Annotated in this window: 56 protein-coding genes, 2 tRNA genes and 1 pseudogene (2 of these 59 cut by a window edge); 36 read left to right on the top strand and 23 right to left on the bottom strand. The window is 55.8% G+C overall.

Going from position 1 to position 55,726, the window contains the following annotated elements; translation table 11 throughout:
• A protein-coding gene (locus tag GS646_RS12990; RefSeq protein WP_171188382.1) for an IclR family transcriptional regulator crosses the window boundary here: on the top strand, positions 1-611 show its 3' portion. Its footprint begins 136 nt before the window's first position; only the last 611 of its 747 coding nucleotides appear in the window; its start codon lies off the left edge, out of view; it ends in the stop codon at positions 609-611.
• Between the two features lie 140 nt (positions 612-751).
• Here the strand turns inward: GS646_RS12990 and yghX are convergent, their stop codons facing one another.
• The 5 genes from yghX to GS646_RS12965 all read right to left on the bottom strand — a co-directional run bounded on the left by yghX (position 752) and on the right by GS646_RS12965 (position 5,626).
• Complete coding sequence (yghX, locus tag GS646_RS12985; protein WP_171188379.1) at positions 752-1,639, bottom strand: YghX family hydrolase; 888 nt, start codon at positions 1,637-1,639, stop codon at positions 752-754.
• Positions 1,640-1,711: 72 nt separating this feature from the next.
• Positions 1,712-3,235, bottom strand: a complete 1,524-nt coding sequence (locus tag GS646_RS12980; protein WP_171188377.1) for a malonyl-CoA synthase — start codon at positions 3,233-3,235, stop codon at positions 1,712-1,714.
• On the bottom strand, positions 3,232-4,530 hold the full coding sequence (locus GS646_RS12975) for a malonyl-CoA decarboxylase (protein ID WP_171188375.1): 1,299 nt from the start codon (positions 4,528-4,530) through the stop codon (positions 3,232-3,234). Before GS646_RS12975 ends, GS646_RS12980 begins: the two co-directional genes overlap by 4 nt.
• Before the next feature lies 1 nt (position 4,531).
• On the bottom strand, positions 4,532-5,197 hold the full coding sequence (locus GS646_RS12970; protein WP_171648744.1) for a GntR family transcriptional regulator: 666 nt from the start codon (positions 5,195-5,197) through the stop codon (positions 4,532-4,534).
• 42 nt (positions 5,198-5,239) lie between these two features.
• A complete protein-coding gene (locus GS646_RS12965) occupies positions 5,240-5,626 on the bottom strand; it encodes a YciI family protein (protein ID WP_171188371.1) in 387 nt (128 codons plus the stop codon).
• Positions 5,627-5,709: 83 nt separating this feature from the next.
• Here GS646_RS12965 and GS646_RS12960 point away from each other — a divergent pair, with 83 nt between their 5' ends.
• The 10 genes from GS646_RS12960 to GS646_RS12915 are packed head-to-tail and all read left to right on the top strand — an operon-like array spanning position 5,710 to position 13,927.
• On the top strand, positions 5,710-6,594 hold the full coding sequence (locus tag GS646_RS12960) for a fumarylacetoacetate hydrolase family protein (protein WP_171188369.1): 885 nt from the start codon (positions 5,710-5,712) through the stop codon (positions 6,592-6,594).
• Complete coding sequence (locus GS646_RS12955) at positions 6,591-7,256, top strand: malonic semialdehyde reductase (RefSeq protein WP_171188367.1); 666 nt, start codon at positions 6,591-6,593, stop codon at positions 7,254-7,256. The genes GS646_RS12960 and GS646_RS12955 overlap by 4 nt, the downstream gene beginning before the upstream one ends.
• An 18-nt stretch (positions 7,257-7,274) precedes the next feature.
• Positions 7,275-7,730 carry an OsmC family protein gene (locus GS646_RS12950; RefSeq protein ID WP_171648742.1) on the top strand — a complete coding sequence of 152 codons (456 nt, stop codon included), beginning with the start codon at positions 7,275-7,277 and terminating at the stop codon, positions 7,728-7,730.
• Between the two features lie 34 nt (positions 7,731-7,764).
• Positions 7,765-8,838, top strand: a complete 1,074-nt coding sequence (locus tag GS646_RS12945) for a C4-dicarboxylate TRAP transporter substrate-binding protein (RefSeq protein WP_171648740.1) — start codon at positions 7,765-7,767, stop codon at positions 8,836-8,838.
• Between the two features lie 30 nt (positions 8,839-8,868).
• The gene (locus tag GS646_RS12940) at positions 8,869-9,420 is read left to right on the top strand and encodes a TRAP transporter small permease (RefSeq protein WP_171648738.1); all 552 of its coding nucleotides are present in this window, start codon (positions 8,869-8,871) and stop codon (positions 9,418-9,420) included.
• On the top strand, positions 9,417-10,721 hold the full coding sequence (locus GS646_RS12935) for a TRAP transporter large permease (protein WP_171188359.1): 1,305 nt from the start codon (positions 9,417-9,419) through the stop codon (positions 10,719-10,721). Before GS646_RS12940 ends, GS646_RS12935 begins: the two co-directional genes overlap by 4 nt.
• Before the next feature lie 10 nt (positions 10,722-10,731).
• A complete protein-coding gene (locus GS646_RS12930) occupies positions 10,732-11,598 on the top strand; it encodes a dioxygenase (RefSeq protein WP_171188358.1) in 867 nt (288 codons plus the stop codon).
• Between the two features lie 21 nt (positions 11,599-11,619).
• Positions 11,620-12,426 carry an amidohydrolase family protein gene (locus GS646_RS12925; RefSeq protein WP_171188356.1) on the top strand — a complete coding sequence of 269 codons (807 nt, stop codon included), beginning with the start codon at positions 11,620-11,622 and terminating at the stop codon, positions 12,424-12,426.
• Positions 12,423-12,800 carry a hypothetical protein gene (locus GS646_RS12920; protein ID WP_171188354.1) on the top strand — a complete coding sequence of 126 codons (378 nt, stop codon included), beginning with the start codon at positions 12,423-12,425 and terminating at the stop codon, positions 12,798-12,800. The genes GS646_RS12925 and GS646_RS12920 overlap by 4 nt, the downstream gene beginning before the upstream one ends.
• The gene (locus GS646_RS12915; RefSeq protein ID WP_256368461.1) at positions 12,797-13,927 is read left to right on the top strand and encodes a cytochrome-c peroxidase; all 1,131 of its coding nucleotides are present in this window, start codon (positions 12,797-12,799) and stop codon (positions 13,925-13,927) included. Before GS646_RS12920 ends, GS646_RS12915 begins: the two co-directional genes overlap by 4 nt.
• Here the strand turns inward: GS646_RS12915 and GS646_RS12910 are convergent.
• Positions 13,914-15,077, bottom strand: coding sequence for an alanine--glyoxylate aminotransferase family protein (locus tag GS646_RS12910; protein WP_171648736.1), 1,164 nt, complete (start codon positions 15,075-15,077; stop codon positions 13,914-13,916). The two genes, GS646_RS12915 and GS646_RS12910, sit on opposite strands and share 14 nt — an antisense overlap.
• 134 nt (positions 15,078-15,211) lie before the next feature.
• On the opposite strand from GS646_RS12910, the gene GS646_RS12905 reads away from it, so the two are divergent.
• Both GS646_RS12905 and GS646_RS12900 read left to right on the top strand, forming a co-directional pair.
• Positions 15,212-18,088, top strand: coding sequence for an FAD-binding and (Fe-S)-binding domain-containing protein (locus tag GS646_RS12905; protein ID WP_171188351.1), 2,877 nt, complete (start codon positions 15,212-15,214; stop codon positions 18,086-18,088).
• A gap of 9 nt (positions 18,089-18,097) precedes the next feature.
• Positions 18,098-18,772: a GntR family transcriptional regulator gene (locus GS646_RS12900; RefSeq protein WP_216600513.1), complete on the top strand. Its 675-nt coding sequence runs from the start codon at positions 18,098-18,100 to the stop codon at positions 18,770-18,772.
• A 42-nt stretch (positions 18,773-18,814) separates the two neighbouring features.
• Here the strand turns inward: GS646_RS12900 and GS646_RS12895 are convergent, their stop codons facing one another.
• The 5 genes from GS646_RS12895 to GS646_RS12875 are packed head-to-tail and all read right to left on the bottom strand — an operon-like array spanning position 18,815 to position 23,557.
• Positions 18,815-19,891, bottom strand: a complete 1,077-nt coding sequence (locus GS646_RS12895; RefSeq protein ID WP_171648734.1) for an Ldh family oxidoreductase — start codon at positions 19,889-19,891, stop codon at positions 18,815-18,817.
• Complete coding sequence (locus tag GS646_RS12890) at positions 19,881-20,753, bottom strand: ABC transporter permease (RefSeq protein WP_170716461.1); 873 nt, start codon at positions 20,751-20,753, stop codon at positions 19,881-19,883. Before GS646_RS12890 ends, GS646_RS12895 begins: the two co-directional genes overlap by 11 nt.
• Positions 20,750-21,559, bottom strand: coding sequence for an ABC transporter ATP-binding protein (locus GS646_RS12885; protein WP_170336353.1), 810 nt, complete (start codon positions 21,557-21,559; stop codon positions 20,750-20,752). Before GS646_RS12885 ends, GS646_RS12890 begins: the two co-directional genes overlap by 4 nt.
• A complete protein-coding gene (locus tag GS646_RS12880; protein WP_170383461.1) occupies positions 21,556-22,584 on the bottom strand; it encodes an ABC transporter substrate-binding protein in 1,029 nt (342 codons plus the stop codon). Before GS646_RS12880 ends, GS646_RS12885 begins: the two co-directional genes overlap by 4 nt.
• A gap of 58 nt (positions 22,585-22,642) precedes the next feature.
• Positions 22,643-23,557, bottom strand: a complete 915-nt coding sequence (locus GS646_RS12875) for a fumarylacetoacetate hydrolase family protein (RefSeq protein WP_371732082.1) — start codon at positions 23,555-23,557, stop codon at positions 22,643-22,645.
• 141 nt (positions 23,558-23,698) lie between these two features.
• Here GS646_RS12875 and GS646_RS12870 point away from each other — a divergent pair, with 141 nt between their 5' ends.
• The 5 genes and pseudogenes from GS646_RS12870 to GS646_RS23230 all read left to right on the top strand — a co-directional run.
• Positions 23,699-24,379: a FadR/GntR family transcriptional regulator gene (locus GS646_RS12870; RefSeq protein WP_171188346.1), complete on the top strand. Its 681-nt coding sequence runs from the start codon at positions 23,699-23,701 to the stop codon at positions 24,377-24,379.
• Positions 24,380-24,573: 194 nt separating this feature from the next.
• A complete protein-coding gene (locus tag GS646_RS12865; RefSeq protein ID WP_171188344.1) occupies positions 24,574-25,257 on the top strand; it encodes a fumarylacetoacetate hydrolase family protein in 684 nt (227 codons plus the stop codon).
• A gap of 60 nt (positions 25,258-25,317) precedes the next feature.
• A complete protein-coding gene (locus GS646_RS12860; RefSeq protein WP_171188342.1) occupies positions 25,318-26,853 on the top strand; it encodes an acyl--CoA ligase in 1,536 nt (511 codons plus the stop codon).
• A gap of 4 nt (positions 26,854-26,857) precedes the next feature.
• Positions 26,858-27,835 (top strand): 2-dehydropantoate 2-reductase, encoded by a 978-nt coding sequence (locus tag GS646_RS12855; RefSeq protein ID WP_171648732.1) that lies wholly within the window; start codon positions 26,858-26,860, stop codon positions 27,833-27,835.
• Between the two features lie 250 nt (positions 27,836-28,085).
• Positions 28,086-28,298, top strand: a pseudogene (locus tag GS646_RS23230) (DUF3299 domain-containing protein); the annotation flags it as partial.
• Positions 28,299-28,769: 471 nt separating this feature from the next.
• Here GS646_RS23230 and GS646_RS12845 read toward each other — a convergent pair.
• Positions 28,770-28,844: transfer RNA gene (locus GS646_RS12845), tRNA-Thr, on the bottom strand.
• Positions 28,845-28,927: 83 nt separating this feature from the next.
• Between GS646_RS12845 and GS646_RS12840 the strand changes: the two genes are divergently transcribed.
• The 9 genes from GS646_RS12840 to GS646_RS12800 all read left to right on the top strand — a co-directional run bounded on the left by GS646_RS12840 (position 28,928) and on the right by GS646_RS12800 (position 34,738).
• The gene (locus GS646_RS12840) at positions 28,928-29,083 is read left to right on the top strand and encodes a hypothetical protein (RefSeq protein WP_171188337.1); all 156 of its coding nucleotides are present in this window, start codon (positions 28,928-28,930) and stop codon (positions 29,081-29,083) included.
• A 6-nt stretch (positions 29,084-29,089) separates the two neighbouring features.
• Complete coding sequence (gene murA, locus GS646_RS12835; protein WP_171188335.1) at positions 29,090-30,358, top strand: UDP-N-acetylglucosamine 1-carboxyvinyltransferase; 1,269 nt, start codon at positions 29,090-29,092, stop codon at positions 30,356-30,358.
• Entirely contained in the window at positions 30,355-30,831 is a 477-nt protein-coding gene (locus GS646_RS12830) for a DUF2948 family protein (protein ID WP_171188333.1), read from the top strand. The genes murA and GS646_RS12830 overlap by 4 nt, the downstream gene beginning before the upstream one ends.
• Positions 30,832-31,353, top strand: a complete 522-nt coding sequence (locus tag GS646_RS12825) for a GNAT family N-acetyltransferase (RefSeq protein WP_171188331.1) — start codon at positions 30,832-30,834, stop codon at positions 31,351-31,353. It begins immediately after the preceding gene.
• A gap of 61 nt (positions 31,354-31,414) precedes the next feature.
• The gene (gene hisD, locus GS646_RS12820) at positions 31,415-32,716 is read left to right on the top strand and encodes a histidinol dehydrogenase (protein WP_171188329.1); all 1,302 of its coding nucleotides are present in this window, start codon (positions 31,415-31,417) and stop codon (positions 32,714-32,716) included.
• A gap of 98 nt (positions 32,717-32,814) precedes the next feature.
• Entirely contained in the window at positions 32,815-33,294 is a 480-nt protein-coding gene (locus GS646_RS12815; RefSeq protein ID WP_171175817.1) for a UPF0262 family protein, read from the top strand.
• A gap of 3 nt (positions 33,295-33,297) precedes the next feature.
• On the top strand, positions 33,298-33,750 hold the full coding sequence (locus GS646_RS12810) for a low molecular weight phosphatase family protein (protein ID WP_171091313.1): 453 nt from the start codon (positions 33,298-33,300) through the stop codon (positions 33,748-33,750).
• 3 nt (positions 33,751-33,753) lie between these two features.
• On the top strand, positions 33,754-34,152 hold the full coding sequence (locus tag GS646_RS12805; RefSeq protein ID WP_171188328.1) for a ketosteroid isomerase-related protein: 399 nt from the start codon (positions 33,754-33,756) through the stop codon (positions 34,150-34,152).
• Complete coding sequence (locus tag GS646_RS12800) at positions 34,145-34,738, top strand: GNAT family N-acetyltransferase (protein ID WP_171188326.1); 594 nt, start codon at positions 34,145-34,147, stop codon at positions 34,736-34,738. The genes GS646_RS12805 and GS646_RS12800 overlap by 8 nt, the downstream gene beginning before the upstream one ends.
• Positions 34,739-34,745: 7 nt before the next feature.
• On the opposite strand, the gene GS646_RS12795 is transcribed toward GS646_RS12800, so the two are convergent.
• From GS646_RS12795 to GS646_RS12785, 3 genes are all read right to left on the bottom strand, one after another.
• Complete coding sequence (locus tag GS646_RS12795; protein WP_171188324.1) at positions 34,746-34,961, bottom strand: hypothetical protein; 216 nt, start codon at positions 34,959-34,961, stop codon at positions 34,746-34,748.
• A 112-nt stretch (positions 34,962-35,073) separates the two neighbouring features.
• Positions 35,074-35,727, bottom strand: a complete 654-nt coding sequence (locus GS646_RS12790; protein ID WP_171188323.1) for a DUF1826 domain-containing protein — start codon at positions 35,725-35,727, stop codon at positions 35,074-35,076.
• Positions 35,724-36,935 carry a GTP-binding protein gene (locus GS646_RS12785; protein ID WP_171188321.1) on the bottom strand — a complete coding sequence of 404 codons (1,212 nt, stop codon included), beginning with the start codon at positions 36,933-36,935 and terminating at the stop codon, positions 35,724-35,726. The genes GS646_RS12790 and GS646_RS12785 overlap by 4 nt, the downstream gene beginning before the upstream one ends.
• Positions 36,936-37,206: 271 nt before the next feature.
• Here GS646_RS12785 and GS646_RS12780 point away from each other — a divergent pair, with 271 nt between their 5' ends.
• From GS646_RS12780 to GS646_RS12755, 6 genes are all read left to right on the top strand, one after another.
• A complete protein-coding gene (locus tag GS646_RS12780) occupies positions 37,207-38,082 on the top strand; it encodes a carbon-nitrogen hydrolase family protein (RefSeq protein WP_171188320.1) in 876 nt (291 codons plus the stop codon).
• 91 nt (positions 38,083-38,173) lie between these two features.
• Positions 38,174-38,392 (top strand): translation initiation factor IF-1, encoded by a 219-nt coding sequence (infA, locus tag GS646_RS12775; protein ID WP_005978431.1) that lies wholly within the window; start codon positions 38,174-38,176, stop codon positions 38,390-38,392.
• Positions 38,393-38,403: 11 nt separating this feature from the next.
• Complete coding sequence (locus GS646_RS12770) at positions 38,404-38,982, top strand: nucleoside triphosphate pyrophosphatase (protein WP_171188318.1); 579 nt, start codon at positions 38,404-38,406, stop codon at positions 38,980-38,982.
• Positions 38,979-40,001, top strand: a complete 1,023-nt coding sequence (locus GS646_RS12765; protein WP_171188316.1) for a ribonuclease E/G — start codon at positions 38,979-38,981, stop codon at positions 39,999-40,001. The genes GS646_RS12770 and GS646_RS12765 overlap by 4 nt, the downstream gene beginning before the upstream one ends.
• A complete protein-coding gene (locus GS646_RS12760; protein WP_171091294.1) occupies positions 39,998-40,180 on the top strand; it encodes a DNA gyrase inhibitor YacG in 183 nt (60 codons plus the stop codon). Before GS646_RS12765 ends, GS646_RS12760 begins: the two co-directional genes overlap by 4 nt.
• Before the next feature lie 79 nt (positions 40,181-40,259).
• Positions 40,260-40,334: transfer RNA gene (locus tag GS646_RS12755), tRNA-Phe, on the top strand.
• A 92-nt stretch (positions 40,335-40,426) separates the two neighbouring features.
• Here GS646_RS12755 and GS646_RS12750 read toward each other — a convergent pair.
• Entirely contained in the window at positions 40,427-41,848 is a 1,422-nt protein-coding gene (locus GS646_RS12750) for a metallophosphoesterase (RefSeq protein ID WP_171188314.1), read from the bottom strand.
• Positions 41,849-42,028: 180 nt separating this feature from the next.
• Here GS646_RS12750 and GS646_RS12745 point away from each other — a divergent pair, with 180 nt between their 5' ends.
• Both GS646_RS12745 and GS646_RS12740 read left to right on the top strand, forming a co-directional pair.
• Positions 42,029-45,118 (top strand): AAA family ATPase, encoded by a 3,090-nt coding sequence (locus GS646_RS12745; RefSeq protein WP_171648730.1) that lies wholly within the window; start codon positions 42,029-42,031, stop codon positions 45,116-45,118.
• A 23-nt stretch (positions 45,119-45,141) separates the two neighbouring features.
• Positions 45,142-45,885 carry a nucleoside 2-deoxyribosyltransferase gene (locus GS646_RS12740; protein ID WP_171188310.1) on the top strand — a complete coding sequence of 248 codons (744 nt, stop codon included), beginning with the start codon at positions 45,142-45,144 and terminating at the stop codon, positions 45,883-45,885.
• Between the two features lie 48 nt (positions 45,886-45,933).
• On the opposite strand, the gene GS646_RS12735 is transcribed toward GS646_RS12740, so the two are convergent.
• From GS646_RS12735 to GS646_RS12720, 4 genes are read right to left on the bottom strand one after another with little or no spacing between them, the layout of a single operon-like run.
• Positions 45,934-46,971 (bottom strand): ACP S-malonyltransferase, encoded by a 1,038-nt coding sequence (locus tag GS646_RS12735; protein ID WP_171188308.1) that lies wholly within the window; start codon positions 46,969-46,971, stop codon positions 45,934-45,936.
• A complete protein-coding gene (locus GS646_RS12730) occupies positions 46,968-49,157 on the bottom strand; it encodes an alpha-ketoacid dehydrogenase subunit alpha/beta (protein ID WP_171648728.1) in 2,190 nt (729 codons plus the stop codon). The genes GS646_RS12735 and GS646_RS12730 overlap by 4 nt, the downstream gene beginning before the upstream one ends.
• Before the next feature lie 11 nt (positions 49,158-49,168).
• Positions 49,169-50,371, bottom strand: a complete 1,203-nt coding sequence (locus GS646_RS12725) for an acyl-CoA dehydrogenase (RefSeq protein ID WP_171188304.1) — start codon at positions 50,369-50,371, stop codon at positions 49,169-49,171.
• Positions 50,368-51,543: a pyridoxal phosphate-dependent aminotransferase gene (locus GS646_RS12720; protein ID WP_171188302.1), complete on the bottom strand. Its 1,176-nt coding sequence runs from the start codon at positions 51,541-51,543 to the stop codon at positions 50,368-50,370. The genes GS646_RS12725 and GS646_RS12720 overlap by 4 nt, the downstream gene beginning before the upstream one ends.
• Positions 51,544-51,632: 89 nt before the next feature.
• On the opposite strand from GS646_RS12720, the gene GS646_RS12715 reads away from it, so the two are divergent.
• A complete protein-coding gene (locus tag GS646_RS12715) occupies positions 51,633-52,547 on the top strand; it encodes a LysR substrate-binding domain-containing protein (RefSeq protein WP_171188300.1) in 915 nt (304 codons plus the stop codon).
• Positions 52,548-52,643: 96 nt separating this feature from the next.
• On the opposite strand, the gene GS646_RS12710 is transcribed toward GS646_RS12715, so the two are convergent.
• The 3 genes from GS646_RS12710 to GS646_RS12700 form a co-directional block, all read right to left on the bottom strand.
• Complete coding sequence (locus GS646_RS12710) at positions 52,644-54,140, bottom strand: aldehyde dehydrogenase family protein (protein WP_371732081.1); 1,497 nt, start codon at positions 54,138-54,140, stop codon at positions 52,644-52,646.
• 18 nt (positions 54,141-54,158) lie between these two features.
• A complete protein-coding gene (locus GS646_RS12705) occupies positions 54,159-55,265 on the bottom strand; it encodes a saccharopine dehydrogenase family protein (RefSeq protein ID WP_171188296.1) in 1,107 nt (368 codons plus the stop codon).
• A gap of 174 nt (positions 55,266-55,439) precedes the next feature.
• A protein-coding gene (locus tag GS646_RS12700; RefSeq protein ID WP_171188294.1) for a hypothetical protein crosses the window boundary here: on the bottom strand, positions 55,440-55,726 show its 3' end. The gene runs 583 nt beyond the window's last position; 287 of the gene's 870 nt are visible here — the last part of the coding sequence; its start codon lies beyond the right edge, outside the window; the stop codon is at positions 55,440-55,442.

Below are 55,726 nucleotides of genomic sequence, written 5' to 3'. Positions count from 1 at the left end.
TACAGAGAATCACAAGTGCACTTGCGGAAGAAAAACTTGTCATCGCAGATGCAAATGGGGGTGGTTTGAGGCTCGGTCCTGAATTAAGCGCTCTCGCGGGCGCTGCGCAGTATAGCATCGTCGAACACTGCCGGTTGCTTTTGACGGAACTGACCCAAAAGACTGGGGAAACCACAGACCTCGCAGTCATGCGCGGCATCGGCATGGTCTTCTTAGATCAGGTCCCGGGCGTATACCGTTTGACGACTGTTTCGCAAGTTGGCGAAGTCTTTCCCTTGACCACCACAGCAAACGGCAAGGCCTGTCTGGCCAGACTTTCCAACCAGGAAGTAATCAAACTGGTTCAAAATGAGTGGGATCGAAATGGTATTCAAAGAAGTTTGGATGAGTTTCTTTCTGAAATAGACGCGGTCCGCAAACAGGGGTTGGCCTATGACTTAGACGAACACTCAGTTGGTGTGTCCGCAATCGGGTTTTCATTTTTCGATTGGGTCGGGGATTTGCACGCGATCTCAGTTCCAGTACCGTCGACCCGGTTTCCAAGACAACGCGACACCATCGAACAAGCTCTGCTTGAAACAGCCTCAAATATCCACCAAACCTTCCAATGAGTACATTAAAGCGACTTCAGCAAGATAGAGGCTCGCGTTATTTCAAGTTTTAGGTCTGCGATCGACTCGAAGAAACACTTAGCGTTCGACTGAACGACTTGTTGCTTCGTCCGCATAACTGACTTAGTAGATTACACCAATTACTTCAGATAGGTGTTGAACCACTCAATTGTGCGGTCCCAGGCTAGGTTTGCCATTTCCTCATCATAGCGTGGCGTACTGTCGTTATGAAAACCGTGGTTGGCGTTTTCATAAATATATGCCTCATAAACTTTTTCGTTTGATCGTAGAGCGGCCTCAAAATCTGGCCAGCCTGCGTTGATGCGCTCGTCAAGCTCTCCCATCTGAATCAGCAGCGGTGCCTGAATTTTGGCTACATCTTCAGATGCTGGCTGGCGACCATAGAACGGCACGCCAGCGGCCAGTTCCGGATAGGCAACAGCAATAGCACTGACTACGCCGCCGCCATAGCAGAAACCCACTGCGCCGACCTTTCCGGTGCTGTCACCTCGGTTCAAAAGGTATTCAAATCCATTGAAGAAGTCGTTCATCAACTCGACCCGGTCCACTGTCTTTTGCAACTCGCGCCCATCTGCGTCGTTGCCTGGGTACCCGCCCACGGACGTTAGGCCGTCCGGAGCCAGAGCCATGAAGCCGGCTTTCGCCAATCTGCGCGCTACATCTTCGATATAGGGATTAAGGCCACGGTTTTCGTGAATGACCAGCACAGCTGGCAGAGGTTTCTCTTCGCCTGCGGGCCGGACAAGGTAGCCCCGCACGTCACCGGTGCCATTTGGCGAGGGGTAGGTGATGTAGTCTGCATGGATGTCGGGATCGTTGAATGACACCTGCTCGGCCAATGCATAATTTGGGCTGAGCATGTTCAGCAGCGCGACCGCCGATAGGCCGCCGACTGTAAACTTACCAGCGCGATCCAGAAACTGGCGTTTAGTGATTTTTCCGTGCGCGTAAAAGTCGTAAAGATCTAGAAGCTCTTGGTCGAAGTCTTTTGCCGTCATGCGGGTCATTGTGACTCTCCTGATGAATTGGCAGTTCTTAAGTTGAGGTTATTGGATGCTTTGGAGTTTCCGGCGGGTCTGCTACAACACACCCACTTGCAGTTCCTTTTGAGAATACTGATCGCGCAGCACGTTCTTTTGAACCTTTCCCATTGTATTTCGAGGCAGGCCCGAGACGATTTCGTAGCTGCGGGGATGTTTAAAGCGTGAAAGCTTGTCTTTGACCGTCTCGGCCAACTTCTTCATGTCAAGTTGTGCACCGGGGTCGGCAACCAGAACGGCGATAATCGCCTCGCCGAAATCGCTATCGGGAACTCCAAAAACTGCTGATTCCAAAACGCCATTGAAGTCGTTCAAGATGTCTTCGATTTCTTTGGGATACACGTTGTAACCACCAGTAATGATCAGGTCTTTTGACCGACCGACAATCGACAGGTAGCCTTCTTCACTGTACCGGCCCAGATCTCCGGTGATGAAAAACTCATTCTCTCGAAGCTCCTCGGCGGTTTTTTCGGGCATCCGCCAATAGCCTTTAAAAACATTGGGTCCGCGCACTTCGATCATTCCCACCTCGCCCTGGGGCAGCGATTCCCCGGTTTCAGGGTTGGTCACGATCACCTCGGTGCCGGGTAGCGCCATGCCAACCGTTCCCGCGCGGCGCTCACCACTATACGGATTAGAGGTGTTCATGTTCGTCTCGGTCATACCGTAGCGCTCAAGGATGCGGTGGCCGGTCCGCGCTTCGAACGCCACATGGGTTTCCGCCAGCAGCGGAGCTGAGCCGGAAATGAACAGACGCATGTTCCCCGTGACCTCATTGGTGAAACCTTCGTCCGCCAGCAATCTGGTATAAAAAGTGGGGACGCCCATCAGAAGGGTCGAGCGAGGCAATTCATCCAAGATCACACCAACATCGAATCTTTCCATTAACCGAACCTTGGCCCCGGCGAGAAGCGATGTGTTCATCGCCACGAATAACCCATGCGTGTGAAAAATCGGCAACGCGTGAACTAAGCGGTCAACGTTCGTGATGCCCCACAAATCAACAAGCGTTTGAGCATTCGACAGCAGGTTCCGATGGCTGAGCATCGCGCCCTTCGACCGGCCCGTGGTGCCTGATGTATAGAGAAGCGCCGCGAGATCCTCTGCCCCGCGATCCAAAGTTTCGAAAACACAGGGCTGTTCGTCCGCCGCGTGGCTTAAACTTGAATCTTCGCCGCCAAGGGTCAGCAGGTTAGCGCCGCAACGGGCTGCCAATTGTTCGAGTTCTGCTTTGTCTTTGGTGTCACAGACGATCAATGCAGGTTGTGCGTCAGAGATGAAGTAGTCCAACTCTGCCAACGTATAAGCAGTGTTGAGCGGCATGTAGACAGCACCTGCCTGAACTGAAGCAGCGTAGAGCGCAATCGTATCGGCCAGTTTAGGAGCCTGTACTACGATGCGATCACCGGGTGAAACTCCGCTTTTTTTCAACACGTGCGCGATCTGCGCGGCACGCCTATGGAACGCGTCATAAGATACTACCCGGCCATCATCGAGTTGCAGGAACGGAGCCTCGTTGCCCTCATGCTGGGCAAACAGGCTGTCGTATAGAGTGTTGGTCACGCGGTATTTTCCCTTGGCTTGGTCGCAAGCGCAGCGGTTGAGGCCGCGCGAACAGAACGCGAGGCTTCGATCGTCGCATGTGTCGCGAACTCTTCGTGATGACGTTCTGTTTTGTTTAAATCGTACAGGTAGTTCACCATCGCACCGCCGGATTGTGATCGTCCGTTCGGTGACAAATCGGCTTCTGCGTGCAACTCGTGCAACTCGGCACCGTTTCCGAGGTGAAAGCGGGCCACAGGATCTAGCGGCATCCCGTCTTCGCGCTTGGCAAACATCAAGTATCGCGCAGCCATCCCGCGTACGACTTGTGGCGTGGCTTTGTCTGCCAGCATGGCCTGAGCTGCATGGCCGTATTCCGAGTTTTCGGTTTTCCCGGTCAGCCAACGCTTGAGCCCCGGTATAGGCGACAAGGTTACAAAGGTGTTAAGCTGCTGAAGCTCTCGCGACAGCTCAGTTACAACCTGTTTGATCAACAGATTGCCAAAGCTGATACCGGTTAAACCTTTTTGGCAATTCGAGATAGAGTAGAACGCCGCGACTTTCGCTTGCTCGGCTTCGATTGGTTCTCGATCTTCAGAAAGTAGTGTGTCTATCGCATTCGGGATTTCAGCGGTCAGAGCGACCTCAACAAATATCAGTGGCTCGTCTGGCATCGATGGATGGAAGAATGCAAAACAACGACGATCAGGCGGATAGAGTCTGCGCCGCAAATCATCCAGATCGTTGATTTGGTGCACCGCCTCATACGCAACGATTTTGTCCAGAACGCGAGCAGGAGTGTCCCAGCTGATTTGCTTGAGGACAAGAAAACCTCGGTTGAACCAACTGCGTAACAAATGAACGAAATCGATATCTGTTCGCTTAAATTCTGGATTGGTTTCGAGAAAGCGCAGCAGGTCAACACGCATGGCCACAATTTCTTGCGTCGCACCAGTAGGTTGGTTCAAGCGTCGCAGCAATTCTTGACGCCGTGGCTCTGCCACCTCGTTTAGCCTTTGATAAAGGTCGACACTTCGATCACTGGCGTAGAGGCGCGCTAATTCGAAAAGCTGATCCGCGTCCAGCTCTAGATGGTCATTCAAATAGGCAAAAAAGTTTAGTTTCTCCGGATCACCCAGGGTTTGATAGCGATCAAGGATCGTAGACGCGAGCGTGAAACCGGAAACTTCACCTTCTGCGGACAATAGCGCCTCACAAAGTTCTACAATGGATCGTTTGTCATCCCTGCCGCGCCTTTTGCCAGGACGGTCCAGCAATTGGTTTAATAGGTCACCCAGAAACCAATTCCGCTGCATTTCAGGGCTCCATCTGGCTGCTGAGGTATTCGCCTGTCCGACGATAGTGATCAATCAGGTGCCGGGTTGCGCTGTCTACGTCGTGATTTAATGCGGCGTCCAGGATCTGCTGATGCTCGGCGGCTATGTCCCGCTTTTTGTAGCTTGAACCTCCGGCCGCCAAATAACGGTAGCGAATGTTAAGATCGTAAAGTTGCGAGCAATACCGCAGCAGCAACGGCAGTTTCGAATTGTCCAGCAATGCCATATGAAACGCCTTGTGAGCGTCTTCGAAATCGCGCGCCCCATTTTGGCTGGCCTTTTTCATATGATGGTGACGCAAAACAAGCCTGTCCTCCCAGGCGGCATCCGCGTTTGCGATCGAGGCACGCAGCGCAGTTTCCTCAAGGTTGCAGCGCAGCAGAAGGATTTCTTCGAAGTTACACTTGCTGACCGGCGCAGCCCGAAACCCGCGTTGGTCGATCCGCTCGACCAACATGTCCGATGTCAAAAGGCTTAGTGCTTCGCGAACAGGGCTGGCGCCGGTTTCCAGCAGCCCGCGAAGTTGTTCAATCTTGAGCTTTTGTCCAGGAGGCAGCTCGCCGGTCAGGATCATTTTGCGCAGCCTTCGATACGCACCATGGGTGGCTGAAGTCTCCTTGACCTCTGTATCAAGCATGGCGTCCATATCTGACGGTTCCTTTTTCGCGGCAAAATCTCTGGAGTGCTTTTAGCTAAGTGCACTCATTCCAGTTGACAGGCCAACTGAAAGGTTCAGCGAGCCTTCGTTTATCATCCATCTGCGCAGAACAAAGCTGCGTGCCCCGCTTTTGTGCATTGGGTCCTCCTCGGCCAGTTTTCGGGCGACTTCAAGACTGTCAGCGCGGTAGATGATCAGACCCATACCTTGCATATGCTCTCCTGTTTCATCCGACATTGGTCCGGCAAAAGCGAGCTTCCCCGAACGTTCAAGTTGCGCCTGATATGCCAAGTGATCTGGAAGCGAAGCCTTTACATCTTCCGGGGCTTTGGCCGGGGTGCTGTGTGCAACGTAAAGTTCCAAAGCAAGAGCGCCACGGCTTTTTGCTTCTGATTTATAGTCTGACCAGGCAACCATCGGCGCTCTCCAAAATATCGATATTATTTGACATATGGCAAAATAGTCGGCAAAAATCAAGCGAACTGACATGGATGGTGAGAATGAAATACTTGGTGGGTGAGACTTCGGAAGGCACAGCGGTTTTTGCCGTAGACGGAGAAAACGCAGTGAATCTAACGTCTTTGGACCCTGCCGTTGGTCCCGATCTGATGGGGCTGATCTGCACGCCTGGACTGGTCGATTCGCTTTCTGAAAAAATCGTCGCTTCAGAAAGCGTTCCTGTCTCCTCTGTTACACCAGCGCTGCCCGTAGCATCGCCCGGCACGATCATTTGCATGGGATTGAATTATACGGACCACATCAAAGAGGGAGGGTATGACATCCCAAAGTATCCTGCTCTGTTCATGCGCGGGAAAAACTCGATCATGGCCGCCGGTCAGCCGATGGTGCGCCCGTCCTGCTCGGAACAACTGGATTACGAGGCAGAGCTGATGCTGATCGTCGGAAAGGGCGGTCGCCATATTTCGGAAAAGAACGCATTGGATCATGTGTTCGGCTATACCGTGTTCAACGACGGGTCTGTAAGAAACTACCAGCGCAAGACGCACCAATGGACGCCGGGAAAGAACTTTGATGACACTGGTGCGGTCGGTCCGTTTACCGTGACACCAGACGAGCTGCCTGAAGGGGCGTCCGGCCTTAAAATCGAAAGCCGTGTGGGCGACGAAATCCTTCAAAGCTCGAACACTGCCAACATGATTTGGGGCGTTCGTCAGGTCATTGCGACGATTTCCGAGTACACTACTCTGGAGCCCGGAGATCTTATTGCGCTGGGTACACCGCCGGGTGTTGGGCACGCTAAGAAGCCAAACCCTAGATGGTTGAAGCCGGGCGAAACCGTCGAAATCGAGATTGAGGGCATCGGCGTCTGCGCCAGCCCGATTGTCGACGAAAAAGAAGCAAAATCGAAGGTGGCCGCAGCATGAGCGCGCCAACCGGGGCAGAGCTGGAGGCACTTCGCGCCAAGGCACAGCAAGATCATCGTGATCTGCGCGAGCGCATTCCGCGTTTGTCGGACGATGCAATTGCCTTGATCCTGCGCGAGTCTAGGTCCCACTATGCGTGGACCGACCAGCCAGTTTCTGACGATCTGCTTGAAGAGATTTACGACATCACGATCAACGGCGCGACCAGCATGAATACGTTGCCCGCGCGCTTCGTTTTTGTGAAAAGCCCCGAAGGAAAAGAGCTACTTGCAAAGTCGCTAAAGCCGAAGAACGTGCCAAAAATGATGGATGCGCCGGTCACGGCGATAATTGCCTATGACATGGACTTCTGGAAGGAATTGCCTTTTCTCTTCCCGCACGAAGATCGTCGGCCATTGTTCGAAAACAATCCCGATTACGTGGCCGACACGGCGTTTCGTAATGGCACGCTTCAGGGCGCTTATTTCATGATTGCGGCCCGCGCTGTCGGGTTGGACGTCGGCGCCATGTCAGGATTTTCGAACAAGGTCGTCGACGAAGAGTTCTTTGCGGGTACGACGCTCAAGTCCAACTTTTTGTGCAACCTGGGTTACGCAGATGAAACCGGATTGTTTCACAAGCTGCCGCGCTTTCCATTCGAAAAGGTGTGCTCTTATGCTTGAGGAGGTGATGCTGTGGCCATGAAAGTGAAACCTGTCGTCACTTACCGTACAACAGCTCAGTGCCCGACTCATGCGCGGACTGAAATACCTATTCGCGATCTTGATGTTGTTGTCGATGAACCCGTCGAACGCGGCGGGACAAATCTTGGTCCGTCTCCGACCGAAACCGCAATGGCAGCCCTGATCGCCTGTACAAACGTCATCGGGCACAAGAACGCGCATCGCTTGGGAATTGATCTTGGCACAGTGACAATTGACGCGAAATGCAGGTTGGATCGGCGTGGTGTTCTAATGGAAGAGGAGATTGATTTTCCGTTTCCGGAAATTGAACTCACCGTGAATTGTGAAACACCCGCCAGTCAGGAGGAGTTGACACGCGTGGGTGAGGAAACGGCCAAATATTGCGCCATTGCAAAACTGTTCGAAGCGGCAGGCACTGACCTGACCGTCAACTGGGTCAAAACAAATAGCTAAAAGTCAAAAGACCCGACTTTCTGGGAGGAGAGAAATGAAAAACTGGACCAAACGCAGCCTTGTTGCGGCTGCTGCGGCAAGCGTCATGGCGATGCCTGTTAAGGCGGAAGAGACCATTTCAGCCGTTGTGATTGATGGGTACCCAGATCGGGCCCTGTGGGTGAAGGAATTCACCAACTTCTTTATTCCGGAAGTGGACAAGCGGCTGGCTGAGTCCGGCAACTACAAGATGAACTGGCAAGAGAACTACGGCGGTTCGATCGTCAAGCCGAAGGGTGTTTTGGAAGGTGTCCAACTTGGCCTTGGCGATATTGGGATTGTCACAACGATCTTCCATTCTTCAAAACTTCCCAGTCAGGGTATTTCGGGCTCGACACCATTCGTTGCGTCGGATGCCCGCGCAGTGGCCAAGGCGGTTGACGAGATCGCGCGAGAATATCCGGCTATGCAGAATGAGTTTGCTGCGCAAAATCAGGTTTATCTGGCGACGGGCGTTGTGCTCGACACATATCAGATGTTCTGCTCAGAGCCGGTTGAGAAAGTTGCAGATCTTGAAGGACGCAAGATCGCGGGTGCCGGCCTGAATTTACGCTATCTCGAGGGGATCAAGGACGCGGCGGGCGTACGCGGAGGCCTCACTGATTTCTACAACATGGTTCAAACCGGCCTTGTCGATTGCGTGATGATTTGGCCGGAAGCTTCCAAGACGTTCAAGATCGTAGAAGTGGCCCCTTACATGTTGAAGGCAGACCTTGGCGCGGTGAATACAAAAACAGTTACAGTTAACGCCGATTACTGGGCAAATCTGCCAGACGAGGTCAAAGACGTACTCCAGGCCGTGGCTATCGACTACCGTGACCACGTGGCAGGTATTGCAATGGATCGAGCCGCTGCGTCACGAGATGCATTTGTAGAAGCTGGCGGATCGATCATTGAAATCTCAGACGAAGACCGCGCTGCGTGGGCAAATGCGATGCCCAATGTTGCGCAGGAATGGGCTGAAACGCTGAATGAGAACGGCGAGCAGGGCACAGATATGCTGGCCGCTTATCTCGGCAAGCTTCAGGATGCCGGTTTCACTGGTGTGCGGGACTGGACGGCCGAATAATCGTTCGGCGACCCGAGAAAGGGGCCAGACATGCTGAAGACCGCAGTTGCCGTCCTTTCGCGGGTCGCCAATTCGCTTGCAATAACTGCCAACGCCCTGGGCACGTTCGTCGTCCTAGCGTTGGTGGTCATTCTCAATGTCGACGTCGTTGCGCGCGGGCTGTTTTCGGCTCCGCTTCGAGGCACTTACGAAATGGTGCAGTTTTCGGTCGTGATGATTGTTTTTCTGCAATTGCCCGACGTGGTCAGGGTGGACCGGCTGACACGTTCGGACGGGTTCCTGAACCTGATACACCACCGCCGCCCCGGTCTGACAGCCAACCTCAGACGCATTATTAACGCCATCTCGGCGATCTTCATGGCCTTGATCGCTTATGTGACCTTCCCTGAATTTCTTCATATGTGGGAGACGCAAGACTATTTCGGAGTTCCGGGTCTTTTCACACTGCCATGGTGGCTGGTCAAACTGGTCATCGCGTGCGGTACTGCGCTTGCCTGCGTGATTTTCCTGCTCAAGGTCGTCACGGCGCAGGACCGCCCGCAACTTATTCGCACACCTGAACATGACGAGGCCGCAGAATGACGCCGATTGAGATTGGCCTGATCTCGGTCGTTGCTATCGTCTTTCTGATTTACGCGGGCGTCTACATCCCGATTGCTCTGGGCGTGGTCTCGTTCGTGTCGATCTGGCTGATGCGGGACAACTTCACGCTTGCGCTCAACCTGCTGAAAGTGGCGGTCGGCGACAGTGCGATGGAATACAGCTTTGCGACCATTCCCTTGTTTACCTTCATGGGACTCATCGTTTCAAAGGCTGGGTTGGGCAAGGACATTTACGAAGTCATGACCATGCGGTTTCGCAAGGTCAAAGGCGGAATTGGAATGGCAACCGTTGGGGCCAATGCCGTTTTTGCTGCCGTAACTGGGTCTTCAATTGCATCCGCATCCGTGTTCACCAAAGTCTCGGTCCCGCAAATGATTGCGCAGGCCTACAACCCCCGCTTTGCTGTTGGCGTAGTGGCCGGGTCCTCGGTTTTGGGCATGATTATCCCGCCTTCTGCGATGCTGATTATCTATTCCTTCGTCGCGGAACAGTCCGTAGGAGATATGTTTCTGGCTGGGGTTATTCCTGGGATTATGCTGGCAATCGCATATGTCGGCGCGATCTGGGTCATGGGGCGTTTCACACCATCTTTCGTTGGAGGCCGCGTCGTCGAAGACACCGAGTGGATGTCAGGGCGCGAGATCGCATCTAAAACCCTGCCGACATTGTTCATCATCACCGTGGTGCTCGGCGGCATTTACACAGGGTGGCTAACTGCTGTCGAGGCAGGGGCAGCCGGGGCTCTGGTCGCGCTGGTTATCGCCGTTGCGCGCAAATCCATGACGCCCAGAGCCTTCTGGGATGCGTTGCTGGAGACCGGCCATATCACAGCGGCGATCCTGTTCCTGATCACAGCAGCGTCAATCTACAGCCGCATGCTGGGACTCGCCGGGCTACCCAACCAGTTGCAGGAATTGCTCGCTGGGAATTCGGCGTCCTTCTGGTCGATCATGCTGCTCTACGTTCTCTTGATGCTTTTTCTGGGAACTTTGCTCGATACAGCGTCCATTATTCTGATCGTCGTCCCGCTGTTCCTGCCCATGGCCGAAGCCCTGGACATGTCGTTGATTTGGTTTGGCATTATCACTGTGGTCGGCGCCGAAATCGGGCTTTTGACCCCGCCTTTGGGCATATCTTGCTTCGTCATCAAATCGACGATCAACGATGACCGAATATCGCTCAAGGATGTGTTCATGGGCGCACTTCCCTTTGCGTTCGTGATGCTGATCGTTCTGTTTATTCTGATCGAGTTCCCGATCCTCAGCCTTGCCCTGATTTAAGGAGGCACAGATGCGCTCTGTCACCAAAGATAATATCACCAACGTTTTCATGGGATACCTGTCCAAGGACACCGGTCCGCGGATGCGCGAAATCATGGGGTCACTTGTCAAACACCTTCATGACTTCGCGCGCGAAACCAACCTGACGCATGACGAATGGCGCGCTGGGATTGCGTTTCTCGAGGGCTGTGCCGCTGTGGAAACCGAGGACCGGCACGAGTTTGTGCTGGCGTCGGACGTCCTGGGCCTGTCTTCTTTGGTGGACATGCTGCATTCAAGTCCAGACGCAACAAGTTCGTCGGTGTTGGGCCCGTTTCATGTATCCGGCGCACCTCCGCTGCCCATGGGTGGGGATATGAAACGACACTACGGCGGGCCGGTTCTGCTTGCTGAAGGCATCATTCGAGACACAGCGGGCAATCCAATTGCAGGAGCAGAACTCGACATCTGGCAAACGGCACCCAACGGCCTCTACGCCAGTCAGGATGAAGAACAGGACACCTACTCTTTCCACGGGTTGATGACAGTTGGTGACGATGGCAGATACGCGTTCACCACAGTAAAGCCAGTTGAATACACTGTGCCGTCTGACGGGCCAGTTGGCGATATTCTGCGTGCTTGTGGTCGCCATCCGTGGAGGCCCTCACACCTGCACTTTATCGTCAAAGCCCCCGGCTATCGCTCACTCGTGACCGAGATTTTTCCGGACGACGATCCCTATCTGGATCAGGATACGGTCTTTGGTGTTCGAGACGATCTGGTGATGACGTATGTTGAACGACCAGCTTCGGAATTTCCCGATGACATGGCACTTTCTGGTAGGATCACTGAACCTTACCTGCACGTGAATTTCGACGTCACGCTTGCTCGGGACTGAACGCTATGGAGGATGCTTGAAGTGCTAAAATACATATTCATTGTATGTGCAGCGCTAGTCAGCGGAGTGGCCATCGCCGATGAGCGACCGATTTTCGATGCACATATTCACTACAGCCATGATGCCGTGAAACTGGTTCCGCCCGAACAAGTGGCCAAAATCCTGCGGGATGCAGGCGTGCGGAAAGCCCTGGTTTCCAGCTCGGACGATAGCGGAACGCAACTGCTTTTGGCTGCAGCGCCGGACATCGTTGTTCCGGCACTTCGTCCCTATCGTCGTCGCGGTGAGATCAACACCTGGATGCACGACGAAACAGTAATCGATTATCTGGAAGCAAATCTGTCGAAGAACGCCTACGAAGCCATCGGCGAGTTTCACGCCTATGGGGACGATATCAAAACGCCGGTTATCCAGCGTATGATCGCACTGGCGAAGGAACGGAACTTAATTCTGCACCATCACGGTGATCGCGACGCGGTTGACCTGATCTTCGAAACCTGGCCGGAGGCTCGGGTATTGTGGGCACATTCTGGCTTTGACGATCCGGGAAAGGTTGTCGACGCTTTAAATGCGTATCCCCGGCTTTGGGCCGATCTGGCGTTCCGTTCCGACATGGTCTCGCGGGGTCGTGTCGATCCGGATTGGCAAGCTGCGTTCGAAGCGCATCCTGATCGGTTTATGGTCGGTACCGATACATTTGCGCCGGAGCGCTGGTATTACGTTGGCCCGCATGCAGATTTTTCGCGCGCTTGGCTGGATTTGCTTCCAGACCAGATAGCGGACAACATTGCCTATGCCAACGCAGAACGATTGCTGGCGACAAAATGATCCGCTGGCTCGTCTGGTTTCTGGTATCTTCCGGCGCTGCCGTCGCTTGTGAGGCGACCGGGCAACGGATGGGTTCGGAAATTCAGAACGCGCCTGCTGTGCATGTGACTGTCAACGAAATTCCGTTGGCTCAACCGTTTTCAATACTCCTCACTGTGTGCAGCGAAATTGCCGTGAGTGATATGCGCGTCGATGCAATCATGCCTGCTCACCAACACGGGATGAACTACCTTCCAGTCGTCACTGCAAAAGGCGACGGTGTGTTCCGTGTTGATGATATGCTGTTTCACATGCCGGGAATGTGGGAGCTTCAAGTGGACGTCGAATACAACGGGCAATCGGTATCCTACACCTTTGACATTGCGCTGAAATGAAGTTGTGGGTGACAGCTGCGCTAGTCTTACTGACGAGTTCGGTGCGTGCAGAAGTCCTATTGTCAGAAGACGAAATCCAACAAACGCTGTCCTTTGGGCCGTGGCCACCATCATTCCAACCTGATCCAAGCAACAGGGTTTCAAACGATCCCCGAGCGATTGCGCTGGGAAGAGCCTTGTTCAATGATCCCGTGCTGTCGGTCGACGGCGCATTTGCTTGTGCAAGTTGTCATGATCCTGAACAGGCATTTACCACGCAGGAGGCGCGGGCGAATGGGCGCGTTCTGTTGGACAGGAACTCACCATCACTGCGAAACCTGGCTGGTCTCCGCTGGTACGGATGGGTAGGCAAGAGCGACAGTCTTTGGGCGGCCAGTCTGCATCCGATCATCGAAGCTGAAGAGATGGCGCATACCAAAGCAAGCCTAAAGACAGCCATCTCCGAGAGTGCCTACCTTGATGACTTTGAAGCTATTTATGGCGTCATGCAAGATCAAGACCCAGAGCTTGTTCTTGTGAATACAGCAAAAGCTCTTTCGGCTTACTTGGAGAACTTGGTTACCGAACGGACGCAGTTTGACGATTTTCGCGATGCCTTAGAGCGTCGAGATTTTCCAGCGGCTGCGTACTATCCCGAAGCAGCCCAGCGAGGTCTTCAGCTGTTTTTAGGGCGCGGGAATTGCGCGTTCTGCCATAATGGCCCGAGATTTTCCAACAACGAATTCCACGACGCGGGCGTGCCATATTTTCTGAGTGAAACCGAAGTCGACGATGGCCGGTTCGGAGGGCTGAACTTTTTGCTCTCCAGCCCTTACACATTGGACGGAGACTGGACTGACGATCCGGAAAAGCAAGGCGCGTGGGCGGTCCGAAATGTACGCAGGAGCCATTCCGATTTTGGAACCTTTCGTACTCCCAGCCTTCGAGGTGTGGCCGAAACCGCCCCCTACATGCATGACGGCAGCCTGGATGATCTGGACGCCGTGGTCCGACACTATAACGAAATTGATATAGAAAGGCTTCACGCCGATGGCGAAGCCATACTCTCTGAACTGAATTTATCCGAGCAGGAGATTGCAGACCTGGTTAAGTTTTTGGAGACTCTGTCCGGCGTTACGCGGCCTTGAGATACTCCAATGCAGCCTGAGTACCGCCTGTAGTGTGCGGCACGCCGCTTTTGGCGAGTCCCATTTCTACGCCTGAGAGTGTGCCCATCAACATCAGGTCGTTGAAATCGCCCAAGTGACCTATTCGGAATACCTTGTCGGCTACTTTGGATAGACCATTTCCGAGTGAGATATCATAGTGCTCCAGCGCCGTCGCACGAAAGGCATCAGCAGAATGTCCCTCAGGCACTTTGACAGCGGTCAGTACGCCTGACTCCTGACCTTGGCGGGCACACAATACCTCAAGCCCCCATGCTTGCACGGCAGCTCGAGTCGCGGCTCCGTGGCGGGCATGACGAGCGAATACGTTCTCCAGCCCCTCCTCGTGCAACATATCGATGGCCTCATTCAATCCATAGATAAGATTGGTGCCAGGGGTATAAGGGAAGAACCCTTTCTGGTTCGGCTCGACCATATCCTGCCAATTCCAATAGCTGCGTGGCATGGTCACGGATTTTGAATGTTCCAGAGCACGATCGCTCACAGCGTTGAAGCTGAGACCCGGCGGTAGCATCATCCCTTTTTGCGAACCGGAGACACAGACATCTACGCCCCATTCGTCGAACCTAAGATCGATCGATGCAAGGCCAGAGATTGAATCAACCAAAAGAAGGGCAGGGTGTTTCGCCGTGTCTATTGCCCTGCGCACTTCCTCAATAGGCGAGACTGACCCGGTAGAAGTTTCATTGTGGACGACGCATACCGCCTTGATCTCGTGCTGACTGTCCGCGCGCAAGCGGTCTTCTATCTGATTGGGGTCCGCACCGCCACGCCAATCCCCTTCAATCAACTCTGGCTGTAACCCAATTTTTTCAGCCAAGTTGCACCACATGAATGCGAAATGTCCTGTTTCGTACATGAGAACATTTCCGCCCGGCGACACTGTGTTCACAAGCGCAGCTTCCCACGCGCCTGTACCGGATGAAGGGTAGATAAAGACGTTTTGTTCTGTCTTGAAAATTGTTTTCATCCCAGCGAGGGCTTTGTGGCCTACTTCTGCAAAATCTAGCCCCCGGTGATCGATGGTCTGCATGCTTATGGCCTTCAGGATGCGTTCCGGCACGGCACTTGGCCCTGGGATTTGCAAAAAATGTCTGCCCGCCTGGCGCATCTGAACTGATCCTTCCGCTGGCGCCGAAACAGTGGCGCAATTACCTATTGGCAAAAGTTAATTATGAATTCATTATTCAGTCAACGGTGAAGTGAAGCTTCTAATTGGCTAGTTGGGAAGGGAAGGCGAACCCGATGCTTGAGAATGGATCGTTGCATCGCCGACTGATGTCTGACGTCCAAGGCGAGGTGATGGCTGACCCGGCATCACGCGCACGATACTCGACTGACGCTTCGATCTATCAGATGACGCCGGACGCCGTGGTCATTCCCCGAAACAAAGAGGACGTGCAGGCCGTGATGTCTGTAGCGCGCGACGAAGGATGCTCCGTTCTTCCGCGCGGCGGCGGCACATCGCAATGTGGGCAAACGGTCAATCAAAGCGTTGTCTTAGACAACACCAAGCACTTGAATCGTGTTCTTGACGTGGACGTTGAGAACCGTGTCGCGCGTGTTCAGCCCGGCGTTGTTCTGGATCAGTTGAACCAGTCACTAAAGCAATATGGCTTATGGTTTCCCGTAGACCCCTCGACCGCGTCGCGTTGCACGCTTGGAGGAATGGCCGCCAACAACTCTTCTGGTGGAAAATCCCTGCGCTACGGGATCATGCGCGATAACGTCCGTGCAATAAGTGCAATCCTCAGCGATGGTACGGAAGCACGGTTCAGCGCCGATACGACGGCATCTGGCGATTATGCCGATCTTGTTGGGGACATGCGTGCTCTGGGGCGTCGCGAGGCTGCGGAAATTGACGCCCGGTTTCCCAATCTCCAGCGTCGTGTGGGCGGGTATAACATCGATGCGCTTGTCGGCAACGACGTCAACATGTCTCATTTGCTGGTGGGGTCAGAAGGCACTCTGGCCTATTTCGCTGAATTGGAACTGAACCTTGCTCACTTGCCGGGCGAGAAAGTTGTCGGCGTGTGTCATTTCCCGACGTTCCGTGCTGCGATGGAGGCAACACAGCACCTCGTGACGCTCAAGCCGCAGGCGGTGGAATTGATCGACGACACCATGATTGCATTGGGGGGAGATATCCCATTGTTCCGCAGTACGATTGAGGCGTTTGTAGAAGGCAGCCCTGAAGCGTTGTTGTTAGTGGAATTTGCTGAGGGTAGCGCTGACGCCAATGCTGCAAAGCTGGTCGAGCTATCGCAACTGATGGGAGATCTCGGGTTTGATTTCAGCGGGACTGAAAACCGTTGGGGCGGGGTTGTATCAGTTACTGATACCAAACTGCAAAACTCGATCGCCGAATACCGAAAATCCGGGTTGAACGTTATGATGTCGATGAAGGAGGCCGGCAAACCGATCTCTTTTGTGGAAGATTGCGCCGTCCCGTTGCCTGATCTCGCCGATTATACCGCTGGCCTGACCGAAATTTTTACCCGGCACGGCACAAAAGGGACATGGTACGCGCATGCCTCAGTCGGGTGTCTCCATGTTCGTCCTGTCCTGAACATGCGGCAGGACAAAGACGTTCGGACAATGAGGGCGATTGCCGAAGAGACCTTTGATTTAGTCAAGAGATACAAAGGGTCTCATTCAGGCGAACACGGTGATGGGATCGTGCGATCAGAGTTTCATGAAAAGATGTTCGGCCCTCGTATCGTTTCCGCGTTTGAACAGGTTAAGGCCCGGTTTGACCCTGCCGGGCTAATGAACCCCGGCAAAATCGTGCACGCGCCTGCCATGGATGATCGCCTCCTATTTCGCTACAGCCCGGACTACTCAGTTCCTGAATTCGAAACGGCGCTGGATTGGTCCGCTTGGCTGGGTGCCGGAGGAGGATTTCAGGGTGCCGTCGAGATGTGCAACAACAACGGTGCGTGTCGCAAGCTCAAGGGCGGAGTAATGTGTCCTTCCTTCCGTGCGACGAGAAACGAGCGTGATGCCACACGTGGGCGAGCAAACACGTTGCGTTTTGCCATCAGCGGGCAGTTGCCGGGTGGTTTAACTTCAGACGCAATGCAGGACACGATGGAATACTGCGTGTCTTGCAAGGCTTGTGCGCGTGAATGCCCGACTGGCGTCGATATGGCCCGCATGAAGATCGAAGTACTTTCAGCAAAGCGCAAAAAAGACGGGCTGACATTGGCTGATAAGTTAATAGCTTATCTGCCGAGATATGCGCCAAAAGCTGCAAAAGTCGCGTGGTTATTGAATGCTCGGAACAAAATTGGGCCCTTGCGTACGCTGTTGGAGAAACCAACTGGAATTTCGGCGCGACGTGACCTGCCAGTGTGGTCCTCCGACCCGTTCCGGGATGTCGAGGCCCAAGACATAGATCCGCAGGTGCTTCTGTTTGCTGATGTGTTCAACCGATATTTCGAGCCAGACAATCTGCGCGCCGCTGTCCGGGTTCTGCGTGCGCTAGGGCTTCGGGTTGCCATAGCAAGAGATGACCAAACAGGAAGGCCGCTGGATTGCGGGCGCACTCTTTTGGCTGAGGGTTGCGTGGAAGAGGCGCGTCACGAGGCACAGCGTGTGATTGACGCGACGCGAGAAGCAGCTGCACAGGGCATACCGGTAGTCGGTCTCGAACCTTCTTCTATCCTCACATTCCGGGACGAATATTTGGCTCTTTGTCCGGGGCGGGATGCGGAGTTGCTATCCAAAGCCTCTCATACCTTTGAGGAGTTTCTGGCCAAACAGCCGGATCTGCCTCTAAAATCGGTAGATCGCCCCATTTATGTGCATGGTCATTGCCACCAGAAAGCACACGATGCCGTTACACCGATGCTCAACTTACTTAAGCGTATTCCCGCATCACAGGTTCACATGATCGAAAGCAGTTGTTGTGGTATGGCCGGGGCGTTTGGATACGCGCCCGGTACTATTGATGTCTCGATCAAGATGGCAGAGCTCGACCTGTTTCCAGCTTTAGAGGCGGCGCCTACGGATGCAATTGTTGTTGCGGATGGAACATCATGCCGCCACCAAATCGCCGAAGGTACGCAGCGCCAAGCGATGCACGTCGCGCGCCTGCTGGATATGGTCCTTGAATATTAGGATGTGGATATGAACCTGATGGATAGCATTAATCGCCCGACCCTACATGAAGAGTTGGTCGAACGCTTGCGCAATCTTGTCGTCGAAGACGTTTTGAAGCCGGGTGAGAAAGTGCCCGAGAAACAGCTTTGCGACTCATTGGGTGTTTCCCGGACACCATTGCGAGAGGCCCTAAAGGTTCTAGCATCCGAAGGCTTTGTGGTGCTTCAAGCCAACCGGGGTGCCCGTGTCGCGAGTGTTACGAGGGAAGAATTGGAAAACACGTTTCCAGTGCTCGCAGCGCTTGAGCAACTGGCGGGGGAACTAGCGTGTCAGCAAATGGACGTTGCGGAAATTCAACGGATTGAAAGTAGCCACAAGGATATGCTGAGCGCGTACGAAGTGCGTGATCGACAGGCGTACTTTAAAGCCAATCAAGACATCCATCAGGCACTTATAAAGGGCGCGCGAAACGACATACTGGAAAACCACCACAAGCTTTTGGCCGCGCGGGTCCGCCGTGCACGTTTTTTGGCCAACTTGTCGGACGAGCGTTGGGCACAGGCAATTGACGAACATGAAACCATGATGGAGTTGCTCAAGGCCCGAGATGCAGATGGGCTTGGTAAGGCAATGAAACTTCACATGATGAACAAACTTTCGGCGCTTGTAAAAGCGCTGAAGCCAGAAGTGACGCCTCGCTAAACCCTGGTCAATAGTGCGGTCCGGCTTCCCTCAGATATGCCGCTAGTCAGTGTTAACATCAGGAAACGGGGGAGTCAGTCCACAGTCCAGGGCGAGATTGTTGAGGTCTCGGCAAAGAGCGGGGTTGAGGCTTACACCGTCTTTGCGACGGGCCTCAGCTGCAGCCGTTTTTCCGTCTCCGGGCAGGCGTACCGGGTCATGACCGGGCAGGGGGGCGGATGCGCGCATTTCAGAGAAGACGCGGGCTGCGTTAGAAGCAAAGTCATTGCCCATCCCAAAGGCTGCCGGATTGATCGCCATAACGAACTGGCCGGTGTTTGTGGATGAAGTAGTGTCCGAGGTGAAATTGACCACGTCAGAGCCGAATGCTGCGCCATTCAGCACCCCGGCCATCAGCCCGATAGCCACGGAAAGGCCGAAACCCTTCGGACCTCCGATCGGCAAAAGAAACCCTTCTGATTTGCGGGCAGGGTCCGTTAACGGATTGCCATCACGCCCAACCATCCAACCTTCGGGCATAAGTTCGCCTTGCTGCAACAGGGTTTTGATCTTACCCATCGCGGCAACGGTCGTCGCCATATCAAACACAAACGGGTCCGGGCCATCGGCAGGGGCAGAGAATGCGATGGGATTGGTGCCAAGAAGCAAGTCGCTTCCGCCATAGGGCGGTACGTGGTTTGCACTGCCCACCGCCGCGGCCATGCCAAGCAACCCAGCCTCGGCTTGCGGGCGCACATAAAGTGCCAGCGGTCCTGCATGATTGCCGCGCCGAACACCAACCCATCCGATGCCGACCTCTTTCGCCTTTTCTATTGCAAGATCTCGCGCCACCGTCATAGCCAAATGCCCAAGGCCGTCATCGCCGTCAATCAACGCGGTTGCGACTGTCTGATGTATGACGGCAACGTTTGGCGTGGCGTTGCACCCGCCTCCGGCCAATCGGGCAAGGTACTGGCGCAGGCGAAAGACCCCGTGGGTGGAATATCCGAATATGTCGGCCTCAACCATCGTCGAGGCCACCTGATCCGCATCCGCTTTTGGCACACCTCGAGTTTCGAGCGCGCTCGCCACAAACTCACGTAAGGTCTGGCAGTTTATTTTCAAAGGCTCAGAAGTCATCTCTGCCAACCTGCTCTTTATGCCAGAACACTAGTTTGCGCTGGGTCCAAACCACTGTTGCAAAAACGGCCAGGCCGACGAGGCTGAGATACAGGATCAACGAGAAAACGCGCGGAGTATTGAGCTGCGAGGCTGCCACACGGATCAGCTCACCAAATCCCTTCCCGCCGCCCAGGAACTCTCCTGTAATCGCGCCCGCCATAACCCCGACTGCTCCGATCTTAAGGCCGGTGAATATCTGCGGCAGACCGGTTGGCAGCTTCATCTTGATCAAAGTCTGCATCCGGCTGGCGCCCATCGTCTTGAACAACATGCGCGCGTTTTCGTCGGCGGCGTGAAGTCCGGCCGCGGTACCAACGACAATCGGAAATGTTGCGATAAAGGCGGCAAGTGCCACCTTGGATTCAATGCCAAAGCCCAACCAAGCTACGAAGAGAGGAGCGAACGCGACTTTTGGCATCGTATCGATTGACACCAAGTAAGGCATTACTGCCTTCTCCCCAAAGGCCGTTTCGCCAACCAGAACGCCCAGCGAAAACCCGATCGCGATTGCCAGCGCAAAGCCATAGATGACTTCCTTTATGGTGATCCACAGCGCCCCAAGCATATACCCGCCGGTCATAAGGTTTTGCCCTACGAAGATCATATCTTTGAGGGTTTCCATTGGCGTCGGCAGAATGATCGGAGAGACCAGCTTGAGGCTAGTCACAATTTGCCAGGTACCAACGAAGACCACGAAAACAAAGGTCATCGCCAGCCAGCGAGGGACCGAGTCGATAAAGTGAACTTTCTGCTCCCATACAGTGTCTTCTGAGGAGTCAGCTTCTTTTACGGAAGGTGAGTAGTTCTGAACTTCGCTCACATTTCTTCTCCCTTATCCAGGAGGCTGCGAATGTAGTCTACGATAGCGCCGAATTTGGGTGTCGTCATCATATCGAGTGTTCGTGGGCGTGGCAGGTCGACTTCAACGATTTCAGCAATCCTGCCTGGGCGCGGCTTCAAGACGACGATTTCGTCAGACAAGATAACAGCTTCCTGAATGGAGTGCGTCACAAGAAAAGCAGTCGCATCCTGTTCCCGGCAAATCCGCTGCAACTCCATATTCATCATGTCGCGCGACAATTCATCGAGGGCGCTGAAGGGTTCGTCCATCAAAAGTACGGCTGGTTCAGTGATCAGCATACGGCATATCGAAGCGCGCTGCGCCATGCCGCCCGACAACTCGTTCGGATATACGTTTTCGAATCCTTGCAAACCAACGATGTCTAAAAGCTCGTGGGCCTTGGCCATAGCTTGCTTGGCCGCCGCTTTTCCATCGCGGATCTCAATTGGCAAGACGATGTTTTCCACCGCTGTTTTCCAGGGGAAAAGCGTCGCTTGCTGAAACATCATACCGATGTCCCGGCGGGTCCCAGTGACTGGTTGCCCCTGAAGGATTACACGCCCTTTGGTGGGCGGGATCAGACCCGCCATGATCTTTAGTAGCGTTGACTTGCCGCACCCGCTGGACCCGATGACAGATGTGAAGCTTCCTTTCCGAAGCGTCAGATTGATGTCCTCGAGAGCGACAACAAGATTGCGTGCATAAGTCTTGCTTACATGGGTCAACTCATAGACCGGCGTGCCCAAAGGCGCGCCGGAAAACTCATGTGTGACTACAGCGTTCATTTGCTGACAGCCGCGTTGCCGATGGCAGCAAACTCGTTGGTCCAAGCAGCGCTCAGGTCATCCAGCGGCCCTGGGATTTCGCCCCCTGCAACAAGTGCGTCTTGCCATTCCTGCCAAACTTCGGCGGGGTACCATCCCAGGCCATTGCTCGGATCCGCCGCAATAGTTTTCGAGCGTACGGCATCGAACAGTGCTGACTGGAACTCCTTGTCCTCGCCTTCCTGCGGGTTGCCATCCGCCAAATGCTTCAAAACAGCTTCACGGTTGGCATCATCCAGTGCAAATGCATGACCACGTGCGAACGCGCGGCTCCAAGCTTCGACCAATTCACGGTCGTTGGCGATTGTGTCAGCCATTGTGGCGATGCCGTTACCGAAGAAACGCCCGAACTCCGCAGGCGTGATGTCACGCACCGCCATTCCGCGCTGGTTCAGAATTGCCGTGTCAGCCGTCGAGGCAGAGTAAGCGTCGATTTCGCCGTTTAGGAAAGCCGCGGTCGCCGGGCCACCGTCGCCGACGGTAAGGAAGGTAAAGTCTTCACCCTCTTTCATGCCTGCTCCGGTCATCACGTTACGTGCAAAGCCGACTTCTGCGCCATCGGCCGTACCTGTTCCGATAACTTTACCTCGAAGCTCTTCAACACTTTGGATGTCAGAGTCTTCTGGCACGGCTATGCCAAAGTTGCTGCGTGCCGCAACGTTGTAGATGTGTACGGCATCTACATCCCGCGACCGTGCGGCAATTAAGGGGCCAGGACCGGGGCGACCGAAGTGAGCCTGTCCGGCGGACAATGCTTGAAGCACGGCTCCTGAGCCGTTGATTGCCTCGACGGTCACATCCAACCCTTCATCAGCGAAATAACCTTCGCCGATGGCGACAAAAACCGGAAATGAATTGATTGCCGAAGGGCTTGGCTGCACGAAGGTAATTTTACGCAAGTCCTGCGCAAAGCCCTGTGTTCCTAGTGCTCCTGCTACCGGAACCGCCGAAAGCAAGGACGCTGTGAAAGTCCTTCTGTTCATCATTTTAGTCTTCCTCCCTTGCATGGTTGGCAACCCGCAGATTCAGCTATGCAGGAGCCACTTAAACGACGCGCACGGTATTCCTGAGCGTGCCGATTTCTGAAATTTCACAAACCACAGTGTCCCCGTCTTTCAGGAACTGTGGTGGGTCCATGGCGTATCCGACACCAGACGGTGTGCCGGTCGCGATTACGTCGCCAGGTTCCAGGGTCATACCTTCTGAAAGGGATGCGATCAGCGTTGGAATGTCGAAAATCATGTCCGACGTCGATCCGTTTTGGCGCTGTTCGCCGTTGACTGTTAATCCGATTGATAGAGCGTGCGGATCACTGATTGTATCAGCGGTCACTATGAAGGGGCCCAATGGGCAAGACCCATCTAAACCTTTGCCTTTGAAATACTGCCCACCATGTCGGCGTTGAATGTCGCGTGCGGTGATGTCATTGAGGATCGTATAGCCGTATACATGGTCGTATGCGTCAGCCTTGGCTATGTTTCGCCCCGGTTTTCCAATCACAACTGCCAGTTCAACTTCATAGTCAATGGCATGTGAGACCGAGGGGAATATCAGAATGTCTGCCTCTGGCGCCACAATCGATGTCGGCGGTTTTGTGAAGAAGACCGGATGCTCTGTTACGCCAATTTTTTGGTTTTGGGCACGTTCGCCCTCGGCGATGTGTTCAGCATAATTGCGCCCGACACAGAAAACGTTCTTACGCGGGGAAGGAATTGGTGCCAAAAACGGCGCGTCATCCGGGACCAGTGCGTCGTTTAGATTACCCGTTTCGGCCGATGAAACGAGGGTTTTCAAAACGCCGAGCGTTTCTTTTCCGCCTGCGATCAGATGCTGCATTGAACCTGCGTTCAGCGCTTCGCCAAGCACTTGCGCTGCGCGCAAAACGTCCAACTTGCCGCCATCGTTTAGTATTGCCACGCAAACGGCGTGGCCCTCTACGGAAACAGTTGCTAACCGCACTCGGCACTCCTCCCTCGTGCTTGTGTCAAGACGTGGTCACGGATCCTGTCCGGCGACTCGTTTCTTGCTTTCCTCTTGCCCTTGAGTTTTTTCCGACTTGGCGTTTCAATCAATCAACCAATCGCCAAATTGGGTGGAGATATGAGTGCACCAACCGAACTCGCGCACCGTGTACGCGACCTGATTAACAATGCCGGATACAGGCATAACGACAGGCTCCCACCTGAACGTGAGCTGTGTTCAAAACTTGGGACCACTCGCAATCAGTTGCGAAGAGCGTTGGCAGAGCTGGAGGCCCAGGGGCTGATCTGGCGACATGTGGGGCGGGGAACATTTGTTGGTTCCAGGCCGGTTCTCAACCTCACCGATGTAACTTATTTGGGCAACCAAATTAAACCTGAGCAGGTTGTATCTGTTAGATTTACTATCGAGCCGCAGCTTAGCCGCCTCGCAGCGCTCCATTCCACACGTTCCGATCGTGAGCAAATGAGGCTATGCGCGGACAAATGTCGTACCGCAGAGGATTGGCGCACGTACGAAGCTTGGGACAATAATTTGCATTACGCTATAGCCCGCTCCACTCGTAACCAGCTCTTTTTATACTTCTTTGAGACTTTGAATTCGGTTCGAAGATCGATTGTTTGGGGGCAGCCACGCGAAACTTTAAAGCCCGCAGAAAACTATTCCAGCTTTAGCGAACATGATGTGATCGTGTCTGCCATAGCAAAGGGCGACTGTGAGCTTGCGGCCAGTGCCATGGTGGATCACCTGAAATCGGTTTATTCGCGGGTGCTGCCTACGAGCATCCAGTCCGACAGCTGAAGTAGCGCTGGCGCCCAACCAATTCGGGAAATGGTCGGGGCAGATTGTAGCCGTTGGTCTTGCAAAACAGCCTGAATTTTGGCGATGACTTGGTAAGCCGCCGCGTCCGTTTGAATGTGGCGTGGCATCGATCGGAAGGTATCTGACCGTTCGGAAATCCGATCTTTGGTAGTCAAGCGTTCAGGAGGAAAGCGATGTCCGATCATGTAATTCCCGCGCCGCAGGTGCATGTCATACCCGTATCGGGGGGCGGCACGTTCCCGGTCCGGCGTGTCTACTGCATTGGGCGAAACTACGCGGCGCATGCAATTGAAATGGGCCATGACCCGAACCGGGAACCTCCATTTTTCTTTCAAAAGAACCCAAACAATTTGGACCCTTCAGGGGAATTCCCGTACCCTCCGCACAGTTCCGACGTGCACCACGAAGCAGAAATGCTTGTTGCGCTCAAGTCCGGCGGCACGAATATCTCGGTGGACGATGCATTGGATCATGTCTTTGGGTACGGCCTTTCGCTTGATATGACCCGTCGCGACCTGCAAGGGCAGATGAAAAAGATGGGCCGCCCGTGGGAAATTGGGAAAGCGTTTGAGCGCTCGGCGCCATGCGGACCAATTCACAAGGCATCAGAGGTCGGGCATCTCGACAGAGGTCCGATTACTCTGACGGTGAATGGTGAAGTTCGGCAAGAAGGCGACTTGAACCAGATGATTTGGAAAGTCCCCGAGATGATCTCGTATCTGAGCGACTACTTCGAGCTTGCGGCCGGGGACGTTATCCTTTCAGGGACACCTTCTGGTGTTGGTCCCGTTAACCGAGGGGATGTTATGGTCTTGGCCGTCGACAAGCTGGGCAGCCTGAAAGTACGCGTGACTTAGAACCTGCTGCGACGACCTAGCATTGCGAAAGAAACCGATGCTTGTGTAAACGGACAACAGATGCCCCATTTAGTCGCTGAATTGATTGCACACCATGCAGACACGGCAAATGCCATTGGCGCCCCTGGCCAGCCTTGGTTGAGCTACCTTGGTTTGCGCGAGCATTGCGCGAAGGTCAAAGAGGATCTGCATCAGATCGGAATTGGGCGCGGCGACAGGGTGGCAATTGTGTTGCCTAACGGACCAGAGATGGCGACGGCATTCATATCCGTCGCCCAAGTGGCGACGACGGCGCCTTTAAACCCTTCTTATACTGCCGAAGAATATGTGTTCTATCTCAGAGACTTGAAAGCCAAGGCTCTTGTAGTAAGCGAAAACGAATGTGGCCCAGCCGTGCAAGCGGCGACTGAATTGGGTGTGGCCGTCTTGCGGATTTCTAGCGATAGTTCTCGTCCAGCTGGACAGTTTTCCGTTTTGGCCTGTGACCCAATTGGAGTGGCTGATACATCAGCGCCGGGTGAAGATGACGTCGCCCTGATACTCCATACATCAGGAACAACGTCGCGCCCCAAGATCGTTCCTTTGACGCAGGCCAATATCTACTCGTCGGCACGGAACGTGGCTTCGTCTTTGAAGCTGACAATCGATGATCGTTGTCTAAGCATCATGCCGCTGTTCCATATCCATGGACTGATCGCAGCAGTCGCGGCTTCTTTAGGCGCCGGATCGCAAATTAGCTGCGCCTCTGGGTTTAACGCTCTTAGCTTTTTTTCACAGGTCGCTGAGGTTGATCCGACATGGTACACGGCGGTTCCGACAATGCACCAAGCTATTCTCGCCCGAGCCGCCCGAAACCAATCAGTCATTGAGCAATCGCGCTTGCGTTTCTTGCGGTCGTCTTCCGCGTCGTTGCCCGCGCCGGTCATGGAAGAGTTGGTGGCGACATTCAATGCGCCTGTCATCGAGGCCTACGGTATGACTGAGGCCACGCATCAAATGTGTTGCAACCCGCTTCCTCCACAAAAGCAAAAGCCCGGATACGTCGGAGTAGCAGCGGGCCCTGAAGTCAGAATTGCAGACGAAACGGAAAATGTATTGATCGCTTCGCGGGATGTCGGAGAAATCGTTATCAGCGGTCCGAACGTGACCCCTGGGTATGAGAGCAACCCGCAGGTAAATGCAGACAATTTCTTTGAAGCGGATGGAAAACTCTGGTTTCGCACCGGTGATCAAGGGTCGTTCGACGAAGAGGATTATCTGCGACTGACTGGACGCCTTAAGGAGCTTATCAATCGCGGTGGAGAAAAAATCAGTCCACTTGAAGTTGACGCCGTGCTTCTAAGCCATCCGGATGTTGCTCAGGCAGTTTGTTTTGCCGTTCCCCACGAGAAACTGGGCGAAGATATAGCGGCGGCGGTGGTGCTCTCAGAAGGAGCGACGATTGCAGGTCAGGACGTCCGGGATTTTGTTGGCGCACGGCTCGCAAAATTCAAGGTGCCGACTTCAGTGGTTATTCTCGAAGAGATACCAAAAGGTGCGACTGGTAAGATACAAAGGATTGGGCTGGCCGCTAAATTGGGACTGGCAAAGGCTTAGACACATGAAAGTTTGCATCTTTGGTGCCGGAGCTATCGGAGGTTACGTTGCCGCGAAGCTCGCGCAGACTGACGTCGACGTCAGTGTCGTTGCACGTGGCCCACATCTGGTTGCAATGCAAGAAAAAGGGCTGACTCTCCAAGAGGATGGGCAGGAACCAATCAACGTGCCAATACGCGCCTCGGACAATGCCGCCGATCTCGGCCCCCAAGACTATGTCTTTATCACACTGAAAGCGCATTCCGTTCCAGCAGTTGTGGACTCGATCCAGCCACTGATTGGGGATGAAACGACAATAGTGAGCGGAGTGAACGGTGTACCCTGGTGGTTTTTCCACAAGCTGGGCGGTCCCTTCGAGGGGACGAGATTGTCATCTGTAGACCCGGGAGACGCGCAATGGAACGGTTTCGGACCGGATCGTGTGCTTGGGTGTGTTGTTTATCCGGCCGCGGAAGTCATTGCTCCGGGATCAATCAAGCATGTCGAAGGCAATCGTTTTTCTTTGGGTGAGCCCGATGGCACTAAATCAGACCGTGCCTCCAACCTTTCGGCTGCATTGTCCACCGCCGGGTTGCGCGCGCCCGTAAGACCGAGAATACGGGACGAAATTTGGCTGAAGCTATGGGGCAACTTGTCGTTCAACCCGATTTCCGCACTTACCCACTCAACACTTGATGTCTTGTGTACTGATGAAGGTTCACGCTCCGTGGCACGTGGAATGATGCTAGAGGCTCAGGAAATCGGTGAAAAACTGGGGGTTAGGTTCCCGATTGATGTCGAAAAGCGCATTGACGGAGGAGCGGCTGTCGGAGCACACAAGACCTCAATGTGGCAGGATTTGGAGCTGAACCGACCTATGGAAATTGATGCCTTGGTCACTTCAGTACAGGAATTGGGGCAACTGACCGGGATCGCAACACCCACAATCGACACTGTTGCATCACTGATAAAACTGAGGGCAAAGGTCGCGGGTCTTTACTAAGATTCTGCTGGCGATCATCTGAAGAGATCAGTTCTGGGCGGGCGGGGAGCTGAATAGCGATCCGGCGCTACAAAACACAGTTCTTTCAAACGTCTTGTCAGAAGAACTTTGCTTGGGCGGAGCAGCAGTGTTGCTTGCTTTCGCTCATGACTAGACCTGCAACTTTCAAACTCTTAAAACCAATCTAGAGATCATCCGCCTTTCGGTGATGCTGTATATCCGTATTGCCGGCAAATAGGTCAGTTACGCGGGTGCCTGTGTGCACACGCCCTCGCCGCCCCCCAACCAAATGATAGTAGTCAGCAGCGAAAATGGCGTTAAGACGCGCGGACCATTTGAAGTAGTCACCGTAGTTGGCCGATTAAGCGTAGAGAGTACGCTTGTCGAGGTTCCATTCATTGACGGAAGTTCGCAATTGGAGATTGCTTATTCGCTGTCGGCCGACCAAGTCTCGACATTCTAGACCTCCGCGAACATCGCATTGCTCCTTTGTGGCAAAACGGTATGCTAAAGGTCAACAAATTGCAGAGTTTGGTGGGTCATGCCCATCGCTTTAGTTCCGAATGAATGTCTGCTTCGTCCGCACCTCGGACGTAGTTCCGTCTTGAGTGAACGCCCCCTGTCGGGCTGAAGCGGGCATTTGTCCCGAGCCCCTAATTCGACGGCCCTCAAAGAACAGCTAGAGCCTTACTTCAGAGAGGATGGTCCTTTGAAAATCATGCCCCGCAAAATCGGCGAGCCTCACTGGCACGCGCACGGCTTACTGAGGGGGTAGGCAGGGGGCGGGTTCGTCAGGTGGGTGCAGCCTGTTATCGAATGCTCAGGCCAATCGGCGCAACGTAGCCATCGGCTGAGGAAACCTGCGCGATGGTCGCCATGTGGTCGCCATTCCCCTGTGGGGCCAGGTCGACTATCCTCTAAGTCTTTGATTTTATGGTGCTGCTGGAGAGAATTGAACTCTCGACCTCTCCCTTACCAAGGGAGTGCTCTACCTCTGAGCTACAGCAGCGCTGTGGGCGGGTGATTAGACTCAAACGAAACGCGGCGCAAGGGTGTCTGGACGGTTTTTTTCGCCTCCTGTAGAGAAAGATCATGACAGATAAAAATTCACCCAAAAAACAAGGCAAATCCGGGGAAGCGCGGGAAGAGCGTTTGAAGGCGGCGCTTAAGGCGAATATGGCGCGGCGCAAGGCGCAGGCCAAGGCGCGAGCGGCCTCGGGGGACAAAGCCGATAAGGACGAGGGATAAGAGCAGATGGATTCGATTCTTGTAACGGGCAACGGCCCGCTGAACGGGCAAATTCCGATCGCGGGGGCCAAGAACGCGTGCCTGACGCTGATGCCCGCAACTTTGCTAAGCGAAGAACCGCTGACGCTGACCAATGCGCCGCGACTGAGCGACATCAAAACCATGACCGCCTTGCTGCAATCGCTGGGGGCCGAAGTGTCTTCACTGCAGGACGGGCAGGTGATCGCAATGTCGAGCCACAGCCTGACTAGTCAGACAGCTGACTATGACATCGTGCGCAAGATGCGCGCGTCGAACCTGGTGCTTGGCCCATTGTTGGCGCGCTTTGGTCAGGCGGTTGTCTCGCTGCCCGGTGGGTGCGCGATTGGGGCGCGTCCTATGGACCTGCATGTCGAAGGGCTTGAGGCGTTGGGTGCAGAGATCGAACTGAAAGACGGGTATCTGCACGCCAAGGTACCGGGCGGGTTGAAAGGCGCGGTGCATGAGATGCGCTTTGCCTCGGTTGGGGCAACTGAAAACATCGTCATGGCTGCGACGCTGGCCAAGGGAACCACTGTTCTGAAGAATGCCGCGCGCGAACCTGAGATCGTGGATCTGGTCGAATGCTTGCGCAAGATGGGGGCCCAGATTTCGGGCGAGGGGACCTCGACCATTGAAATCCAGGGTGTCGACCGGTTGCATGGTGCCACGCATCAGGTCGTTACGGACCGGATCGAACTGGGTACCTATATGCTGGCACCGGCGATTTGCGGCGGTGAGGTTGAGTTGCTGGGCGGGCGCATGTCTCTGGTCGAATCCTTTGCCGAGAAGCTGGACGCAGCAGGAGTCAGCGTCGCGGAAACCGAAAAGGGACTGAAAGTGGCGCGCAAGAATGGTCGCGTTCAGGCCGTGGATGTGGTGACAGAGCCGTTTCCGGGCTTCCCGACGGACCTTCAGGCGCAGATGATGGCGCTGATGTGCACTGCTGAAGGAACTTCGGTGCTGGAAGAACGCATTTTCGAAAACCGATTCATGCACGCACCCGAACTGGTGCGCATGGGCGCGAATATCGAGGTGCATGGTGGCACAGCCACAGTTACCGGTGTTGAAAGCCTGAAAGGTGCGCCTGTTATGGCAACGGACCTGCGCGCCTCGGTCTCGCTGATTCTGGCGGGGCTGGCGGCAGAAGGTGAAACAACGGTCAGCCGGGTCTATCATCTGGACCGCGGATATGAGCATGTGGTGCGCAAGCTGGAAGGCGTGGGTGCAAAAATCGAACGGATCAAAGGCCAATGACAGACGCAAGTTTTGAAGACGGGCGCGAGGCCCCGCTGAATCTGGGAGCTGAGGACAGCGACGACCTTCAGGTGATTTCGACCCTGGCGCAGGACGCGGTTTTCCCGGTGACCGAGATGAAATGGCAGCCGTCGCAGCGCCGTTTTGGCCTGTTGCTGAACCGCTTTCGCTGGGAAGACAAAGACGCGGCCACCCGCCGTGATCGCCCGTTCGAGCGGGTGCAATCCGTGCTGGTCTTTGATTCGGTACTTTCCGTGGCCAGCCAAGGCGTTGATCGAAGGGATACTGACATGATCATGTCCCTTCTCTCGGTCGATTTCGAAGCGGGTGAAGATGGCGCTGGTCAAATCTTGCTGACATTGGCGGGCGACGGTGTGATCCGTCTTAAGGTCGAAGCCGTCGACGTGACCCTCAAGGACGTAACCCGCCCCTATCAGGCCCCGTCGGGTCAGGCCCCGCAGCACCCCGAATAGATGCAGAACAAGCGCGGTATCTCTCAGGCGTTTTCCAAACCGTCAGGAGGCGTCGCGCTGCGTCCGGCCACTGTGTTCGACGTGTTCGACATCAGCCAGGTGCTGATCCGGTCGATCACGCAGCTTTGTGTGGCCGACCACAATAACGATCCTGACCATCTGAAAAAATGGACAACAAACAAGGATCCGGAAACCATCCGGGGTTGGTTCAAATCAGGGTCGCAGATCTGGGTGGCCGAGCATGAAGGGCAGGTGGCTGCCGTCGGAGGTTTGTTCGAGACCGGGAAGATCACTTTGCTTTACGTTGATCCGGGTCATGTGGGCAGCGGGGTTGGGGCCGCTCTGCTCAGTCAGTTGGAACAGCAACTGGCTGCGTGCGGTTGCACCGAAACGCATCTTGACGCGACCCGGACGGCACGGGAGTTTTATCTACGCCATGGGTGGGAAGATACCGGACGGTGCAGTGACCGCCAGGATTTGTCCTGCTTGGCCATGCGCAAATCGCTGCACCCCGACGACTGAGGGTTGAGGCCGCGCGCAGCGGGCGATATGTCCCATGGCGCAACGCCCGGAGTGCCTGATCATGCCCGTTTTCCTCGACACCACATCGCCCGATTTTGAGGGTGCCTTCCAAACGCTGCTGTCAGCAAAGCGCGAAGACAGCCCGGATGTGGACGCAGTCGTGGCTCAGATCATCGATGATGTTCGCAACCGCGGTGACGCGGCGGTCATCGAGTTGACTGCTAAATTTGACCGGTTAGAGCTGACACCTGAAACACTGGCATTCAGCGCGCAAGAAATCTCAGACGCGGTGGCTGAGGTCGGGGCGGAAGATCGTACGGCGCTGGAACTTGCCGCAGCCCGCATCCGATCTTACCACGAAAAGCAGATGCCCACCGATTACAGCTGGACGGATGAAGCCGGAGCCACGTTGGGTTGGCGTTGGTCTGCGGTCTCTGCTGCAGGGCTGTACGTGCCGGGTGGACTGGCCTCCTATCCGTCGTCGGTGTTGATGAACGCCATTCCGGCTAAAGTGGCGGGCGTGGAGCGGCTGGCCATTGTGGTGCCTACGCCGGATGGGCAGGTAAATCCACTGGTTTTGCTGGCCGCACAATTGGCGGGCGTGGACGAGATCTATCGCATCGGCGGCGCGCAGGCCGTTGCAGCGCTGGCCTATGGCACCGACACCATCGTGCCGGTCGATAAAATCACCGGCCCAGGCAATGCCTTTGTCGCAGTCGCCAAACGGCGCGTCTTTGGCAAGGTCGGCATCGACATGATTGCGGGACCGTCGGAAATTCTGGTGATTGCCGACAAGGATAACGAACCCGACTGGATCGCGCTGGATTTGCTCAGCCAGGCCGAACATGACGAAAGCGCGCAATCCATCCTGATCACCGATGATGCCACTTTCGGTCAACGCGTGGCTGAGGCGGTCGAAAAACGCCTCGAAACTCTGCAACGTCGCGCTATCGCTGGTGCCAGTTGGCGCGACTTTGGTGCAGTCATCACTGTGCGTGATCTGGATGAGGCGGCGGCCCTGTCGAACCGTATTGCGCCTGAACATCTGGAACTGTGCGTCGCAGATCCGGTGACGTTGAGCGAAAAAACCATCCACGCCGGGGCGATTTTTCTGGGTCAATACACGCCCGAAGCCATCGGCGACTATGTCGGCGGCCCAAATCACGTGCTGCCGACTGCCCGGTCTGCTCGGTTCTCATCGGGTCTCAGCGTGATGGACTTTCTCAAACGCACCACACTTAGCCAGGTGACCCCCGAAGCGCTGCGCGCCATCGGACCGGCCGCCGAACAACTGGCCCATTCAGAAAGCCTTGAGGCGCATGGCTTGTCGGTTACGGCCCGGCTGAACCGCTTGAATGGTTGAATTGACGCAAAGACCGGGCCCATATGGCGTTTCTGTGCGTTGCTACGCGAATTTCGTTGTTATAGGTCTGTGCTGACACAAGGATTGTAGCTGTAAAGATGACCCGCATCTCGCATATCGAACTGGATGACCGAAACCTGCCCCCGCCGACGCCGGAGATCGAGCAGGAGCGCAAGGTTGCCATCTATGATTTGCTGGAAGAGAACAGTTTCTCTCTGCCCAAACGCGATGACCGCGTTGTGCCCGACGGACCCTATCGCTTGCAATTGTCGATCCGCGACAAGCGGTTGGTTTTTGACGTTGCAACAGAGGAAGAGCAGAAGGCGGCGGAATTTCATCTGTCGCTCGGCCCCTTTCGGCAAGTGGTCAAAGACTATTTCCAGATCTGCGAAAGCTATTTCGACGCGGTAAAATCGCTGCCCCCCAGCCAGATCGAAACCATCGACATGGCCCGGCGCGGCATCCACAACGAAGGCAGCCGCGTCTTGCAGGAAAGGTTAGAGGGCAAAGCCGACGTAGACACCGACACCGCCCGCCGCCTCTTCACGCTTATCTGCGTTTTGCATTTCGGAGGCTAACGGGTGACGCCTCTGCCGCAGTCGATCCTGTTCTGTTGCGACCACAACTCGGTTCGGTCCCCGATGGCCGAGGGCATCATGAAGAAATTCTACGGCACCGGCACTTACGTGCAGTCTGCCGGAGTTCATAACGATCTTGATATTGACGGTTTCTGTATTTCTGTATGCCACGAAATCGGGGTCGAGTTGTCCCGCCACCGCACCCGATCCTTCGACGAGATGGAAGAGTGGGGCGACGACCTCAGTTCGTTCGATCTGATTGTCGCCTTGTCACCAGCCAGTCAGCGCAAAGCGCTGGAACTGACCCGGATTTTTCATCTGGATGTCGATTATTGGCCAATAATGGACCCTACCGGGATGGGTGAGACGCGAGAAACCAAGCTACACCACTACCGACAGACCCGCGATCAGATCATCAAGCATCTGAAGGACCGCTGGGGCGAACCAACGGAGTGACCCATGAACCAGACCGTTCAAACCTATTTCGAGGCATTCAACGCCGGTGATGTTGATGGCATGTTGGCCTGTTTGTCCGACGACGTGGCCCATCATGTGAACGAGGGCCAAATCCGTGTGGGCAAGGAAAAGTTTGCGGCCTTCTGCGCCCATATGAATCGCTGCTACAAAGAGAACCTGACCGATATCGTCGTATTCGACGCCCAGGGTGGCACCCGCGCTGCGGCCGAATTCACCGTGAACGGCACCTATCTGCAAACCGACGAGGGCCTGCCCGAAGCGCACGGCCAGACCTATCGCCTGCCTGCCGGATCATTCTTTGATCTGAAAGACGGAAAGATCACCCGCGTCACAACTTTCTACAATCTGGCGGACTGGACCAAACAGGTCTCGAATGGCTGAGGTCAGCGCAGTCCGCCCCCTGACCGGAGCGGCGCTTGAGGCTGCTCTGGACGATGTCGCCCGTCTGCGGATCAAGGTCTTTCACGACTGGCCTTATCTCTATGATGGCGACCTCGAATACGAGCGGAAATACCTTCAGTCCTACCGGGACAGCGATCAGGCCATCGTGGTGGGTGCTTTCGACGGCGACCGCCTGATCGGCGCGTCAACCGGTGCCCCCCTGACGGATCACGCCGAAGATTTCGCCGCAGCGTTTGAAGGCACAGGCCTTGAGTTGGGCGACATCTTCTATTGCGCAGAGTCGGTACTGTTACCGGAGTATCGTGGGCAAGGTGTCGGCCACAAATTCTTTGACGAACGTGAAGCCCATGCTCGCCGTCTTGGGTTCTCCAAAGCTGCATTCTGCGGAGTGCAACGCCCGGACGACCACCCGATGAGACCTGCACAATACCGCCCGCTCGACACCTTCTGGCGCGCGCGCGGTTACACGCCTCTACCCGGCGTCATTGCACAGTTTTCCTGGAAAGACATCGGAGAAGACGGCGAGACGCTCAAACCGCTACAGTTCTGGATCAGGGATCTGTAGACACCATCTACGGTGCGCGCCTGCGGCTTAAGAAACCGTATTTCACGGCCCAAGCCCGAAGCGACAGGCGTTTACGCTTGTCTTGTTTCACTGCTTTCTTGGATTGCTGACCGCCTTTGCGGTTGAACTCATAGACGTCAATGACACGCTCGGCGCATCCGCAGGCCTCGCCCATCCCAACCTTGGCGAAATAGAACTTGTCGAATTCTTCCTGTTTTTGCATCACCAGCCTCCTTCGTACATTCAAGCACGTCAGACCGCAGATGCCAATTCACGTTCCCGTCTGTGTAGGACTTAGAGCAGGTCCCGGGCAGAGCATGCCCGGGCATTTGTTTTCAGTGCCCTAAGATCGGGTCAAACTCACTTTCAGGGTCAAGGACCGGATCCAGAACAAGCACCAACCGCGTCTCGCCCGTGCCTTCAATCGGAGGCGAGCGGTGCAGAAAACCGGAGTCTGGTTGTGCGGGCCAGAGCGTGCCACGTAACAGAATTGGTGCGCCGGTTGGGGTTGTGAAAACGCGCGATGGGTCTGCGCCACCTGTCGAGACCCCATATTGCGTTCCCGTTCCCTTATAGGTGCAGACAAGGCGCGCGGTCACGGCATCGATGTGGAACCTGCGGCATGCATTGGTCGTTATCACGTCCAACCGCAGCCGCAGCCATTTCGCGTTCATCAGACCGGCAAAGATATCAGACAGCGCTGCAATGTCGTCCACCAGCCGGGCGCGCTCTGCACCCGGTGGGGTGCCGCGCGCGTCGCATACTTCAGAAACAGCCTCGCGCACCAACTCGGGGCGCAGGATCACGCGGGTCTTGGGCAGTTGTTCGGGATCAAGCCCATTTAGCCAAGATTGAAAACCTTGCAACGGTTGTCTGTTCCATATGGCTGCAGCGCAGCTGGGCTGATGAATGGCTGAAAGACTGTCCGGCGTGGTGCAAATCTCGATCCCCATGGCCGCGTCTTGGGCGATGTTCTGAACAATGCTCATGCCGCAGCCTCGGCACGGCGCCAGATCGGGAAGGGGTCTGGCAGCTTTGGCAGGTCTTCAAGACGGCTTGCAGCGACAGTGGGCAGCAGTGCTGTATCCAATCGGGCTTTCAGTCTAGGCCAGTCGATGCCGCTGCCGATGAATACGATCTCTTGTCGGCGATCGCCCCAGGGTTCTTGCCAATGGGCCTGCATATAAGCGCGTGCGCTTTCATGATCAGGGCGGCGGTCTTCGGGCACTGTTGCCCACCAAGTGCCCAGAGGCTGCACGGACGACAACGCGCCTGCCAGTGAAAACTCGGCCACCCAGTCCGGGCGCGTGGCGATCCAGAAATGACCCTTGGCCCGGATCACACCGGGCAGATCGCCGTTCAAGATTTCAAGGATCTTTTCGGGGATAAAGGGCTGCCGCGCACGGTAGACATAACTGGTAACGCCATATTCTTCGGTTTCCGGCACGTGATCGGCAAATCCATACAGCTCTTTAGCCCACATTGGGTGCTCATGCGCCTTTTCGAAGTCGAACAGCCCGGTATCCAGAATTTCGTCTGCGGCAACATCTGAGTGGTTGGTTTCAATAATCTTAGCATCCGCGTTCAAACTGCGGATGATCTTGCGCGCAGCATCCACGCGGTCCGGCCCGGCGTCGGCAACCTTGTTCAAAATGACCACATCGGCAAATTCGATCTGATCGGTCAGCAGGTGTACCAACGTGCGTTCATCTTCTTCCCCCATGGTCTCGCCCCGGTCGCGCAGGAAATCATGGCTTGAGAAGTCATTGAGCAGATTGACTGCGTCGACAACCGTCACCATCGTGTCCAGACGTGAAACATCAGACAGGCTTTCGCCAAGCTCATCGCGGAAATCGAAAGTTGCCGCAACGGGCAGTGGCTCGGAGATACCGGTGGATTCGATCAACAGGTAATCAAACCGCCCTTCTGATGCCAGCCTGCGCACCTCGTCCAGCAAGTCGTCCCGAAGCGTGCAGCAGATGCAGCCGTTCGACATTTCGACCAACGTCTCGTCTGTGCGGGAAAGCTCGGTATCGGCGCGAACAAGATCGGCATCGATATTCACTTCGGACATGTCGTTGACAATCACGGCCACCCGTCGGCCATCGCGATTGTTCAGTACGCGGTTCAAGAGGGTTGTTTTGCCCGCGCCCAGAAAGCCGGACAGAACAGTGACCGGAAGTCGGGTTTCAGTCATGGGGTGCGCTCCTGTGTTTTTTAGCCCGAATCGGGGGCAGACGGGTGTTTGCCTTCGCCCGTTATAAATTGCCGGCTATGTAATGTTATTACATTATTAATGACAAGCCGGTTTTTGATGGGTTATCGTTTGATTGCTGAACCAGCGTCTCGCAAAACCTCCACAGCGCTTGGGTGCGGGCCAGAAGGACGGTGCGGAAACAAATGCCCTGTACATGCCGCGCCGTCCTCTTCTAGTGTCGCGGCAACTGAGTCTTAGTAGATGCCAAATCATGAAAATCGCCACTGCCGCTTACGACCTCAGCTGGCTCGACAGTTGGGCACAGTATGAAGACAAATTGGACCGCTGGGTCGCCGAAGCCGCAGGGCAGGGGGCTGAACTTCTGGTTTTCCCTGAATACGGAGCCATGGAGCTTTCGACCCTCGATGGGGTCGAGGTGGCAGGCGATCTGGAACGCTCGATCCATTCAGTGTCTGACCGAATGGGGGATGTGCAAACCCTGCACAGCCGCCTTGCGAAGACATACAACACATACATTCTGGGCGCTTCCGCCCCGGTTATGGATGGCCACGGTCGTCCAGTGAACCGCGCCGCGTTCTATGCGCCAGATGGCGCTTGCGACCATCAGGACAAACAGATCATGACCCGGTTCGAGCGTGAAGATTGGGACATTGCCCACGGTGGTCCGCTGAAGCTGTTCAACACCGCGCTGGGCAAGATCGGGGTGCTCATCTGTTATGACAGCGAGTTCCCTTTGTTGGGCCGCGCCCTCAGCGAGGCGGATCTGATCCTTGTTCCGTCTTGCACCGAAGCCCTTTCCGGTTATTGGCGTGTCCGCATCGGAGCGATGTCAAGAGCATTGGAAAACCAATGTGTTACAGTGATGGCTTCGCTGGTCGGAAATAACGAATGGTCCGAGACCGTGGACAAAAACACTGGTACGGGCGGCATATTCGGCCCGCCGGACAAGGGCTTTCCAGCCACAGGGGTGCTGGCCGAAGGCGTGCTGAACCAACCCGGCTGGACCTATGCCGAGGTCGAATTGGAAGCAATTGCACATGTCCGTGCGGACGGCCATGTGCTGAACCGCACTCATTGGCAGGAACAAGCCCCCCGAGTCGAATCGGTCACAATATCCAGCCTTTAGGTGATTCCGCCCTTGAAATAAGGGCGAAATAGGCTCATTTAAGCGCACATCCCCGCGGATTCTGCGGGTGCAACGTAATGATGGAGACAACATGGCCAAGGAAGATACGCTCGAATTTCCCGGTGTCGTGAAGGAACTCCTGCCTAATGCGACGTTTCGGGTCGAGCTGGAAAACGGCCATGAGATCATCGCACATACGGCAGGTAAGATGCGCAAGAACCGCATCCGCGTTCTGGCCGGCGACAAAGTCCAGGTCGAAATGACCCCGTACGATCTGACCAAAGGTCGGATCAACTACCGTTTCAAGTAACGCCTGCCGCAATGGCGTTTATTTTAGGATCGGGCAGCCCGAGACGGCTGGACCTGCTGTCCCAGCTTGGTGTGCAGCCCGATGCCATCCGCCCCCCTGACATCGACGAAACACCGCTGAAAGGCGAGCTTCCGGTTCCCTATTGCAGCCGTATCACACGCGAAAAAGTGCAGGCGGTACAAGCGGATAGAGATGACATCACGTTGTGCGCAGACACCACCGTCGCTTTGGGGCGTCGCATTCTGGGTAAACCCGAAGATGCAGGCCAAGCCGCCGAATTTCTGCACGCGTTGTCCGGTCGCCGTCACCGGGTCATAACCTCGGTCGCGATACGGCGTGGGGAGCGAATATTGCAGCGTGACGTCGTCTCGCAGGTGAAGGTCAAGCGCCTGTCGGATGTCGAAATCAACGCATATCTGGCGACAGGGGACTGGCAGGGCAAAGCGGGTGCCTATGCCATTCAAGGCCCCGCAGGCGCGTTCATTCCCTGGATTTCGGGCTCGTTCACCGGCATTGTCGGTCTGCCCCTGTCCGAAACCGCCGCTCTGCTGCAGGGTATCGGCTATCCATTATATCGCGAGGCATCATGAAGGGCCGCACTATCGTTCTGGACCATATCGAGGACCGCGAAGCCGCGGCCCTTATGGTTGACGGCAAGCTTGATGACTTCCTGATTGCAGCGGACGCGCCTACGCCCGGTACGATCTATCGCGCCCGTGCCGACCGCCCGGTCAAAGGGCAGGGGGGCATGTTTCTGACAACCCCGGATGGGCCTGCCTTCTTGCGACAAGTCAAAGGGTTGGCCCCCGGCACCATGCTTCTGGTGCAGGTGAGTGGTTATGCCGAACCAGGCAAAGCCATTCCGGTGAGCAACCGTATCCTGTTTAAAAGCCGCTATGCCATTGTCACGCCCGAAGCGCCGGGCCTGAACATTTCGCGCAGCATCAGGGATGAAGAAGTCCGTGACCAGTTGCTGGAAATTGCACATGAACAGATGGGTGACAGCCGTTACGGCCTGATCCTTCGCTCCTGCTGCGTGGGTGCGGATGCGGATGACATTGCCGAAGACATCTCGTCCATGTTGGCGCAAGCGGACCAGGTGATGAATGACGATGGCACCGAACCAGAGATTCTGAGTGAAGGCGACAGCCCTCACATACTGGCCTGGCGGGACTGGACAGACCCGGCCGAGGTTGTCACGCGGGCCGGAGGCTTCGAAACTCACGGTGTGCTGGACGCGTTAGATGTTGCGCATGGTGTTTCCGAACCTTTGCCGGGTGGCGGATATCTTTATATCGAACCTACACGCGCATTGGTTGCAGTGGATGTGAATACCGGCGCGGACACATCCTTGGCGGCTGGGACCAAAGCCAACTTTGCCTGTGCCAAACTGTTGCCCCGCGCCTTGCGCGTGCGTGGATTGGCAGGGCAGATCACCCTGGATCTGGCACCGATGCCCAAAAAAGACCGGCGTGGTTTCGAATCCGCTCTGCGCGCTGCTTTCAAGTCGGATCCGGACGAGACGATTCTGGCAGGCTGGACCCCGCTGGGACATTTCGAACTGCAACGCAAACGCAGCCGTTTGCCGCTGGCGGAGATCCTGAAATGAGCTGCCCGATCTGCGGAGAAGACACGGTGCAGAAGTTCCGTCCTTTCTGCTCAAAACGCTGCGCAGACATTGATTTGGCCAAGTGGCTGAACGGTTCTTACGCAGTCCCTTCGCAGCGCGAAGACGACCTTGAAGCAGACGCTGAAGCCCAAGACCTTATGCCGAAACGACCGCACTGAAAAAATGTAAAAAAGCCTCTGGACACTGCCGGTGGCAAGTCATAGAACGCCTCCACCCAACGACGAATGTCGTTCCCGTGCCCGGGTAGCTCAGGGGTAGAGCAGTGGATTGAAAATCCTCGTGTCGGTGGTTCGATTCCGCCCCCGGGCACCATTTTGCAATCAGCTATGCAAAACTTGTCGGCAGGTGCTTTTCCGCAGACTGAGCAGTCTCATGACGTTCCGACAATCAACTGCACGCCGACGCTAACTGGTATCACCTGCGTTTTTCAGAAAACTGGCCAGTCGTGTGTTGTGCTGTTTGACGGCAACGGCGGCGGCTTTGGAAAAGTCTGACCAAGGCCAGTTCTGGGGGTCAATGGATTTGGACAGTTGCGAAAACAGCGGATTGTCTGCGTCGTCCGTCGTCTCGGCGATTTGGACCGAAACGCGATAGTCCGAGGTGTCATCACACTCGTTATACATACGCAGCGAGGCAAGGTTGGCGTCGTCGTCGATCAACACGATCGCGCCTCCGATGAGCGGTTTGACCTCAGGGCTGTCCACGACCCATCCACCGCTGTTGTAGGCGGCGAAACTTGGGGCAAAGAAATGCTCCAACGGCATGATTGCTTCAAAAGGCTTGTGAGTGTGCCCAAAAACAAGTGCCACGTTTGACGGAGCTGTCTCGCCAAATTCCGATCTGATTTGTTCTTGAACCGGAACCTGCATGAACCGCTTGACGCCTGCGCCATCGTCGCTGAGCAACGTGTCAGTCTGCCCGCGTTCAAAATAGTCAGCGACCAACGCGCCAACCATTTCGCCGACGCCCTTGGCAAGTGTTTTCCCGGTCGCTCCGCCCTTTTTCAGAACCAGATTTCGGGCCGCACTGCCCAGCAGTGATCCAATCGCCTTGGGGCTGTTTTCAGTGTTGTAAACGTTTTCCTCATCGACACCGATGTGGCCGGAACGGCCAAGAACGGACCAGACAAAGTCAATCCAGGCAAAGTTCTGAGCTTCCCAGGCTTCCATTGTCTCAGGCGGTGTTGTTTTCGGGTAGAGGAGGTCCGCAAACTCGCTGACCATCAGATATGCCTCTTCGATAAAGTGCCCGTGGCTGACCACAATAAGCTTGTCACCGGATGTGATGGCGTAATTGGGATAAACGGTTTTGATCTTGACGTCTGCAAGCCAGGGAAGACTGTGTGCGATTGCATTGACAAAATAGCTGGGAACACCGTCGGGTTCGCGCATCGGAGTGATGTGCGGTGGGCGGGGCAGGGGGGTGCTCCAATCGGCTGAGCTCAGACAATCCGCATATTGTCGCTCTCGGCAGGTTTCCCAAAGATGATGGTCATGATTGCCGGGGATGAACACAATCTCGGAATCGAAAAGCCGGGCGGCGGGATCATCCGGCATGGTCAACTCAAGAAAGTGGCGAAAGGCCATCGCAGCCACGTTTTCCATACTGAAGGCCAGATCGAGAATATCCCCGTTCAAAATGAGCGTCGGCAGGCGATCACCTGAATTGTCGTTTATGAGGTGCCTCAGGCAGTTCGCCAAGTGTATCAGAACATCGCTGGGGTGCATCGGATCAACACTGCCGTCCGTCGCGTTCAGGCGCGTCAAAATGCTGTTATCCGCCCCAAAATGCATATCTGAAAGACAGACATATCTGATGTCGCCCATAATCCACCCAAAACATGTTTAAACTACGATTTATTGCGTCGCATCGATGTTTTGACACGAAGTCTGACTATTCCGTTGACTTATCACAAAACTTGACCGCGCGACACCTTTGCGTGTTTGTTTGAACAATAGCTGGATTTTGACCAGAATGTTTTTTCATTTTTGCGCGCAGGTGACTTTATGGCGAAGACCTCCGCTGGTACTCAAAACGACTCTGGGCTTAGCGGTGAGCGTCGGCGCCTTGTTCTTGCGTTTGTCGATGTTGTGGGCTCAACCGAATTAAGCACCAGGATGGATTCCGAAGATTTCGCTGACTTGATGCTGGCGTTTCAAAAGTTCGGAAGCCGGACATTCGAGAAATTTGGTGGAAAAATTGCCCATTATCTGGGCGATGGTCTTCTTGTCTATTTTGGATATCCACAGGCGCAGGAAAACGATGCCGAACGGGCCGTGCGCGCGGCTTTTGAGATGCTGCAAGGATTGGGTCAAGTTGGCCAGCCCCGGCTTAAATCGCCACTACAAGCGCGCGTGGGTATCCACGCCGGGCCTGTGATCGTGGGGCAAAGCAGCGACGGTTTGGGCGATATCCTATTAGGCGAAACGGTGAATGTTGCTGCCCGTATCCAATCAGCCGCATCGCCCGGAACGATCTTTACAAGCGAATCTGCACTGCATCTTCTGAAAGGAAAATTCGCGTCCCGACCGCAACCCCCGGCCCGGTTAAAGGGGCTTGTGAATGAAGTTGTTCTTCATCAATTGCGCCAATCCACGCCAGCGAAGCGATCAGTGGCGCGGCCCCTCAGCACGCTGGTGGGACGAGAGGAAGAGCTATCCACGCTGACCTCAGAATTCGAGGCTGTGCTTAGCGGCACACGGTCCAGTGTTAGCCTTGTGGCTGACCCGGGCGTGGGCAAGAGCACGTTGATCGACACGTTTCAGGCTGGTCTGTCCGAAACGCCGCATACCTGGCTAGAGGCGAGATGTGATGTTTTGCAAACCGGCGCGGCTTTGCATCCGTTCATCGAGTTGGGGTTGAAAAGCCTTGGAATAGCCGACCCACAGAATACCGAAGACGCTGCGTTTCGACTGAACGAGGGGTTGGCAGCTTGGGATGAAAGGCCGGAAAATGCGTTTCCCGTCATCGCCAATTTTTTGGGACTCCGGGTGCCAGAGTTATCGGTTTTGGCCAGTGAAAGCCCTGAAAGCCTGCGCAAACTGACGCTGGAAACACTGGTTCTCTGGATCGAATTTCTGTCCAATCAACGCCCCGTTGTTTTGGTATGCGAGGATCTGCATTGGAGCGATGCAACAACGATCGACTTGCTAAATCTGATGTTGCAGAGGGAAACGCCGGCAAAGCTGTTGTGCCTTGTCACGTCGCGGAACGCCAAAGACGGTATCGACAAAAAACTGATTGGTCGCGTGATCGAGCTGTCGACACTTGCAAATTCAGAGGCGCACCAGCTTATTCGCTCGATTGACGCTGCGCAGCGTCTGAACACCGAAGACATTCAGCAATTGATTGAGCGGGCGCAGGGTGTGCCGCTGTTTCTGGAAGAACTGACGCGGCAAGCGCTGCGTGACGAGGTCGGGCACCAATCTCTCATTCCTACGTCGCTCGACGGCCTTGTCATGCAACAGCTTGATCGCTTGCCCAAGAGCGCCAAAGGCACTGCACAAGTTGCTGCGGTTTTGGGGCAGGCTTTTGATCAGACGCTGCTTGCGGCGGTGTCTGAACTTGATGCCAAAGGTTTGGATGCATCAATTGATGTTTTGCTGGATGCTGATCTGATCCGGCGTCATGCGGGTCAACCGGGCAGCTACTTCTTCCGCCATGCTCTGACACGCGACGGCGCTTATGGCACGTTGCTGCGGCAAAGACGCAAGACCCTTCACGCAGCGACGGCGGATCAGTTGATGACGCAATTCAGCGGGCAGGGTGACATGAACCCGTCTGTCGTCGCCTATCACCTTCTGGCGTCCGAACAATTCACGCCAGCCGCTGAATGGTTCAAAAAAGCGGGGCGGAGTGCCGCGAAGCAGGCTGCGGTAGAGGATGCCGCGACACTGTACAGACGTGCGCTGGAAGCGTTGGAGGGTGCTTCGGAAACGCCCGAGCGCCACAACTCAGAACTGTCGCTGCAGATACTGTTGGGCAACGCATTGATGGGTGTGCGCGGATTTGGATCTGATGAAATCGTCCCGGTTTGGGAGCGCGCCTTGAGCATTGCGGAAACGCTGAAGGATTACGATGAGCGGTCATCGGCGCTCAATGGTCTGGCCGCATATTGGATTGGCAAAGGCGATTGCGCCAAAGCCTGCGATTTTGCACTTCAGATATTGTCGTGGTCAGAACCTGCCAACCATCGCATTGGTATGCTTCGGGCGCATTCATCGCTTGCGAATGCGAAGTTCCAAATTGGCGATGTGCAAGATGCGCTAGATCATGCCGAAACAGCGGTTTCGCTGTATCAACCTGATGACTTTGCAAACGTAACGTATGGCGTTGGAACCGATCAGGGCGTTGTGGCCTATGGGGCTGCAGCGGCGTCGCATTGGTGGTTGGGGGACGCGCAAACCGGACTGAGACGGGCCCGCCAGGGTGTCGCTCTTGCCGAGGGGCTTGAATCCGCCCTGAGCCTTGCTGCAGCTCGGTCTTATCTGGCGCTTATTCACCATTACCGCGGGGATGAGGAGCTCGCATACGAGGTTGCTGACGAAACAGTGATGTTCTGCGCCAACCTTGGGATACCGTTTTGGCAAGGGTTGTGCCTACTGCTGCGCGCGGGTCAAAAAGTCGATCAGCCTGCAAAACGTCTGCAAGACATAGAAGCGGGGCTTGGTATTCTGTCGGGCAGCGGCAGCCAATCTGCTGTGGGCTTGGGTTTTTCCATTATGGCCAGCGCGCAGGCAGATCAAGGCAACCCCGAGATCGCGTTGGGTGTGTTGCAAACGGGCAGCCAGATGTCGGCGATGCTGGGTCAGCATTTCTGGGACGCTGAACTAAAACGATTGTTGGGAGAGGTTCAGGCAACAATGGGCGACCGCACAGCAGCGGTTGAAAGCGTGTCCGAAGCCGTGGACTTGGCACGCGGCAACCACGCCCGCTCGTTGGAATTGCGCGCGTTGTTGACATTGGACGATGTGCTTGGGTCCGAGGATCGGACCACCCGAAATCGATTGGCGACTGTCCTAAAAGCACTTGAGCCTGGGACTGACACTGTGGATGCGCAAAAGGCATCCCGTGTCCTCGCTTCTGTGAATTCCTGAAGTCAATTTGTGGAGCTTTTCAAATGTCAGAACAGATCGTGTATTGCTCGGGGCCGATGTTCAGCGTCGGGGATCTTTGGGAGCAGCAGAACATTGCCGCCGTGCTAGAGGCCGGGGGGTTCACAACCTATTTACCGCAGCGTGACGGGCTTGAAGTGGGCAAGTTAATGGCGCTGCTTCTTGACCCCCAGATTTCTTCGCAGGAAGGACAAATCGCGCTCTCGATCGTGCGCAAAGTCACTTATTCGCTGGATATTTATCAGTTAATCGGTCGGTGCACATGTCTGGTTTTTAACATGGATGGGCGTGTGCCTGACGGGGGCAGTCTTGTTGAATCCTCTATTGCCTATGCGGCTGGAAAACCAATCGTGATCTACAAAACCACACCGATCACAATGCTGGCCGGGACCGACAACCCCATGATCGAGGGGCTGTCTACCAGTTGGACCTATGTCCATGACACAGTCGACATCGTTCCGGCCCTGCAGGCCCGTATCGCGGCGCAATCCGATGCGGACTATGTGTATACCCCGCCATCGGTCGTTGGCCTTGTACTTGAGGTTGGTTCAAGCGTCGCAGACAAGAACTCGAAACTTCGGCAAATCCTCGCGGCGATTGCTGCTGCACCAACGGGGCCGGATGCGTTGAAAGAAGCCAAAGCACTTTTGGAATGGGCCAAGACGGACAAGGCTTTTCAAGCGGCTTTCGGGTCTGGTCAAACAAGTTTCCTGGGCGCTGACGGGCAGCACAAACTTGTCAGCCTCTAACCAGCGAAATCTCTCGGCTATTGGCCCCGTTTGAGATCGGGCGTCAGGTTAAGTGACCAATGCCCTTTGATCATCCATACCCATTGAAACCAGCAGTGGTTCTTCGCGCTGCCTGTTCTGGAAAGATGCCTTATCGCTCAGCCCGTCCCAGTTGCTGAGGATCAGGGATTGTGCCACGGCACCGCCCAGCGTGGTGCCCGGACCAGTGACAATAAACAGGTCAGGCGCGAACTCACGTGCGGCCTGCGCTATTGCGTGGGTGAAGTTGTAGGTCTCCGTGACCTGATGACCCAGCGTATACTCCCACAAAGCGTTGGTGTCGCAAGCCTCCGGCCACCAAATCTGGCCTCGACCGTCGATCATTGGCAGACTGGGCTGTTGGAAAAGATCTGCGCCCAACTGCGCGCGACCCTGTGCGGCCACGGGGGCTTGAAGGTGTGAATGAAAGCCCGCGTGATTGGCAAGGCGCAGGGGGAAGCGGTCCTGTACCACCGGTACGGCTTTTTCGAACGCGGCCAGCCCGGCCTCATCCCCGGCCAGCACAAGCATTCCACCCAGATCAATTGACAGAGTCAGCATCGCGCCCGTTCCGTTGATCTGATCGACCAGAGCCAAAAGCTTGGCCTTGCGGGCTGGATCTGGGTGCCAATCCGCGTTCAGGAATGGATAAACCAGTTGCCCGCCGATCATGTTGCCCTGCATCAGCGTGCCCATTGTGTTGACGACCTCGAACCCACCTTCGGCGCTCAGCGCACCCGCGCAGGCCAGGGCCGAATACCAGCCCATTGAATTCCCTGTCACCGCCACCACGTCGATCTTGTTGCGGTTGATGGCACGGAAATCGCCCAGTGTAGCGGCATAGATCAGGGCCGAGGCGTTGTCGCCACGGGTATGTTTCACGACAGAATATCGCGCCGTACCGTCCAACTCGGTCAGGGTTTCTTGCCCCTGTGCGCTACGCATCTGGTCGAACCGCGCCAGCAACGCGTTATCCGAAAACTGCCGCCCCAGCACTCCCAGTTCGGGTTTGTTATACGTACCCCTCCCAGGGCAGATGACAACGGCGGTCTGTTTTTCTTGGATCATACCTCGGTCTCCATCAGGCGCCGCGCCGCGGCCTCGATGCTGTCTTTGGACGGCATTGTGGCGGCATAGGCCGGGCCGGTTGCGATGAAGCTGTCTTCGGCCGTGATGCGGGCCAGTGGCACAGTTGCCGTTTCGTGGAAATGGGCCATCAGGGCCTCGGCCACACCGCCATGATGGCGGGTTTCGTCAACGATCAGAATACGTTTGGCCCCGGCGACCGCTTGGGTCAGCGCATCTTTTGGCAAGGGCGACAGCCACCTCAGGTCAACGATCCGGGGGTTGATACCGTCCGCCTGCAACGCCTTTTGCGCTTGGTGGCTGAGATAGACGCCATTGCCAAAAGTCACGATGGCCAGATCGTCCCCGCCACCTTCTACGCCGACCTCCCCTAACTCGATGCGCTCGGAAGGGTCGGGATAGGTTTGCATCCACCCACCATCGCCCGTTTCATGCAGATCGCGCATCGGATAGAGCGCGATGGGCTCAAGGAAGACAACGAGCCGCTGTTCTTCGCGCACCAGACGGACACATTCCCGTAGCATCCGCGCGGCATCCGCGCCGTTCGACGGGCAGGCCAGAATCAGGCCCGGAATGTCGCGCAAAACGGCAACTGAGTTATCGTTGTGGAAATGCCCGCCAAAGCCTTTCTGGTATCCCAGCCCGGCAATACGCACGACCATCGGGTTGGTGTATTGACCGTTCGAGAAGAAGGGCAGGGTGGCCGCCTCGCCACGCAATTGGTCTTCGGCGTTGTGCAGATAGGCCAGAAACTGGATTTCCGGCATCGGAACAAAGCCATTTTGCGCCATACCGATGGCCAGACCCAGGATCGATTGTTCGTCCAGCAAAGTGTCGATCATCCGGTCGGGGCCGAAACGTGCCTGCAGTTTTTGCGTCACACCATAGACACCGCCCTTGCGCCCGACATCTTCTCCCATCATCACGACCTCGCCGTGTTCCAGCATCAGATCGGTCAGGGTCCAGTTGATCAGGCGCGACATGATCTGAGGTTCAGATTGCGCCTTGAGATCGCTGCCGAACACCTCGGCTCTTTGTTCTGGGCTTGGGCCATTGGTCGGCGCACAGGGGCGTACGGGTGGTATCAGGCTGGCCATAACGTCGCTTGCTGTTTTCAGACGCGGACGGGTGACGGCTTTGTCTGCGACACGGGCGACGCGCGCGCAAGTATCGGTATAGACGCGCAAGGCGTCCTCGGACTGCATCGCTCCGGATTGTTCCAGCAGGCGGACGGAATGCAGCAGGGGATCGTTGGCCTCCTCTGCCTCAACTTCTGACTTCGGCAAATAGGTTGTTGGCATATCTGCCCCGGCATGACCGTAAAGACGCACAGTGCGCACATGAAGGAAGGCGGGTTTGCGACGGCGGCGCACATAGTCGGCCGCCTCTTGCGCGACGCGGAATGTGTCGAACAGATCAAGCCCGTTGCAACTGAAGTATTTCAGTCCCGGCCGATTCTGGAAGGTTGCCGCGATCCAGCCCTGAGGCGTCTTGGTCGAAATACCGATGCCATTGTCTTCACAGCAAAACAGCAGAGGCAGCGGCACCGACTGGAACGACGTCCATTGCGCAGTGTTGAATGCCCCTTGCGCGGTTGAATGGTTGGCCGAGGCATCGCCAAAGGAACAATAGACAATCGCATCATCCGGCATGTCAGCATGTTCGGGGCGATGGCGGCGGGCCGCGCCAATAGCATAAGCCGCGCCCACCGCTTTGGGCAGGTGGCTGGCAATGGTTGAGGTCTGCGGAGGGATGCTCAACGCCTTGGACCCCAGTACCTTGTGCCGCCCGCCGCTGATCGGATCTTCAGAGGATGAGGCGAAGGACAGCAGAATATCCCAGGTTGGGCTTTGCCCCGGCACCTGATCAGAGCGGGCGATCTGAAAGGCAGCATCGCGATAATGCAGAAAGGCCGGATCGGTCGGACGCAAGGCGGCGGCAACAGCCGCCATGCCTTCGTGCCCGGAAGAGCCGATCGTGTAAAACCCCTGACCGGCTTTCTGCATCGCGCGGCTTTGCCGATCCAGCGCTCGGCTGAGGCATTGTGCACGATACAGCCCCACGGCTTCGGTCTGGGTCAAAGGGCCAGCAGGGGCGTTACCTGCGGGGAAATCCTGCGCCGCCACGCGACGCAGGAAGTTTTCGTGCACAATGGCTGCGCGATCCATATCGAATGTCCTTAGGCGAAGGCTTGCAGGCCCGTTTGCGCGCGCCCCAAAATCAACGCGTGTACGTCGTGGGTTCCTTCATAGGTGTTCACCGTTTCCAGATTCACCATGTGCCGGATGACGTGAAAATCCTGACTGATACCGTTGCCGCCATGCATGTCACGGGCGTGGCGCGCGATCTCAAGCGCCTTGCCGCAATTGTTGCGCTTGATCAGGCTGATCATTTCGGGTGCGGCGCGGGCTTCGTCCATCAGGCGACCCACGCGAAGGGCGGCCTGCAGGCCAAGCGCAATTTCGGTTTGCATGTTGGCAAGTTTCAACTGGAACAGCTGGGTCTGCGCCAAAGGTCGCCCGAATTGCTTGCGATCCATCCCGTATTGATGGGCGGCGTACCAGCACGCTTCGGCTGCGCCCATAGTGCCCCAGGCAATGCCATACCGCGCGCGGTTCAAACAGCCGAACGGCCCTTTGAGCCCCTCGACATTAGGCAACAACGCATCTTCTGAGACTTCGACATTGTTCATCACAATCTCACCGGTGATCGAGGCTCGCAGTGACAGTTTGCCTTCGATCTTGGGCGCAGACAGTCCCGCCATGCCCTTGTCCAGAACAAAGCCTTTGATCTTGCCATCATGTGCCTCGGACTTGGCCCAGACCACAAACACATCCGCAATCGGCGCGTTCGAGATCCACATTTTCGAGCCGTTCAGCACATACCCGCCTTCGGTCTTTTTCGCGACGGTCTTCATCCCGCCAGGGTCCGAACCTGCGTCGGGTTCAGTCAGGCCAAAACACCCAATGAACTCGCCGCTGGCCAGTTTCGGCAGGTATTTCTGGCGTTGTTCGTCGGTGCCGTAGGCATAGATCGGATACATCACCAGGCTGGACTGAACCGACATCATCGAGCGGTAACCGCTGTCGACACGCTCAACTTCACGCGCCACAAGGCCATAGGTCACGTAGCTGGAACCGATGCCGCCGAAATCTTCGGGGATGGTGGTGCCCAGCAGCCCCATCTCACCCATTTCGCGGAATATACCGGGGTCGGTTTCTTCCTTGGCAAAGGCATCGGTGACGCGCGGCAACAGTTTATCCTGCGCATAAGCACGCGCGGCGTCGCGCACCATGCGCTCGTCTTCGGCCAATTGATCTTCCAGCAAGAAGGGGTCTTCCCAGGTGAAGGGGCCAAGCTGCGGGCGGGATTGTGGTTTCATGAGAGTTTCCTTTCTACAGCTGATTTAAGGCGTTCAAGACCAGCTACAATTGTATCTTGGGCGTAAGCGAAGCTCAGCCGGAAATGTCCGGGCAAGCCAAAAGCACGACCGGGGACAAGGGCGACACCGGCATCTTCCAAGGCCCAGCCGCAAAAGTCCGCATCATTTTTGAAGGGTCCGCCGCGATCTGCAAGCAATTCCGCGCAAGAGGGGAAGGCATAAAAGGCCCCGTCTGGCGCGTCACAACGCAATCCAGGAACTGCGTTCAGCCCGGCAACCACAAGATCACGGCGTTGGGCGAACAGGTCGCGGCGTTCTTCCAGTAAGCTTGGGTCACAGGTGATGGCCGCCAAAGAGGCCCATTGCGAAATCGAACACGCGCCCGAGGTCACCTGACCTTGCACTGCCACCATCGCCTTGATCAATTCGGCCGGTCCGATCCCCCACCCGATGCGCCAGCCAGTCATGGACCAAGCCTTGGCCACGCCATTGACGACCAACATACGTTCGGTAAGTTCTGGTGCGGCTTCGGCTACCGAGGTGAAAGGGACAAAGCTGAGGTGCTGATAGATTTCATCCGCCAGAACCCAAATCTGCGGGTGCCGTGCCAAAACGGCGGACAGCGCGGCGATTTCATCTTGCGAATAGATGGCCCCGGACGGGTTCGACGGTGTGTTGAGCATCAGCCAGCGGGTACGGGGCGTGATCGCGGCCTCAAGCTGTTCAGGCAGTAGCTTGAAACCCTGTTGCATCGGGCAGGGCAGGACAATCGGCGTTCCGCCCGCCATGCGAACAATATCGGAATAGCTGGTCCAATAGGGCGCGGGCATGATCACCTCGTCGCCGGGGTTGAGGCTGGCCAGCATGGCGTTAGCAATCACCTGTTTTGCACCGGTCGACACGATGACCTGTGCCATCTCGACCCTTGCCTGCCGGGCGATCTCGCTACGCAGGTCGGGAATACCCGTTGTCGGCGGGTATTTTGTCTTTCCGTCTTGCGCTGCGGCGTAGGCCGCCTCGACCACATATGGCGGCGTGGGCAAATCCGGCTCACCCGTTGACAGTGCCACAATATCACGACCATCCGCTCGCAGACGGGCAGCCGCCTCGGAAATCTGTACGATCTCGGAGAGTTCGATCCCGTTTAGCCGGTCTGCACGCTGGAACAACATGGCATTTCCTTTGATATTCAGCACGAAACTAGTGTCAAATTTACTTGAGAAAAATACCTTAATGGGTATCTTTTCTGTGACTAATGCTCATGAGTTTTATGCCCAGGATCAACGCTCTTCCGTCTCTTGCCCTGATGCGCAGTTTTGAAGCCGCCGCGCGTCATGAAAGCTATACCATGGCGGCAGAGGAACTGGGCGTTACGCAGGGCGCGGTCAGTCGTCAGGTGCGCGAGTTGGAGGCGGCGATTGGTGTCACGCTGTTTCGGCGGGTGGGGCGCGCGGTGCGCCTTTCCAAGGCAGGACGCGCGTTGCGCGAGGAACTGGCCGGAGATCTTGAACGTCTCAGCGGCACGATCAACCGCGCCATTGCAGCCGGCGATGGTGCAACGCTGCTGACCATGGCTGTACTGCCTACCTTTGCGTCGCGATGGCTGGTGCCGCGCCTGGCCGATTTCAAAGCGTCACATCCCGAGATAGTACTGGACCTGCATTCCTATACGACGCCATTTAGCTTGGAAGAACGGCGCGTGGACGTTGCCATTCACTTTGGTCACGAAGACTGGCCGGGTGCCACGCTGCGCAAGCTGTTCCCGGAACATCTGGTCGTCACGGCTGCGCCTGCACTGGTGGGCAGCGCTGGGCTGGAGGAAAAACAAGATGTGTTCGATCTTCCGCTGTTGCATCTCACGTCTCGGTCCCAGCAATGGTCAGATTATCATGCGAGTCTGGGGTTGGATGCGCGTGCCGTGTTCCCAGGTATGCGTTTTGATCAGTTTTCGATGCTGATCGAGGGGGCCGTGGCCGGGATGGGGGCTGCGATCCTGCCGACTTATCTGATCGAGGCCGAGTTGGCCTCGGGAACGCTTGTCGAGATTGGTCAGATCGCGAACATGTCGGGCAGCGCGTATTACGTCGCTTTTCCAACAGGGCAGAAAAATGAAGCGGTTCAGCTCTTTTCGGACTGGTTGATCAAACAGTCGAAGCAACGGCGATCAGCCGGGTAGCTATGAGGATTAAAAAAGGCCGGACCGGGTTTGCCCTCCCGATGCGGCCACCTTGTTTTGATTTCTAAGGCTGCTGTTTTGTTAGTTGCACAGGTCCTAGATGTCGAACTTTACACCCTGCGCAAGCGGCAGTTCCGCTGAGTAGTTCACGGTGTTAGTTTGCCGACGCATATAGGCTTTCCAGGCGTCCGAGCCGCTTTCACGCCCACCGCCAGTTTCCTTTTCACCGCCGAACGCGCCGCCGATCTCGGCCCCTGATGGCCCGATATTGACGTTGGCGATGCCGCAATCGGATCCGGCCGCGGTCAGGAACTGCTCGGCCTCGCGCATATTCAGAGTGAACACGCAAGAAGACAGCCCCTGTGGCACATCGTTTTGCAGCTCGATAGCCTCGTTGAAATCCTCATAGCCCAGGACGTAAAGGATCGGCGCAAATGTTTCGGTCTTCACAGTATCGGACTGCCCGGGCATCTCGACGATCGCGGGTTCCATATAGACGCCGCCGGGGACACCTTCGGTCACGCGGTTGCCGCCGAACACCTCGCCACCTTCACCCTCTGCCGCCTTCAGCGCCGCTGTCATGGCTGCGCCCGAGGCTTCATCCACCAAAGGCCCGACCAGCGTGCCTTCGGCCATCGGGTCGCCGATGGGCAAGCCGGAATAAGCTTTCTTGAGGCGAGCCACCAATTCGTTCTTGATCGAGTTGTGAACGATCAGGCGGCGTAAGGTTGTGCAGCGCTGACCCGCGGTGCCAACTGCCGAAAACACAATGGCACGCACGGCCATTTCCAGATCTGCCGAGGGGCCAACGATCATCGCATTGTTACCACCCAGTTCCAGAATGCACTTGCCAAAGCGCGCCGCCACGATGGGTGCCACAGCGCGCCCCATACGCGTCGAACCGGTTGCCGAAATCACAGGTACATATTCGCTTGATACCAGAGCCTCACCCAAAGCCGCGCCGCCGATCACGGTCTGCAACAGACCGTCAGGTGCGTCGCCAAAACGGGTCAGAGCACGTTCAAAGATCTTCTGGCACGCCATTGCAGTCAGCGGTGTCTTCTCGGACGGTTTCCAGATCACCGGATCACCACAGACAATCGCCAGCGCTGCGTTCCACGACCAGACTGCAACCGGGAAGTTGAAGGCCGAGATGACGCCGACCGGCCCGGCAGGGTGCCAGGTTTCCATCATCCGGTGGCCCGGACGCTCGGACGCGATGGTCAGACCGTAAAGCTGCCGCGACAAACCAACAGCAAAGTCGCAAATATCGATCATCTCTTGCACTTCGCCCAGACCTTCGGACGTGATCTTGCCGGCCTCCCAGCTCACAAGTGCTCCAAGATCGTCTTTGGCTGCGCGCAGTTCTTCACCCAGCAGCCGGATCAACTCGCCCCGCTGCGGTGCGGGCACCACGCGCCAGGCTTTGAACGCAGCTTGCGACCGGGCGATGATCGAGTTCATCTCAGCGGCGGGCGTCTCATGTACGTCGGCCAATACACGACCATCGATCGGAGACGTCACCTGCAAGGTGCCGTCGGTCAATTCAGCCACAGTCAGGTCCAGTTTCGAAAGTGTGGTTTCTGCTGTCATTACAACGTCTTTCATGTCTCAAGCCGCTTTGTTTTGAGGGGTTGCATCACCAGCGCGATAGAGCGCGCCAAATTCAGTGTTCAGGAAGTCGGGCAGCTTCACCTGCTCTTGCCGGACAAAGCCTTTCGAAGGCAGCGCACCCGTGCGCATCAGGTCGACAACGCCCAGAACGCCTGCGGCTGTCGTGACCTGAATGGCGCTCCAGGTCTGGCCGCTGATGTCACGGGCAAAGCTTTTGTTGATCAATGATTTCTCACGCAGCGCGCCGTCGATCATGCCCTTGGCTGTGCAGTAGACCAGAACAACGTCCTGATCGGTACGGGGCAGGGCGGATTCGAAAATCTCTTTCAGCAGATCGCGGCGACGTTCCAGCCCCAGATCATGCAACAGCAGTTTCAGAATGTCACAATGACCCGGGTAACGGATCGACCGATACGAGACCGACCGCGCCTTACCTTCCAGCGTTTCGGGCAATGTGCCCAGCCCGCCTGAAGTATTGAAACATTCGTATTCCACGCCGTCATGTCCCAGAACCTCATAGTCTTCCAGCGGCGCGGTTTTAACCCGTTGGCCGTTCACGATGGCATCGCAGGGGTTACAATACTCGTTGATCAGCCCGTCAGTTGACCAGGTCAGGTTGTATTTCAACGCGTTGGTCGGATAGAGCGGCAGCGCACCGACCCGCATATGCAGGCTGTCGATTTCGTCAAATTCGGCGGCCAGGGAAGCGCCCGCGATACCAACAAAGCCCGGCGCCAACCCGCATTGCGGCATGAACGCGGTCTGGCTGCCCTCGGCCAATGCGCGCACAGCGTTCGTGGCGGCCACATCCTCGGTCAGATCAAAGTAATGCGCGCCTGCTTTTTGGGCCGCCTCGGCAATCTTTGGTGTCAAAAAGAAGGGTGCTGCCGAAATGACGGCATCAAAACCGTTCAGACCTTCGGCCAAACTATGTGTGTCGCTGGCGTCGACCTGCTTGGTGGGAACACCAAGCTTTGCAACTTCGGCCAGTGATTTCAGGTCGTGATCCGCGACAGACACGGTGTAATTTGGCGATGCTTTCAGCAGGGTCGCGATCATCTGCCCGATTTTGCCTGCGCCTACGATACACACATTCCAGGACATTACTGTCTTTGCCTCCCAATTTATGCCTCACTTAACGATGGTTCGCAGGCTGTTCGGGTGGCAGGGTGAAATGTGACGAAACGTACAGGTATTCTGTCGTTATGACGGATAACTCGGAGTTATGACGGATCAGAGGCTGGCATCTGGGGCGCTAACTGAAACGGTGATCGAAGGTTACAACACGCGAATATCTGACATGGTGCGGATGGCTGCCATGTCCTGCGCATAAAGCTCTGTAAACGCGTCAAATATATCCGTGCTCCACCCGGGCAAATCCAACTCTTCCTCAACCTGCTCGGGGCGCGCTTGATCCTCGAGGACTTGCGCCAATTCTTCGCGTTGGCCTTGCAAATCCAAGGGTGTGCGCTGCCCAAGGATCTCCTGCACTTGTCTTTGCCCTGCATCGGTCAAAAGCGACGTCAAAAAGGAGTACTCATCGGGAAGGGGTGTCTCGCTGGGCA

The sequence above is a fragment of the Ruegeria sp. HKCCD4315 genome, assembly GCF_013112245.1.
In the GTDB taxonomy this organism is placed as follows: domain Bacteria; phylum Pseudomonadota; class Alphaproteobacteria; order Rhodobacterales; family Rhodobacteraceae; genus Ruegeria.
The sequence above is the reverse complement of the archived record's forward strand: the minus strand, read 5'-3'. Positions and strand labels throughout refer to the sequence as shown.

What these genes read in the sequence shown, in the direction of transcription:
- yghX (WP_171188379.1), bottom strand. Translation starts at nt 1,639, where the DNA reads ATGACCCGCATGACGGCAAAAGACTTCGACCAAGAGCTTCTAGATCTT.
- GS646_RS12975 (WP_171188375.1), bottom strand. Translation starts at nt 4,530, where the DNA reads ATGCAGCGGAATTGGTTTCTGGGTGACCTATTAAACCAATTGCTGGAC.
- GS646_RS12970 (WP_171648744.1), bottom strand. Translation starts at nt 5,197, where the DNA reads ATGGACGCCATGCTTGATACAGAGGTCAAGGAGACTTCAGCCACCCAT.
- GS646_RS12965 (WP_171188371.1), bottom strand. Translation starts at nt 5,626, where the DNA reads ATGGTTGCCTGGTCAGACTATAAATCAGAAGCAAAAAGCCGTGGCGCT.
- GS646_RS12960 (WP_171188369.1), top strand. Translation starts at nt 5,710, where the DNA reads ATGAAATACTTGGTGGGTGAGACTTCGGAAGGCACAGCGGTTTTTGCC.
- GS646_RS12955 (WP_171188367.1), top strand. Translation starts at nt 6,591, where the DNA reads ATGAGCGCGCCAACCGGGGCAGAGCTGGAGGCACTTCGCGCCAAGGCA.
- GS646_RS12950 (WP_171648742.1), top strand. Translation starts at nt 7,275, where the DNA reads ATGAAAGTGAAACCTGTCGTCACTTACCGTACAACAGCTCAGTGCCCG.
- GS646_RS12945 (WP_171648740.1), top strand. Translation starts at nt 7,765, where the DNA reads ATGAAAAACTGGACCAAACGCAGCCTTGTTGCGGCTGCTGCGGCAAGC.
- GS646_RS12940 (WP_171648738.1), top strand. Translation starts at nt 8,869, where the DNA reads ATGCTGAAGACCGCAGTTGCCGTCCTTTCGCGGGTCGCCAATTCGCTT.
- GS646_RS12935 (WP_171188359.1), top strand. Translation starts at nt 9,417, where the DNA reads ATGACGCCGATTGAGATTGGCCTGATCTCGGTCGTTGCTATCGTCTTT.
- GS646_RS12930 (WP_171188358.1), top strand. Translation starts at nt 10,732, where the DNA reads ATGCGCTCTGTCACCAAAGATAATATCACCAACGTTTTCATGGGATAC.
- GS646_RS12920 (WP_171188354.1), top strand. Translation starts at nt 12,423, where the DNA reads ATGATCCGCTGGCTCGTCTGGTTTCTGGTATCTTCCGGCGCTGCCGTC.
- GS646_RS12915 (WP_256368461.1), top strand. Translation starts at nt 12,797, where the DNA reads ATGAAGTTGTGGGTGACAGCTGCGCTAGTCTTACTGACGAGTTCGGTG.
- GS646_RS12910 (WP_171648736.1), bottom strand. Translation starts at nt 15,077, where the DNA reads ATGCGCCAGGCGGGCAGACATTTTTTGCAAATCCCAGGGCCAAGTGCC.
- GS646_RS12905 (WP_171188351.1), top strand. Translation starts at nt 15,212, where the DNA reads ATGCTTGAGAATGGATCGTTGCATCGCCGACTGATGTCTGACGTCCAA.
- GS646_RS12900 (WP_216600513.1), top strand. Translation starts at nt 18,098, where the DNA reads ATGAACCTGATGGATAGCATTAATCGCCCGACCCTACATGAAGAGTTG.
- GS646_RS12895 (WP_171648734.1), bottom strand. Translation starts at nt 19,891, where the DNA reads ATGACTTCTGAGCCTTTGAAAATAAACTGCCAGACCTTACGTGAGTTT.
- GS646_RS12885 (WP_170336353.1), bottom strand. Translation starts at nt 21,559, where the DNA reads ATGAACGCTGTAGTCACACATGAGTTTTCCGGCGCGCCTTTGGGCACG.
- GS646_RS12880 (WP_170383461.1), bottom strand. Translation starts at nt 22,584, where the DNA reads ATGATGAACAGAAGGACTTTCACAGCGTCCTTGCTTTCGGCGGTTCCG.
- GS646_RS12870 (WP_171188346.1), top strand. Translation starts at nt 23,699, where the DNA reads ATGAGTGCACCAACCGAACTCGCGCACCGTGTACGCGACCTGATTAAC.
- GS646_RS12865 (WP_171188344.1), top strand. Translation starts at nt 24,574, where the DNA reads ATGTCCGATCATGTAATTCCCGCGCCGCAGGTGCATGTCATACCCGTA.
- GS646_RS12860 (WP_171188342.1), top strand. Translation starts at nt 25,318, where the DNA reads ATGCCCCATTTAGTCGCTGAATTGATTGCACACCATGCAGACACGGCA.
- GS646_RS12855 (WP_171648732.1), top strand. Translation starts at nt 26,858, where the DNA reads ATGAAAGTTTGCATCTTTGGTGCCGGAGCTATCGGAGGTTACGTTGCC.
- GS646_RS12840 (WP_171188337.1), top strand. Translation starts at nt 28,928, where the DNA reads ATGACAGATAAAAATTCACCCAAAAAACAAGGCAAATCCGGGGAAGCG.
- murA (WP_171188335.1), top strand. Translation starts at nt 29,090, where the DNA reads ATGGATTCGATTCTTGTAACGGGCAACGGCCCGCTGAACGGGCAAATT.
- GS646_RS12830 (WP_171188333.1), top strand. Translation starts at nt 30,355, where the DNA reads ATGACAGACGCAAGTTTTGAAGACGGGCGCGAGGCCCCGCTGAATCTG.
- GS646_RS12825 (WP_171188331.1), top strand. Translation starts at nt 30,832, where the DNA reads ATGCAGAACAAGCGCGGTATCTCTCAGGCGTTTTCCAAACCGTCAGGA.
- hisD (WP_171188329.1), top strand. Translation starts at nt 31,415, where the DNA reads ATGCCCGTTTTCCTCGACACCACATCGCCCGATTTTGAGGGTGCCTTC.
- GS646_RS12815 (WP_171175817.1), top strand. Translation starts at nt 32,815, where the DNA reads ATGACCCGCATCTCGCATATCGAACTGGATGACCGAAACCTGCCCCCG.
- GS646_RS12805 (WP_171188328.1), top strand. Translation starts at nt 33,754, where the DNA reads ATGAACCAGACCGTTCAAACCTATTTCGAGGCATTCAACGCCGGTGAT.
- GS646_RS12800 (WP_171188326.1), top strand. Translation starts at nt 34,145, where the DNA reads ATGGCTGAGGTCAGCGCAGTCCGCCCCCTGACCGGAGCGGCGCTTGAG.
- GS646_RS12795 (WP_171188324.1), bottom strand. Translation starts at nt 34,961, where the DNA reads ATGCAAAAACAGGAAGAATTCGACAAGTTCTATTTCGCCAAGGTTGGG.
- GS646_RS12790 (WP_171188323.1), bottom strand. Translation starts at nt 35,727, where the DNA reads ATGAGCATTGTTCAGAACATCGCCCAAGACGCGGCCATGGGGATCGAG.
- GS646_RS12785 (WP_171188321.1), bottom strand. Translation starts at nt 36,935, where the DNA reads ATGACTGAAACCCGACTTCCGGTCACTGTTCTGTCCGGCTTTCTGGGC.
- GS646_RS12780 (WP_171188320.1), top strand. Translation starts at nt 37,207, where the DNA reads ATGAAAATCGCCACTGCCGCTTACGACCTCAGCTGGCTCGACAGTTGG.
- infA (WP_005978431.1), top strand. Translation starts at nt 38,174, where the DNA reads ATGGCCAAGGAAGATACGCTCGAATTTCCCGGTGTCGTGAAGGAACTC.
- GS646_RS12770 (WP_171188318.1), top strand. Translation starts at nt 38,404, where the DNA reads ATGGCGTTTATTTTAGGATCGGGCAGCCCGAGACGGCTGGACCTGCTG.
- GS646_RS12765 (WP_171188316.1), top strand. Translation starts at nt 38,979, where the DNA reads ATGAAGGGCCGCACTATCGTTCTGGACCATATCGAGGACCGCGAAGCC.
- GS646_RS12760 (WP_171091294.1), top strand. Translation starts at nt 39,998, where the DNA reads ATGAGCTGCCCGATCTGCGGAGAAGACACGGTGCAGAAGTTCCGTCCT.
- GS646_RS12750 (WP_171188314.1), bottom strand. Translation starts at nt 41,848, where the DNA reads ATGGGCGACATCAGATATGTCTGTCTTTCAGATATGCATTTTGGGGCG.
- GS646_RS12745 (WP_171648730.1), top strand. Translation starts at nt 42,029, where the DNA reads ATGGCGAAGACCTCCGCTGGTACTCAAAACGACTCTGGGCTTAGCGGT.
- GS646_RS12740 (WP_171188310.1), top strand. Translation starts at nt 45,142, where the DNA reads ATGTCAGAACAGATCGTGTATTGCTCGGGGCCGATGTTCAGCGTCGGG.
- GS646_RS12735 (WP_171188308.1), bottom strand. Translation starts at nt 46,971, where the DNA reads ATGATCCAAGAAAAACAGACCGCCGTTGTCATCTGCCCTGGGAGGGGT.
- GS646_RS12730 (WP_171648728.1), bottom strand. Translation starts at nt 49,157, where the DNA reads ATGGATCGCGCAGCCATTGTGCACGAAAACTTCCTGCGTCGCGTGGCG.
- GS646_RS12725 (WP_171188304.1), bottom strand. Translation starts at nt 50,371, where the DNA reads ATGAAACCACAATCCCGCCCGCAGCTTGGCCCCTTCACCTGGGAAGAC.
- GS646_RS12720 (WP_171188302.1), bottom strand. Translation starts at nt 51,543, where the DNA reads ATGTTGTTCCAGCGTGCAGACCGGCTAAACGGGATCGAACTCTCCGAG.
- GS646_RS12715 (WP_171188300.1), top strand. Translation starts at nt 51,633, where the DNA reads ATGAGTTTTATGCCCAGGATCAACGCTCTTCCGTCTCTTGCCCTGATG.
- GS646_RS12710 (WP_371732081.1), bottom strand. Translation starts at nt 54,140, where the DNA reads ATGACAGCAGAAACCACACTTTCGAAACTGGACCTGACTGTGGCTGAA.
- GS646_RS12705 (WP_171188296.1), bottom strand. Translation starts at nt 55,265, where the DNA reads ATGTCCTGGAATGTGTGTATCGTAGGCGCAGGCAAAATCGGGCAGATG.